Origin of the sequence: Carboxylicivirga agarovorans (assembly GCF_050589845.1) — a bacterium.
GTDB classification, from domain to species: domain Bacteria; phylum Bacteroidota; class Bacteroidia; order Bacteroidales; family Marinilabiliaceae; genus Carboxylicivirga; species Carboxylicivirga agarovorans.
Genome location: NZ_JBNGPA010000010.1, coordinates 1 through 57,671 on the forward strand (window position 1 = coordinate 1; position 57,671 = coordinate 57,671).

Annotated in this window: 47 protein-coding genes (1 of these 47 running past the window's edge); 10 read left to right on the plus strand and 37 right to left on the minus strand. The window is 37.6% G+C overall.

Annotated features, from left to right (window positions below):
- Positions 1-675 precede the first annotated feature (675 nt).
- The 8 genes from ACRD69_RS12070 to ACRD69_RS12105 form a co-directional block, all read right to left on the minus strand.
- On the minus strand, positions 676-3,195 hold the full coding sequence (locus ACRD69_RS12070) for an adenosylcobalamin-dependent ribonucleoside-diphosphate reductase (RefSeq protein ID WP_430815348.1): 2,520 nt from the start codon (positions 3,193-3,195) through the stop codon (positions 676-678).
- A gap of 543 nt (positions 3,196-3,738) precedes the next feature.
- Positions 3,739-4,965 (minus strand): 3-deoxy-D-manno-octulosonic acid transferase, encoded by a 1,227-nt coding sequence (locus tag ACRD69_RS12075; RefSeq protein WP_430815349.1) that lies wholly within the window; start codon positions 4,963-4,965, stop codon positions 3,739-3,741.
- A 270-nt stretch (positions 4,966-5,235) separates the two neighbouring features.
- A complete protein-coding gene (locus ACRD69_RS12080) occupies positions 5,236-6,411 on the minus strand; it encodes a phosphoglycerate kinase (protein WP_430815350.1) in 1,176 nt (391 codons plus the stop codon).
- A 160-nt stretch (positions 6,412-6,571) separates the two neighbouring features.
- A complete protein-coding gene (cysQ, locus tag ACRD69_RS12085; RefSeq protein ID WP_430815351.1) occupies positions 6,572-7,399 on the minus strand; it encodes a 3'(2'),5'-bisphosphate nucleotidase CysQ in 828 nt (275 codons plus the stop codon).
- The gene (locus tag ACRD69_RS12090; RefSeq protein WP_430815352.1) at positions 7,399-7,893 is read right to left on the minus strand and encodes a hypothetical protein; all 495 of its coding nucleotides are present in this window, start codon (positions 7,891-7,893) and stop codon (positions 7,399-7,401) included. The genes cysQ and ACRD69_RS12090 overlap by 1 nt, the downstream gene beginning before the upstream one ends.
- Positions 7,893-8,696 (minus strand): DUF4296 domain-containing protein, encoded by an 804-nt coding sequence (locus ACRD69_RS12095; protein WP_430815353.1) that lies wholly within the window; start codon positions 8,694-8,696, stop codon positions 7,893-7,895. Before ACRD69_RS12095 ends, ACRD69_RS12090 begins: the two co-directional genes overlap by 1 nt.
- Positions 8,697-8,706: 10 nt before the next feature.
- The gene (locus ACRD69_RS12100) at positions 8,707-10,104 is read right to left on the minus strand and encodes a sugar transferase (RefSeq protein WP_430815354.1); all 1,398 of its coding nucleotides are present in this window, start codon (positions 10,102-10,104) and stop codon (positions 8,707-8,709) included.
- Between the two features lie 132 nt (positions 10,105-10,236).
- The gene (locus ACRD69_RS12105) at positions 10,237-11,889 is read right to left on the minus strand and encodes a hypothetical protein (RefSeq protein WP_430815355.1); all 1,653 of its coding nucleotides are present in this window, start codon (positions 11,887-11,889) and stop codon (positions 10,237-10,239) included.
- 176 nt (positions 11,890-12,065) lie between these two features.
- On the opposite strand from ACRD69_RS12105, the gene ACRD69_RS12110 reads away from it, so the two are divergent.
- The 5 genes from ACRD69_RS12110 (at position 12,066) to ACRD69_RS12130 (ending at position 17,075) form a co-directional block, all read left to right on the plus strand.
- On the plus strand, positions 12,066-13,211 hold the full coding sequence (locus ACRD69_RS12110; protein WP_430815356.1) for an acyloxyacyl hydrolase: 1,146 nt from the start codon (positions 12,066-12,068) through the stop codon (positions 13,209-13,211).
- Positions 13,211-13,966 carry a GIN domain-containing protein gene (locus tag ACRD69_RS12115; protein WP_430815357.1) on the plus strand — a complete coding sequence of 252 codons (756 nt, stop codon included), beginning with the start codon at positions 13,211-13,213 and terminating at the stop codon, positions 13,964-13,966. Before ACRD69_RS12110 ends, ACRD69_RS12115 begins: the two co-directional genes overlap by 1 nt.
- A 12-nt stretch (positions 13,967-13,978) precedes the next feature.
- Entirely contained in the window at positions 13,979-14,746 is a 768-nt protein-coding gene (locus ACRD69_RS12120; RefSeq protein ID WP_430815358.1) for a glycosyltransferase family 2 protein, read from the plus strand.
- Complete coding sequence (locus ACRD69_RS12125) at positions 14,746-15,810, plus strand: glycosyltransferase (RefSeq protein WP_430815359.1); 1,065 nt, start codon at positions 14,746-14,748, stop codon at positions 15,808-15,810. The genes ACRD69_RS12120 and ACRD69_RS12125 overlap by 1 nt, the downstream gene beginning before the upstream one ends.
- 290 nt (positions 15,811-16,100) lie before the next feature.
- On the plus strand, positions 16,101-17,075 hold the full coding sequence (locus tag ACRD69_RS12130) for a T9SS type A sorting domain-containing protein (RefSeq protein WP_430815360.1): 975 nt from the start codon (positions 16,101-16,103) through the stop codon (positions 17,073-17,075).
- A gap of 130 nt (positions 17,076-17,205) precedes the next feature.
- On the opposite strand, the gene ACRD69_RS12135 is transcribed toward ACRD69_RS12130, so the two are convergent.
- The 21 genes from ACRD69_RS12135 to ileS all read right to left on the minus strand — a co-directional run bounded on the left by ACRD69_RS12135 (position 17,206) and on the right by ileS (position 43,042).
- Entirely contained in the window at positions 17,206-18,255 is a 1,050-nt protein-coding gene (locus ACRD69_RS12135; RefSeq protein WP_430815361.1) for a mannose-1-phosphate guanylyltransferase, read from the minus strand.
- Between the two features lie 225 nt (positions 18,256-18,480).
- Positions 18,481-19,590: a GDP-L-fucose synthase family protein gene (locus tag ACRD69_RS12140; RefSeq protein ID WP_430815362.1), complete on the minus strand. Its 1,110-nt coding sequence runs from the start codon at positions 19,588-19,590 to the stop codon at positions 18,481-18,483.
- Positions 19,591-19,641: 51 nt separating this feature from the next.
- The gene (locus ACRD69_RS12145; RefSeq protein ID WP_430815483.1) at positions 19,642-20,004 is read right to left on the minus strand and encodes a GxxExxY protein; all 363 of its coding nucleotides are present in this window, start codon (positions 20,002-20,004) and stop codon (positions 19,642-19,644) included.
- A 111-nt stretch (positions 20,005-20,115) separates the two neighbouring features.
- The gene (gene gmd / locus ACRD69_RS12150) at positions 20,116-21,231 is read right to left on the minus strand and encodes a GDP-mannose 4,6-dehydratase (RefSeq protein ID WP_430815363.1); all 1,116 of its coding nucleotides are present in this window, start codon (positions 21,229-21,231) and stop codon (positions 20,116-20,118) included.
- 302 nt (positions 21,232-21,533) lie between these two features.
- Complete coding sequence (locus ACRD69_RS12155) at positions 21,534-22,148, minus strand: DUF6266 family protein (RefSeq protein ID WP_430815364.1); 615 nt, start codon at positions 22,146-22,148, stop codon at positions 21,534-21,536.
- A 301-nt stretch (positions 22,149-22,449) separates the two neighbouring features.
- A complete protein-coding gene (locus ACRD69_RS12160) occupies positions 22,450-23,673 on the minus strand; it encodes an O-antigen ligase family protein (protein WP_430815365.1) in 1,224 nt (407 codons plus the stop codon).
- 18 nt (positions 23,674-23,691) lie between these two features.
- Positions 23,692-24,432 carry a WecB/TagA/CpsF family glycosyltransferase gene (locus ACRD69_RS12165; protein ID WP_430815366.1) on the minus strand — a complete coding sequence of 247 codons (741 nt, stop codon included), beginning with the start codon at positions 24,430-24,432 and terminating at the stop codon, positions 23,692-23,694.
- A 45-nt stretch (positions 24,433-24,477) separates the two neighbouring features.
- Positions 24,478-25,716 (minus strand): phenylacetate--CoA ligase family protein, encoded by a 1,239-nt coding sequence (locus ACRD69_RS12170; protein WP_430815367.1) that lies wholly within the window; start codon positions 25,714-25,716, stop codon positions 24,478-24,480.
- A 9-nt stretch (positions 25,717-25,725) separates the two neighbouring features.
- The gene (locus ACRD69_RS12175) at positions 25,726-26,754 is read right to left on the minus strand and encodes a glycosyltransferase (protein WP_430815368.1); all 1,029 of its coding nucleotides are present in this window, start codon (positions 26,752-26,754) and stop codon (positions 25,726-25,728) included.
- A gap of 2 nt (positions 26,755-26,756) precedes the next feature.
- Complete coding sequence (locus ACRD69_RS12180) at positions 26,757-27,290, minus strand: serine O-acetyltransferase (RefSeq protein WP_430815369.1); 534 nt, start codon at positions 27,288-27,290, stop codon at positions 26,757-26,759.
- On the minus strand, positions 27,287-28,453 hold the full coding sequence (locus tag ACRD69_RS12185; protein ID WP_430815370.1) for a hypothetical protein: 1,167 nt from the start codon (positions 28,451-28,453) through the stop codon (positions 27,287-27,289). Before ACRD69_RS12185 ends, ACRD69_RS12180 begins: the two co-directional genes overlap by 4 nt.
- A gap of 59 nt (positions 28,454-28,512) precedes the next feature.
- Positions 28,513-30,033 (minus strand): oligosaccharide flippase family protein, encoded by a 1,521-nt coding sequence (locus tag ACRD69_RS12190; RefSeq protein ID WP_430815371.1) that lies wholly within the window; start codon positions 30,031-30,033, stop codon positions 28,513-28,515.
- 88 nt (positions 30,034-30,121) lie between these two features.
- Positions 30,122-31,186: a polysaccharide pyruvyl transferase family protein gene (locus tag ACRD69_RS12195; RefSeq protein ID WP_430815372.1), complete on the minus strand. Its 1,065-nt coding sequence runs from the start codon at positions 31,184-31,186 to the stop codon at positions 30,122-30,124.
- 2 nt (positions 31,187-31,188) lie between these two features.
- A complete protein-coding gene (locus ACRD69_RS12200) occupies positions 31,189-32,187 on the minus strand; it encodes a nitroreductase family protein (protein ID WP_430815373.1) in 999 nt (332 codons plus the stop codon).
- A 4-nt stretch (positions 32,188-32,191) separates the two neighbouring features.
- Positions 32,192-33,409, minus strand: coding sequence for a UDP-N-acetyl-D-mannosamine dehydrogenase (gene wecC / locus ACRD69_RS12205; RefSeq protein WP_430815374.1), 1,218 nt, complete (start codon positions 33,407-33,409; stop codon positions 32,192-32,194).
- A gap of 13 nt (positions 33,410-33,422) precedes the next feature.
- Positions 33,423-34,541, minus strand: a complete 1,119-nt coding sequence (wecB, locus tag ACRD69_RS12210) for a non-hydrolyzing UDP-N-acetylglucosamine 2-epimerase (RefSeq protein WP_430815375.1) — start codon at positions 34,539-34,541, stop codon at positions 33,423-33,425.
- 24 nt (positions 34,542-34,565) lie between these two features.
- Positions 34,566-35,675: a Wzz/FepE/Etk N-terminal domain-containing protein gene (locus ACRD69_RS12215; RefSeq protein WP_430815376.1), complete on the minus strand. Its 1,110-nt coding sequence runs from the start codon at positions 35,673-35,675 to the stop codon at positions 34,566-34,568.
- Positions 35,676-35,742: 67 nt separating this feature from the next.
- Positions 35,743-38,166, minus strand: coding sequence for an SLBB domain-containing protein (locus ACRD69_RS12220; RefSeq protein WP_430815377.1), 2,424 nt, complete (start codon positions 38,164-38,166; stop codon positions 35,743-35,745).
- Between the two features lie 262 nt (positions 38,167-38,428).
- Positions 38,429-39,031, minus strand: coding sequence for a lipoprotein signal peptidase (locus ACRD69_RS12225; RefSeq protein ID WP_430815378.1), 603 nt, complete (start codon positions 39,029-39,031; stop codon positions 38,429-38,431).
- A 169-nt stretch (positions 39,032-39,200) separates the two neighbouring features.
- Positions 39,201-39,578, minus strand: coding sequence for a TraR/DksA family transcriptional regulator (locus ACRD69_RS12230; RefSeq protein ID WP_430815379.1), 378 nt, complete (start codon positions 39,576-39,578; stop codon positions 39,201-39,203).
- Positions 39,579-39,610: 32 nt separating this feature from the next.
- Positions 39,611-43,042, minus strand: coding sequence for an isoleucine--tRNA ligase (gene ileS / locus ACRD69_RS12235; RefSeq protein ID WP_430815380.1), 3,432 nt, complete (start codon positions 43,040-43,042; stop codon positions 39,611-39,613).
- A gap of 242 nt (positions 43,043-43,284) precedes the next feature.
- Here ileS and ACRD69_RS12240 point away from each other — a divergent pair, with 242 nt between their 5' ends.
- On the plus strand, positions 43,285-43,974 hold the full coding sequence (locus tag ACRD69_RS12240) for a DUF5020 family protein (RefSeq protein WP_430815381.1): 690 nt from the start codon (positions 43,285-43,287) through the stop codon (positions 43,972-43,974).
- Positions 43,975-43,991: 17 nt separating this feature from the next.
- Positions 43,992-45,293 carry an NCS2 family permease gene (locus ACRD69_RS12245; protein ID WP_430815382.1) on the plus strand — a complete coding sequence of 434 codons (1,302 nt, stop codon included), beginning with the start codon at positions 43,992-43,994 and terminating at the stop codon, positions 45,291-45,293.
- A 72-nt stretch (positions 45,294-45,365) separates the two neighbouring features.
- Here the strand turns inward: ACRD69_RS12245 and ACRD69_RS12250 are convergent, their stop codons facing one another.
- Positions 45,366-45,866: a GNAT family N-acetyltransferase gene (locus ACRD69_RS12250; RefSeq protein WP_430815383.1), complete on the minus strand. Its 501-nt coding sequence runs from the start codon at positions 45,864-45,866 to the stop codon at positions 45,366-45,368.
- 56 nt (positions 45,867-45,922) lie between these two features.
- On the opposite strand from ACRD69_RS12250, the gene ACRD69_RS12255 reads away from it, so the two are divergent.
- On the plus strand, positions 45,923-47,008 hold the full coding sequence (locus ACRD69_RS12255; protein ID WP_430815384.1) for an alanine racemase: 1,086 nt from the start codon (positions 45,923-45,925) through the stop codon (positions 47,006-47,008).
- Positions 47,009-47,133: 125 nt separating this feature from the next.
- Here the strand turns inward: ACRD69_RS12255 and ACRD69_RS12260 are convergent, their stop codons facing one another.
- A complete protein-coding gene (locus ACRD69_RS12260; protein ID WP_430815385.1) occupies positions 47,134-47,808 on the minus strand; it encodes an ion channel in 675 nt (224 codons plus the stop codon).
- A 110-nt stretch (positions 47,809-47,918) separates the two neighbouring features.
- Here ACRD69_RS12260 and ACRD69_RS12265 point away from each other — a divergent pair, with 110 nt between their 5' ends.
- Positions 47,919-49,304 (plus strand): hypothetical protein, encoded by a 1,386-nt coding sequence (locus ACRD69_RS12265; protein ID WP_430815386.1) that lies wholly within the window; start codon positions 47,919-47,921, stop codon positions 49,302-49,304.
- 5 nt (positions 49,305-49,309) lie between these two features.
- Positions 49,310-50,299, plus strand: a complete 990-nt coding sequence (locus ACRD69_RS12270) for an LPP20 family lipoprotein (RefSeq protein ID WP_430815387.1) — start codon at positions 49,310-49,312, stop codon at positions 50,297-50,299.
- Between the two features lie 252 nt (positions 50,300-50,551).
- Here the strand turns inward: ACRD69_RS12270 and ACRD69_RS12275 are convergent, their stop codons facing one another.
- The 6 genes from ACRD69_RS12275 to mgrA all read right to left on the minus strand — a co-directional run.
- Entirely contained in the window at positions 50,552-52,087 is a 1,536-nt protein-coding gene (locus ACRD69_RS12275; RefSeq protein WP_430815388.1) for an AbgT family transporter, read from the minus strand.
- A 213-nt stretch (positions 52,088-52,300) separates the two neighbouring features.
- Positions 52,301-53,080, minus strand: a complete 780-nt coding sequence (locus tag ACRD69_RS12280) for a LytR/AlgR family response regulator transcription factor (protein ID WP_430815389.1) — start codon at positions 53,078-53,080, stop codon at positions 52,301-52,303.
- Between the two features lie 11 nt (positions 53,081-53,091).
- A complete protein-coding gene (locus tag ACRD69_RS12285) occupies positions 53,092-54,186 on the minus strand; it encodes a histidine kinase (RefSeq protein WP_430815390.1) in 1,095 nt (364 codons plus the stop codon).
- A 10-nt stretch (positions 54,187-54,196) separates the two neighbouring features.
- Positions 54,197-55,315 carry a sensor histidine kinase gene (locus ACRD69_RS12290; protein WP_430815391.1) on the minus strand — a complete coding sequence of 373 codons (1,119 nt, stop codon included), beginning with the start codon at positions 55,313-55,315 and terminating at the stop codon, positions 54,197-54,199.
- 104 nt (positions 55,316-55,419) lie between these two features.
- The gene (locus ACRD69_RS12295; protein WP_430815392.1) at positions 55,420-57,273 is read right to left on the minus strand and encodes a hypothetical protein; all 1,854 of its coding nucleotides are present in this window, start codon (positions 57,271-57,273) and stop codon (positions 55,420-55,422) included.
- A gap of 345 nt (positions 57,274-57,618) precedes the next feature.
- On the minus strand, positions 57,619-57,671 hold the final stretch of the coding sequence (gene mgrA, locus ACRD69_RS12300) for an L-glyceraldehyde 3-phosphate reductase (protein WP_430815393.1). 943 nt of this gene lie beyond the right edge of the window; 53 of the gene's 996 nt are visible here — the last part of the coding sequence; its start codon lies beyond the right edge, outside the window; it ends in the stop codon at positions 57,619-57,621.

Genomic DNA, 57,671 nt, shown 5'->3' on the forward strand with positions numbered 1-57,671 from the left:
TTTCCGTTGCATAAGCCTCTTGTTTATTAATTAGACACTTGTTACTTTATCTAATTTACGACACAATAGAGGCTTATGTGTTTCTTATTACAAACATACAGCCTTTTTGTAAGGAGGAGAGCTGATTGACATGATGCATAGATCTATACGTTTATAAAACTTCTTTTCGAAAACTAAAAGGCGATGCCCCTTGTTTTGATGTTAAAGACCTTCTGTCTTTTATATAGATCTAATAACCCTAACTTTATGACATTGCCCCCTCTGTGGAGCATTGATTTACATCTTACCAGAAAATACGCAGGTTATCAGATAACACGATTAAAACAACTCACCAGTTCAACGATTAAACAATTTGACAGTCCCTCAACTATTCAACTACTGCGCCTTTACCAGCAAAATAAGTATTCCCGGCTAAGAGTTCCTGGTTCAAAGCCTAGTTCTGCTAAAATTATAAAGCATACACAACTATTCTAATGAATCCGAGGTTGTACTTTGTTTCCTTGGGATATTCATATTGCAGCTTGCTTATCAATTCGACGATTAAACAATTCGACAGTTCCTCAACTATTAAACAATTCAACAGTCCCTCAACTCCTCAACCATTAAACTTATAAAATAAAAAAAGAGACGCTCAATAAACGTCTCTTTTCTTTTCGGTTACATATAGGGCAGATATTAACCACATTTTGATGAACCACAGCTCTTACAGATAAGACAACCTTCCTGATAGATCAACTCATCAGAACCACAGTTTTCACATTTTCCCTTCTTAGCCTTTGTTCCGTCCGGAATATACTTCTTCAAGGCACGTTCAACACCATTCTTCCAGGTATTGATCGACTCACTATCCAACTGAAGTCCCGCTACAAGGTCAATAATACCTTCAATCGGCATTTGATGACGCAATACACCTGAAATTAACTTGGCATAGTTCCAGTACTCCTTATCAAACTTATGAGAAAGTCCTTCGATAGTAGTTTTATATCCCCGCTTGTTAGTGAATTGGAAATCGTAACGTGATGTTCCGTCTTCATCGCGACTCTTAATGATCTTACCTGTCTGAACTGACTTAGGTAATAAAATACCATCCTCATCATCAGAAAGACCTGTAAAGATCTCGTAAGGCTTACCATCTATCAAACCAACAAATGCGATCCACTTTTCTTTGTTATTCTGGAAACGAACCACATCAGCTTCCAGTTCAGCAGGACGTTTCTTAGGAAATCCCGTTTCTTTTTCTTCTTCCTTTTTATCGTTGGAAACCAATACGCCTGCTCGACTACCGTCGCGGTATACAGTTACCCCTTTACAACCACTTCTCCAGGCTTCAACGTATAATTTACCTACCAGCTCTTCGTTCACATCATTTGGCAGGTTAATGGTCACACTGATTGAGTGATCGACCCATTTTTGCACACCACCCTGCATACGCACTTTGTTAACCCAGTCCACATCATTGGATGTAGCACCGTAATAAGGCGACTTGGCAACCAACTCATCCAGTTCTTCCTGTGAATAGTTTTTGGCCGTTTCATGACCATTGGCTTCCATCCAGGTAACAAACTTATGGTGAAATACTGTGTACTCTTCCCAGCTGTCACCTACCTCATCCACAAAATCAACGCGTGTTTCAGGATCATTAGGATTTACCTTACGACGACGTTTATAAACTGGCAGGAATACCGGCTCAATACCTGAAGTCGTCTGCGTCATCAAACTGGTCGTTCCTGTTGGAGCAATTGTTAAGGCTGCTATATTACGGCGACCATATTTAAGCATCTTTTCCTTTAACTTAGGATCAGCGTCGAACAAACGGTTTACAAACGGGTTATTCGCTTCTTTGGCAGCATCGAAAATCGGGAAAGATCCACGGTCCTTAGCCAACTCAACCGATGAACCATAGGCAGCCAAGGCCAGATTCTTGTGCACTTCAATAGAGAAATCAACAGCAACATCACTACCGTATTGTAAGTTTAATGCTGCTAACATATCACCTTCTGCAGTGATACCAACACCAGTACGACGTCCTTCCTCTGCTTTCTTGCGAATATTTTCCCACAACTCACGTTCAACACGCTTAACAGTTGCACTCTCAGGGTCAGACTTAATCTTGTTTAGTATGCCATCGATCTTTTCCAATTCAAGATCAATTATATCATCCATCATACGTTGTGCATACCCCACATGCTCACGGAACAGGTCAAAGTTAAATTTTGCCTTTTCAGTAAATGGGTTCTCTACGTATGAATATAAATTAAGGGCTATCAATCGACAACTGTCATAAGGACACAAAGGAATCTCTCCACAAGGGTTCGTGGAAACTGTTCGGTAGCCTAGGTCGGCATAACAATCAGGCACTGATTCCTTAATGATGGTATCCCAGAATAAAATACCGGGTTCAGCTGATTTCCATGCGTTGTGAACAATTTTTGACCACAAAGCACCTGCATCAATATCATTGGTGTAAGTTGGCTTTTTGGCACCCACAGGATAACTCTGTGTATATTTCTCTCCATCAACAACCGCCTGCATAAACGCATCATCGATCTTCACAGATACATTAGCACCGGTTACTTTACCCTGCTCCATTTTAGCATCGATGAACGACTCTGAATCCGGGTGTTGAATAGACACACTTAACATTAAAGCACCACGACGTCCGTCTTGTGCAACCTCACGTGTAGAGTTACTGAAACGCTCCATGAACGGAACAATTCCCGTTGATGTTAATGCTGAATTTTTTACCGGTGAACCTTTTGGTCGAATGTGAGACAGATCATGACCAACACCTCCTCTTCGCTTCATTAACTGAACCTGCTCCTGGTCAACCTTCATGATTCCACCATATGAATCAGATGGCCCGTCATCACCAATCACAAAACAGTTAGATAAAGATGCTATCTGGTTATTGTTCCCAATACCCGACATAGGTCCACCCTGAGGCACGATATAAGTGAAATTCTTCATTAAATCGTACAGCTTGGTAACGATCATAGGATTAGGATACTTCTCCTCAATACGAGCTATTTCACGAGCTAATCGCCAGTGCATTTCATCCGGGTTAGACTCGTAAATATTACCATCAGAATCTTTTAACGCATATTTATTAACCCACACGCGCGCGGCTAACTCATCCCCTTGAAAATACTCAAGCGATGCATCAAAAGCTTCATCATAGGTATACGTTTTACTCACATTTTTAGTTTTTAGGTCGATTTCTTTAACAGCCATTTGCTCACAAATATTTAAGACGTTGATAAAATGGTATTTAGTATTTTTTATTCCCTGTTTTTCTGTTTTTCAAAGGTAGCAACGCTGTTACTTTTGCGCAAACAATAGTTATCAACAAACAACAAAAGTTGTCCAAAACTTTTTTCTTAAAGCCTCTTTATCTGTCTTTTAGCATTTTTACACCACCCCCAAAGTTGTCCAAAACGAAATTTTTATCAACACAAGCTTAAAAAATCAGGTTTGCTATTGCAAATATTAGAAGCCCTGTATTTACTCATGTTTTTTAAATAAAATTGATGAAGCGCATGAATTACAACTCTCAAAACTGAATGCCCTGTCCATTTTTTGGAATGTTATCAACAGCTTGTTAAAAAGCAAAATGAAAAAGGACATATTACCCCAAAAGATACCAGAACCAAACTGACACTTTCCTGCAATCAGGATTATACAAAACAAAAAGCCGGTAAATAAAAATCTACCGGCTTTTGCTATTATAAAGTCTATATATTAGCCAAAAACTTCCTTCATGATCAATGAAGTTGCGCCACACATTTTATTAACATACTCACCTGCTTTTTCTGATGATTCAGCTAGTGCTAACGGATCACTCCAAAACTCTTCCATACGTTCTTTAAACTCAGTTCCGCTTTGAATGGTAAATCCTCCTCCAAGGTCAATCAAATCTCTTGCCTCCTTGAACTTTCGGAAATTGGGCCCGAATAAAACCGGCATACCATAAGTAGCCGCTTCGAGCGTATTATGAATACCAACACCAAAACCACCACCGATATATGCCACCTGTCCATATTTATAGATGGCAGATAACATACCAATGGTATTGATTATTAAAACCCGGGCTTCAGTTGAAGCACTTTCCGCCTCCGTATATTTGAAATAAGGAACTTGCAACTTGGACTCTATTTGCCTAATATGTTCTTTGTGAATCTCATGAGGTGCAATGATCAATTTCACCTCTTTATTCACATTCTGAATATAATCGATCAATATATCTTCATCAGGAGCCCAGCTACTTCCCGCTACAATGACTTTTTGGGAGTCTCCCACAAACTGCCGGACAATCTCAAAATCCTTTGACTCCATGGCAATATCACGAACACGATCAAAACGGGTATCTCCGGCAACCGAATAATTGGTGAAACCGATATTCTTTAATAATTCACCTGACACATCGTCCTGCACATAAAACTTATTAAAAGCTGACAACATTTTTCTGAACCACGAACCATAGAACTTAAAAAACGATTGTTCTTTCCTGAATATCACTGAAACACCATATACCGGTATTTGTCGACTGGCTAACTCTGTCAAAAAGTGATACCAGAATTCATATTTAATAAAAAACACCTTGTCAGGATGAATCGCATCTATAAACTGACGGGCATTACGTTTAGTATCAGCGGGCAAATACAATACAAAATCAGCCAGTTCAAAATTCTTTCGCACCTCATACCCAGAGGGGGAAAAGAAGGTCAACACAATTTTATATTGAGGATGCCGCTCTTTTAGTTTCTCAATGATTGGTCGTCCTTGCTCAAACTCACCAAGACTAGCCGCATGAATCCAGATCACTTTTCCTTCCAGCTTAATTTTAGGCAGTATCTGCGCCGTAATTTTTCGACCGAAACACAATTGCCGGGCCTTTTTATTAAAAGATGAAGCCAGCCTTATAAGTCCTGAATATGCAGCTATACCGATATTATATAACAATGTCATTAATCTGTTTTTTTGGCAAAGATAAGAGTTGGTCTTGGATTTACGATTTATGTATGATGATTTTTGGATGTGGGGATGTATGGATGTGAGATGCGGGGATGTGAGATGTTGGGTGTTATACACTAGACTACTATACTTTCAACAGTTCAACAATTCGACAGTTAATCAATTAATGAATAACTCTTCACATCATACAATAAACGATTGTCAGTAAAAAAAAAGCCTGTCAACTTACGTCAACAGGCTTTTCCATATATTTTCAGATAGTAATTATCCGCGAATAGCTTTTACACCAGGAAGTTCTTTTCCTTCAAGGAACTCCAAAGATGCACCACCTCCGGTAGAGATGTGACTCATCTTGTCAGCCAATCCACTCTTGTTAACAGCAGCAACAGAATCACCACCGCCAATAATAGAAACAGCTGAAGAATCAGCTACAGCCTGACAAACGCCGAAAGTACCTTTTGAGAAGTTAGGCATTTCGAAACACCCCATAGGACCATTCCACACCACAGTTTTAGCACCTGCAATCTCTGCAGAGTAGGCCGCTGTCGTTTTAGGACCAACATCTAATGCCATGCGACCTTCTGGAATATCATTACCAACTTCCATTATGTCTGCATCATCAGCAAACTTATCTGCTGCCAGGTTATCAACAGGTAACATGAAGTTAACACCATTCTTTTCAGCGTCAACTAAGATTTGCTTAGCTGTCTCAACCAAATCCTCTTCAACCAATGAGTTACCTACATTGTGTCCCTGAGCCTTAAGGAAAGTGTATGCCATACCACCACCAATCAAGATAGTGTCAACCTTTGTAATCAATGTCTTTAATACTTCTAATTTACCTGACACTTTAGCACCACCTACGATAGCAACGAATGGCTTTTCAGCATTTTCTACCGTATCACCTAAGAATTTGATTTCTTTATCTAATAAATAACCAGCCATCTTCTCATCCATAAACTGAGCGATGATAGTCGTTGATGCGTGAGCGCGGTGAGCTGTACCAAAAGCATCGTTTACATAAACGTCAGCTAATTCTGATAACTGCTTGGCAAACCCTTCATCACCTTTGGTCTCTTCATTGTGGAAACGTAGGTTTTCCAACAACAGAACTTCTCCACCTTTAAGGTCAGCAGCCATTGCTTTTACTTCATCACCAATACAATCTGGTGCAAATTTTACATCAACACCTAAAGTAGCAGAAAGGTGAGCTACGATGTGCTTTAATGAGAACTCCGGCTTAGCCTCGCCCTTTGGACGACCTAAGTGAGACATTAAAATTACAGCTCCGCCATCGGCCAATACCTTTTTAATAGTTGGTACAGCAGCACGAATACGCGTATCGTCTGTAATCTCGAATTTATCATTCAAAGGCACGTTAAAATCCACTCGGATGATCGCCTTTTTTCCTGCGAAATTAAAACTGTCAATTGCAGCCATTTGTGTAGTGATTTTTATAATTCAACAATGAACCGCAAAGATAAAAAATTATAAGTGGTATTGTGATAAAAATCAGTATTTGAATTGCAATTTAAAGTTCTTTAACGAAGAATTGCTTCAATTAAAAAGATGATTGTTTAATCTGATGCTAATTAAGCAATTAAAGCAGCCAAAAATCGTCTGTTTTTACACCCTTCCCTGTCGCTAAAAACCAGCCATTCAATAAGTCTTCACGATTATACAACATGGATTCTTTGGTTCTCCAATCAAATAGTTGCCCACCTGCAGCCTCAATAACCGCTTGTCCTGCGGCGGTATCCCACTCCATGGTTGGACCAAGGCGCGGATAGATATGAGCAGAGCCTTCGGCCACAAGGCACATCTTTAAAGAACTACCCCGCGATACCAGATTGACTTCACCTTCTATTTCTTTAAGTGCATTGACAAAGCTTTCTGTTTCCTTTGAGAAGTGACTTACACTGGCTACCACTGTCATAACATCAGGAGATGACAATGGCAAACTTTGCACCTCAAGCTCCTCAATTAATGATGATGAAAGTTGCACCCAGTCACTTTGCAAATCGGATTTAAAGGCTCCATTCTCATCTCCCCAATACAGGCTTCCCAAATAAGGAGCAAATACAACGCCCATTACAGGCTTTTGATTTTCGATAAGGGCAATGTTGACTGTAAATTCACCACTTCTTTTTACAAATTCCTTAGTCCCGTCCAAAGGATCAACAATCCATAGCCTTGTCCAATCCTTCCGAACTTCGTAAGATAACTCTTCACCTTCTTCACTTAAAACAGGAATGTTTGTTGGTTTTAAAAATGACTCAATAATCTGATGACTTTTTAAATCAGCTTCCGTCAAAGGCGAATCATCACTTTTCAAGCGTACACCAAAATCATCTGAATTAAATACAGTCATTATCTCTTTACCGGCTTTTAGCGCAGCTTCAATAGCCAATGCAGTCAAACGTTCCATTATTTCTGAATTATTTTAAAACTGGTTTTCTCCGTTAAGGTCAAGTCTCGTAAATCGACATTCTGCAGAACAAGTATCCCAGGCTGAGTACCCTCTTTTAGAATCCCCCACTTTTCAGCACTAATAAGTCGGGCTGCATCTCGAGTGTGCTTTGTCAACCGAGTTAATAATGAATCAGCCTTAGAATTTGATTTCACAGCAGTCCAGGCCTGCAAATAATCTGTCTCATTTAGAGTAGAATCGCCTTCTTTTATCCGAAGAACACCGTTTTTCCGCGCTTGTTTTTTCGATATCGAAGCATCAGCGCCATCTATTGTAGCCACAAAAGCAGGAATCATGATTCCCGGATAGTATTCCAGCCCCGGTTCTTCTCTAAAGCTATCACCCAATTCACGAATTCTAACTATAACTCCTGCATCATCGAATTCAATAACCGGACGTTTTCCCAACGTTCCGTCAGGCCTTAAGTAATAATGCGCACTAACCTTTCGCATTAGTGCAGCTCCATTTCTTCAGCCCCCATTGTAGGAATAAAGGTCATCTTCACACCTTCAATGTTAACCTTTGATATGTTGCTGGTGTCGTGATCGAATAAGTATCCACTAACATTTATCAACTGCTTACTCTTGATAACTTTGTGTGAAATATTACCATTGACCTTATTAAAAGACTTATGAATCTGATGAGATAAGGTATCCTTGGTACTATCGGCATAACAGGCAACCATCATCATTTTGGCACTATCCAGGAAACCACCTTCTGTAAACTTATAACTGGCATTCAATCTAAGAATTCCGTTACTTAAGGAATCAACTTTCACATCATAAGGAATCCTGTTATCCAACGAATCTTTCGTATCGAAAGGTAATTCAAATGCTGTTGTATCATTCCACAGCTCTGTTTTACCGGGTATTTTAGATATTACCTTGCGCTCGTCTTTTTCCTTATTGATTTTATTTTTCAACTCAGCATCACGGCGACTTAAAATCTCTATCACTTCCTCATACACATCTGACAATACTGTCGGATTAGCTGAATACCATGACATGGCTGTATCAAACTCGACCTTAGTCATCTCATGCTGATCCAACACATATTTATAGTAGCCCGAGACCTTATCATCCTTGCTCGAATTATAAGACATGCGCGTTTGACCCAACACACTCTCAACCTGGTAGATATCGGCGAGTACCTGGGCCATTTCCCCTTCATCAGGAAGGTTGCGCGGCACCCTTGGGCGTGTTGAACAACTGGCTAAAACAAGAAGAACTGCTAAAATGCTTATATATCTTAACATAGCTATCAGATTATTTACCATCAGCCCTTAACATGGTGCGAATGGTTTTTAGGATAATAACAAAATCCAATCGTAGTGACCAATTGTCAATATATTCCAGATCCATGCGCATCCAGTCTTCAAAGGAAACATCATTACGACTCGGTGAGATTTGCCATATACATGTTATTCCAGGCTTCATCGATAAGCGGCGTAATTGCCAGCGTTCATACTCACGCACTTCTGCAGGAACAGGAGGACGTGGACCAACAATAGACATATCACCCATTAGAACATTGAAAAACTGTGGCAATTCATCCAAGCTAGTTTTCCTTAAGAAATGACCAATCCCGGTTATCCTTGGGTCCCTGGCCATTTTAAAGGCAGGTCCGTCCATTTCGTTCTGTTCCATTAAGCTGGCCTTCAATTCTTCTGCATTGGTTACCATTGTTCTGAATTTATATACCCAGAACTTTCGCCCACGAATACCGACACGTTTCTGTTTAAAGAAGATAGGACCTTTAGAGCTTAGTTTTATTGCGAGGGATATGCCAATGAAAACCGGTGAAAAGACAGTAATCGCAATAAATGAAACAAGGAAATCAATCACACTCTTTACCTTTAACATCAAATAATCCATTGGTGTATTGGATATGGTCAAAACCGGTGTTGTATCAAAGTAGTGTAGATGTGTCTTATTGGTCAACATATTAAAGAATGGTGATGACATTCGGAAAACAACCCCCAGTTCATTACAACTTGTCAATAATGACATAATATCTTCCATACGTGCCTTTTCCTGGCAGTAAATTACTTCATCAATCGTTTTATCTTCAATAATCTTGTCAACATCCGTATCTTCAGGTAAGACAGTGACCGAATCTCCTAAGCGCTCTTTCAACTCCTCGCTACCAACAACTCCAGTAATACGATAGCCCCATTCTTTATATTTCATCACCTGGTTGATAAAAGTTAAGGCAGACACATCACCAATTATCAATATATTACGATAATTCAAACCTTTACGCCTGGCCCTTTTCAGGTATGAGAAAAATATTACCTTAAGACCAAACAGTAATAAGGCAGATACACCTCCGAAATACATTAAAGGTGCAATACCAATGTAGTGAAGGTTAAAGGTAAAAACTGCCAAAGCCAGTACTCCAACCCCCATTAATGTCAGGCCAATGACATTAAACAACAAAATAGAATAAGGCCTTGAACGGTAAATTTCATTGGCCCGAAAAGCTTTCGACAAGAAAAACCAGAGTCCTAACACTACAAGGTGCAGGATGATAGAATCTTTATTGCTTAAGAAAGTGTATTGTCCAAAGTAAATATAGAAAGCAATATCTAGGGCTATCCATGCTATAATTGCGTCAAGAACCGCTAAGAAATTATAAACAACTCTTTCTTTTTCTTTTAGCATTCTGTGTGTGTTTTATTTATATCTTAATACAGTAGCGTGAGGGCCGGGTTTTCTGCTCCAAACAAACTGTATACTTTTTAATTTTCAACCAACAAAAATAAGTAAATAGCTTAACAAAATTCGTGGTCTGAACTATTTCTTTATTACAGGAGAATAAATAATACTTAATTGACCTCCTGTTGAATCATATAGTTCCCCTGAATCAACAGCTAATCTTGCATTTAACTGCAAACCTTCTAACCATGGCGTATGCCAATTCAGCTCTAACAAAGAATAAACCTGTTTTTTACTGTCCGAAAAAAAATAATTTTCTGTTCTTGTCCAACTGTATCGCCCACGAAATTCTTCGCCATAACTACCCTTATTAATCGTGAAAGTTGATTTAAATCGATATTTTAAGGCTGGTGTAATGAATCCTTCAGCCCCTAAATGAATACCCTTAACCCTGTTATTATAGAAATTAACCTGACCATATTCATCCCAGGGAGTTGCGTATTTTCTTACTTTCTCCGATGTATGATAAAGAGCGGTTCCCATATTCATTCCATTGTACACCCATCCATTGTAATAGGAGCCATTATTCATATAGTCATCACGCCCACCGTATTTATTCCCTTCATTTAATCGAACTTCCAATTCGTACATTACCTCCTCTTCTGTCCAGCCGGATGTGCCCTCTGTATCAGGAAATACTGTATGCATAAAATGATCAAAATCCTCTATCTCATGCATCCAAATGATAGATCCCTCTTTAAAGGTATTACCCGACTCATCGGTATAGGACTGAGGGTATAAAGGGTCTGGAATACCGTAACCAGATTGAAAATCTGACCTAAAGAATTCAAGCGAAAAACCCGACAACCAACTTTTGTTCTTTAGCTGAACAAGTGCACCAATGGTATAATCCTTATTATCTCCATTGTAAATCTTCAAGCCTGAAGCATCAGCAAACGGCTTTTGCCAGTAAAAATGTAAATCTCCAAAATCTGCTTGCCAGTTAAATCCAAAATCCCACATGCCCATATGTGCACCGGCAGCATTGGTTTCCTCCCCACCTCCTAGTGTGGCAGAACCACTGGCCGTAAAAGTCGCCCAAAAATCTATTGGTATCTCTGTTCCATCAGGGCGTGTACCACCATACAAAGCCGAATGAATTAATCCGACATAAGGCTTTACTTTCGTATTACCCAAACGCATATATGCAAACTTCTCATGTAATAGCACATCGCTGGCACTGTTGCTTTTCTCTATACGTTCATCATTCAACCACCCTTGAGACATACCGCCTTTTATTTCTATCCAGTTTTTTGCAAAACCTATGGGCAAATAATCAAAAATACCAACAGTTACCCTTGGAATTGGTCGGGTATTCGAATTCCATAAAAACAAGCCGGAAGTTAATTCGTCATTTATAATGACCGGTGAATATTGTTCTTTACCAACAGAAAAATCAACAAACCATAAGCTTCCTCTTAAATAAGCTTCCTGTAGTGCACTTTCAGAAAAATCAAAGTTAACCAAGCCTCGAATGCCTGCATCTAAGGCGAAATTTTTGGTATTAAAAACCTTATAGCTTCCACCCAATTCCAGAAGTGATTCGGAAGAATCAAACTGCTTAAACCGTCCCCAATCATTTGCGACCAACCACATGGGACGTATTTCATCTGATGAAGCTAATGAATGAAACGAAACATCGTATTTAAGCTTTTCCTGAGCAACCATGGTGATACTGCTAATTACCATCAATGCAGCAAGAAGTCCAATTCTAACCAATTTATAATCCATAGGGTTTTGTTTGTTCTATTTTTCAGGTAGTACTGCTATTTTAAACGACAAAGATATACTTTAACCATTGAAACTGTTTAATCATTATTTAAGATTAGCATTTACCAAAACATATTTATAATTATAAGCCTTTCTTTTTTATTATATTCGCCACATAATCATAATTGGTAACAACATTGAGAAACCTACTAAGCTCACTCCTTCTGTCATTAATCCAAACATGGGCAATTTATGCACAGGTCTCTAATGAATGGGACAATGTAAACCCGCGGCACACGTATCTTACAGCACGGTTTCATGGTGGATTAGTGGTTCCCCATCATGCCAATATGATGTATTTCATTGAAGATTTTTCCGGAGGCATTGAAATTACCTATGGACGTTCTCTGTTTTCGAAAAGCAGTTGGGAAGCTTATTTCAACTACCCCGAAATAGGGATAGGTTTTTACTACGGTACTTTTGGCAATCGGGACATTTATGGTTCTGGTTTAGCGCTGTTTCCCTATATTAACTACAATATTCATCGCAGCTCAAAGTTATCCATACAAAATAAAGTGTCAATGGGACTTGGATATGCAACCAAACCATTCGATATTGAATCCAACACTTACAACACGGTATTTAGCTCCCACCTAAATGCATACATCGGATTAGCTTTACTTATGGATTATCGTCTCAGCAAAAACCTCTCCTTGTCAACAAGCTTATCGTTAACCCATTTATCAAACGGTGCGGCCCGAAAGCCAAACCATGGAGTCAATACCTTAACAGCCAGTATTGGCGCAAAATATCATTTTAACGAAAATTACACACCTGGTCTTGAAAAAATTGAAGCTCCCAAAAGTAAAGAGCGTGACATCATTATTGTGGGCAGCATAGGACGAAGCCAAAGCACCCCTTATAATGAATCACTGTATTGGAATGGGAGTCTGAGCATTAACCATCTTTGGTATCTGAATAAAAAGAAAGCAATTGGTATCGGCTTTGATCAGTTCTATTCAGAAACTGCACCCCACAGCTGGGAGGCCTTTGAAGAGTATGATGAAGAAGTAAATTTTTCAAGCCGTCATTATCTGTTTAATGGATTGTTTGCCTCCTATAATGTTTTCCTGGGGAAAACAACACTGTTCGTCAATCTCGGAGCATATTTACATACGAATATAAAGCCTCCACAACCACTTTATCCCCGAATGGGAATCAGACACTATCTTACAAAAAATTTAATTGCTAATTTTAGTGTCAAAGCAAGCTTTTTCCGTTCCGAATTTCTTGAATTTGGATTAGGGTATCGCATTAAATATAAAACCAAAGACAAAGCTTAATGTATCGACTCTTCAAACTCATATCACCTTTATTATTAATTCTGACTGCCACTTCATGTGAATATATTCAAAACTTAACAGATGAAGGTGAGATCATTGAGGCTTCTCAAACAGTCGGAACCATTAAAAACATTGTAATTGACGCCCCGGTTCAAATTGTACTTCACAACAACGAAAGCGATGAAATTTCTATAAAGGGAATAAAAAGGCTCGTTGAAAACCTGGAGTTAAGTGCCAACAGCGAAACGCTCTCTATCAGTCACAACAAGAAATATTACATCCAAAAAAGTAAATTAATTGAAGTAGGTATCTCGGCTAAATACTTACAACGTGTAACCGCTAACATGGCTTTTGAATTGGTTGCTCCTGAAACCATCGAATCAGATAATTTTGCGATGGTTGTCAATGGAGGTGCTAAATTTTCGGAGATTGAACTAAACGTTAATTGTCAAAAATTATCATTGAGTGTTTATGGCAATAACAACATTGGAAATTTCTTTATTGCCGGCAATACCACCTCATCCAATTTCACTATCGAAGGAAGTGTCAATCTAAATGCTCTTAACCTTGAATGTGAAACTGTTCAGGTAAAACATAAATCGATTGGGGACTGCAAAGTATTCGCATCTAAAAATTTAAACGTTAAAACCTATTCCTCCGGCGATACTTTTTACAAAGGAGATCCTATTATCCAGCATGAATCCATCAAAGTACCCTATTTGAAATGCTGCGGCAAACTAATTAAGATCGACTAACATACTTAACTTATGAAGAAGCCACAAGTAAGCCTTTTTTTAACGACGTATAACTGGCCTGAAGCCCTTAGTTTATGCCTACAAAGCATAGCCCAACAATCAATATTACCTAATGAAGTTATTGTGGCTGATGATGGTTCCGGAGATTCGACAAAAGCAGTTGTTGAGAAATTTCGAAAGGACTTTCCCTGCCCACTACTTCATGTTTGGCAAGAGGACAAGGGCTACCGGATCAATGCCATCCGTAACAAAGCGATTAAACTAGCCGCTTTCCCCTATATCATCCAGATTGATGGTGATATTTTATGCGACAAAGATTTTGTCAAAGACCATTTGAACTTCGCAAAGAAAAACCGCCTGGTTATTGGACGAAGAACTAATATTTCGGACACAGACACCACAACATATTGCCAGACACTCAAATTTGGAGACCTTTCAAACTATAGAAGTAAATACCTTGCAATGGCACATCAACACTTACTTTACGATAGTAAGAAGGTAAAAGGAGTCAGAGGATGTAATATGGCCTACTGGCTCGATGATGCCATTAAAGTGAACGGTTATGAAGAAACAATGACAGGCAAAGGCCCCGATGATAAAGAGTTCGCGATTCGACTGATACACGCAGGTGTTAAAGCCTACAACCTGAAGTTTTATGCCATTGCCAACCACCTTTCCCACGGTGATGAAGGTTTGAGAAATAACTATGGCAGTAATCAGGAACTATATAGTGATACCATTAATACAAAACGCATTAAAGCAATAAAAGGCATCAACTAATGAATATTCTCTTTGTATGCTCTGCTAAAGCCTGGGGAGGTAATGAGAAATGGACATCCATGGCCATGAAGGCGCTTTCAACAGAACACCAGCTATTCTTTATCGGGAAATCTGATGCTCTTTTAAATAAATTTGGCAGATATAATAACGCTACCTGCCTGCCATTCCGGTCCTACCTGGATCTAAAAACCTTTTACGCTCTCAAACGATTTATCCTTAAAAACAGGATTGATTTAATAGTCAGCACCAAGAAGAAAGAATATTTCATGTGTGGCATCCTTTCTCGACAGCTGGGCATTAAACACCTGATGCGCCTTGGCGTAAGTCGTAAGATGAACATTCCATTTTGGCACCGTCTTAATTATCGATCACTAAACGATGGGTTGATTGTCAATGCCCACTATTTAAAGGAAGAGCTAAAGCAATATTCGTTGTTTGACAAGCATCCTATCCATGTACTGTATAATGGAATTCCGGGTTTTAATTCTGAAGACCAATTCATGCACGGAAAGAATGGTGCTAAATTCGTTATCGTCAGTAGCGGACGCATTACCAAACAAAAGGGCTATGGGTTATTAATCGATGCTATTTCCAGGCTTGATAAATCAATACTAAATAAACTGGAAGTAAGAATCATAGGCGAAGGTCGGAATAAAAAGGAATTTGAAACGCAGGTAGCAAACCTGAAGCTGGAAGATACATTTCTGTTTACAGGCTTTGTTAATCAGCCCACAAAATTAATGCAAGATGCAGACTTATTCGTTTTACTGTCAGAGCGTGAAGGAATTTCAAACAGCATACTGGAGGCAATGACCTTGGGCATTCCCGTTTTGTCAACTGACACAGGAGGAATTAAAGAATTATTAGAAGATGGCAAAACCGGCTTCTTGGTTGAACGAAATGCAATGGCAGTTGCTCAGAAATTAACTGATATAATCAAAACGATCGACACCAACAAACATGTTGGCTTAAATGCCTTTAAGCGTCTTCAACAAAACTTTGCATTCGATATCTTTGAAAAAAATATTTGCTCCCTGTTCAATACCATATTAAAAAACAGGTGATCAATACGACCTTTCGTTTATTGCATTACTCAAACAATTGGCTTTCCAATTTTAAGTAATAGTTGCAAGAGGGTGTTCAAGATAAAAATAGCTCTCGAAAAGAACGCAAAGGATAAAACGCAAAGACCGCAAAGTTCAGAATGGCAACACCATACTCTTTGCGATCTTTGTGAAATTGGTAGACGCCTTTACGTGAAACTTAAATTTCGGACTTACTCTTGCAAAACCTATTGTTTTCCTGATCTTGAATTTATAATTCGTTGTAGTAATTATTAATTCAACTCATTGTTATGAATAAACTTCTTACTGCATTTGGAGCTTTCTTAATAAGCAGTTGCATTTGTGCACAGCTATCTGTTCAACAGCTCAATAAAACGACAGTCATCACCTTTGACCAAACAACTGATGGCATCAATAACGGAGCCTTTTCCGGCTCAGGTTTTTCTCCAAGCCCGGAACCCGGCCAGCTTAATTCCAAAGGCATTATCGTAAGGGGTACTTCTGAGGGTGATCTTGACTTTGGAGACTCCAATAACAAAAAGGATTTTGCCAGGGGATTATCGACCGGTAACAAAACAACAGGAGGAATCTATGCCTTTGAAATAGCCGATACTGATGTGGCAATTGGTGTTCAGCCAACACGTGAAGATATGTCACCTGGTGATATTATTATTAAATTGACTAACAACACAGGTTTTGATACCAAAACCATAGAAATATCCTATGATATTTACGAACTGAACAATGAAGATCGCTCTAGCTCAATTATTCTATCCACTTCATTTGACCAAACAAACTTTTCCCATCATTCATCACTTGACTATTTTACTACAAAACTAAGGAGTGATAATCCACAATGGATTAAGCAAAATCAATCTTTCAATCAGGACATTACACTATCAAATAATTCTGAATATTACCTGAAATTCACATTTGATGATAATGGAGGAAGTGGTTCCCGCGACGAAATTGCAATTGATAACATTAGCATCTGTCTAAACCCAGGTTCCACAAATATTTCTCACTCTGTTGTCGCTAACTTCCATATACATCCAAATCCAGCCCAAAGAGCCATTACAGTATATAGTAGTTTATTAATAAAGAATATAGAGCTTTATAATACAGCAGGCACAAAGGTGAAACAAATAAGAGGCGTAACAAATTCACGTTTTATTCCTGTAAATGACCTGAGAAAGGGCATTTATATTGTCAAAGTTACGTATACGAATGGGATAGTTGGAACTAAAAAACTGGTGATTCCTTAGCCCCTGTTTAGAACGTTTCTCGTAAAGGCCGCAACGATAAAAAGCGCAAAGAACGCAAAGTTTTAAATAAAATCCTTTGCGTTCTTTGCGCTTTCCTTAGCGAACTTGGCGTGAACTCTGAGCATTTACTTTAACTATCTTTCTGAAACTCCTTGATGCGCTGCTCTTCACTTTTTTGACAAACCATAAACACACCATTGGCTTCAGTTACAATATAATCTTTTAAGCCTTGGAGCACCACCTTTCGTCCATCCGGGACAGTGATAATATTATTTTCACAGTCATAGATCTTAACGGTATTTCCAACCACAGAGTTCCCCTGATCATCACGTTCCCGTTTTTCCCAAAGGCTTCCCCATGTTCCCAAATCGGACCAGCCAAAATCGGCCGGCATCACATAAATGTTATCGGCATGTTCCATAATGCCATAATCAATGGAGATGTTTTCACATTGCGGAAAATGCTCGTCTATAAAAGCCTGCTCTCCATCAGAATAATATACACTTTCTCCGAATTTAAAGATATCGCTTAGCTTAGGCAAGTACGATTCAAAGGCACTCAAAATACTTTTAACCGACCACAGGAAAATGCCCGCATTCCAAAAGTAATTACCTGCGTTAATGTATTCCTGTGCCGTTTCAAGATTTGGTTTCTCTTTAAAGGCCAACACTTTGTTCGTTCCGTCATTAACCTTCTCTCCAGCCTGTATATACCCATAACCCGTCTCCGGACGATGAGGGTGAATACCAAGTGTCAATAACACATTATTGGATGCCACAAAACCCAATCCATCAGCAATAACTCTCCTGAATTCCGTTTCATTGGTGATTAGGTGGTCAGACGGAGCCACAACAATATTAGCATCCGGATTCTTTTTATTGATCTTATAAGCTGCATAGGCAATACATGGCGCTGTATTGCGCATACATGGCTCCATCAATATTTGCTCATCCTTCACTTCAGGCAACTGCTCATTGATTAATGCTTTGTATCGCTTGCCGGTTACAATGTATACATTTTCAATGGGCACAATCCCATTCAGGCGCTTTATGGTCTGCTGAATCATTGTTTGTCCTGTCCCCAATATATCAAGAAATTGCTTGGGTATTTCAGGTGTGCTCATCGGCCAAAAACGCGATCCGATGCCGCCGGCCATTATGATTAGGTAGTTGTTGTTCATAGTTCTCGCAAAGGGCGCTAAGTTAATATTGCAAATAACGCCAGGTTTCACATCTCGCAAGGAAGCAAAATAAATATTTTCTCAAAGGGCGCAAAGGTTAAAACAGAGTAATTAACCCTCTTTTAGGTTTTTATCAAGTAAACAAGATATTCTTATAAATTCCAAAAATCCGAATGACAAAATTGGCGATTCATAAAATCTTTGCGCACTTTGCGCGAAATCAACTTATTTCCTATACCACTTATACATCTTCTCAATACCCTCTTCAATATCAATCTGATGATGCCATCCCAGATCATGAATCTTAGATGGATCAGTCAGCTTTCGCATTGTACCATCAGGTTTATCGGTATTGAAAACCAGCTCTCCTTCAAAACCAATTTTCTCTTTGATGGTCTCAGCCAGATGCTTAATGGATATCTCTTTACCTGTACCAATATTGATGTGGGTGTTTCGCACTTCTTTATCATCTGCATTAAAGGTATCCTTAAAATCCACATTCTCCATCACATACACGCAGGCAGCGGCCATTTCTTCAGACCAAAGGAATTCACGCATTGGTTTGCCTGTTCCCCATATTTCTATTGAAACACGCGAGGTAGCCGAATTACTGTCCGAATTGAGCGAATTAATGCGAATGCCGTATTTATCTAACTTCTCGAGTATTTCTTCTTCTGAATTACTGCCGTCGATACCTTCAATCGGATTTTTATCCAAATCGGCACGTAGGGCTGACCAGTCGTTATTTTGCAGGCATTTACCCAAGTGGTTTTTACGAACCAGGGCAGGCAATACATGCGACTTCTCCAGATCGAAGTTATCATTGGGCCCATACAGGTTGGTTGGCATTACTGAAATAAAATTGGTACCATATTGCAGATTGTAGGACTCGCACATCTTAATACCTGCAATTTTTGCAATAGCGTATGGCTCATTGGTGTACTCCAATGGTGAAGTCAGCAAGCAATCTTCAGGCATTGGCTGAGGTGCCTGCTTTGGATAAATACAGGTAGACCCAAGGAATAACAGCTTCTTCACGCCATGCACATAAGCCGAGTGAATCACATTATTCTGAATCATCAGGTTCTCGTATATAAACTGCCCCCTATAAGTGTTATTGGCCACAATACCACCAACTTTTGCAGCAGCCAAAATCACATACTCCGGCTTTTCCTCAGCAAAAAATTGATCAACCGCCACTGCATCCATCAGGTTCAGTTCATCAATTGAACGACCAACAAGGTTCGTGTAACCTTTATTTTGTAGTGTCTTCCATAGGGCAGAGCCGACTAATCCCTTATGCCCAGCAATATACACTTTAGCGTCTTTATTCATAACCATTAGTTTCTCGCGAAGAGCGCAAAGTTTACGCTAAGAACGCGAAGATTATAATCCATTAACCAGACGATGAATCCCGTCTTTCAGCAATTTTGAATTGAAATTAATAAGTAATCCAAGTTTTATATCGGATAGACGCAAATACGTTAATGTTTGTGCAAAATGTAAAGGAGCCAATTGCTCGACAGATTTAATCTCAACAATTACTTTATCCTCCACTAGTAAGTCAATTCGATAACCTACTTCAAGCCTTACACTCTTATATTCAAAAGGCATGGCCACCTGACTTTGTACATTTAGTCCTCTTTCCTCAAGATCATATCTGAGAGCATGCTCATACGCTGATTCTAAAATACCAGGACCAATTGTTTTGTGTAAATGAAACGCAGTATCTACAACTATTTGAGCTATTTCATTTCAGTCATCATTGTAATAAATGTATATTAACTTAGCGGCCTTTGCGTTGCTTTTTTTCTTTGCGTCTTTGCGTGAAACTTTATTAAGACTCTTTCCGAGAAAGAATTACTCGAAGTAATTCAACACCTCATACCCACCATCTTTCAAATAGCGGTCTTTCTTCATCAGCTTCACATCCGACTCCATCATATCCTTTACCAAACCGGCTAAGTCATACTCAGGCTCCCAGCCCAATTTCTCTTTCGATTTTGTTGGGTCACCAATCAACAGTTCCACTTCTGTTGGACGGTAATAAGCCGGGTCAACACGCACCACTTCTGTACCAATGGCAACCTGGAACTCCGGATTAGTACAAGCCTTTATAACAGCTACTTCCTGTTCCTTCTCGCCTTTAAACTCAAGCTCAATACCCACTTCAGCAAAAGCCATTCTAACGAAATCACGAACGGTTGTTGTCACACCTGTGGCAATCACATAGTCTTCTGCTGTATCCTGCTGAAGTATCAACCACATGGCTTTAATATAATCTTTGGCGTGTCCCCAGTCACGCTTGGCATCCATATTACCCAGGTACAGGCAATCCTGCATTCCCAAAGCGATTTTTGATACGGCACGTGTAATCTTGCGCGTTACAAATGTCTCACCACGTAAGGGGCTTTCGTGATTAAACAAGATACCATTACAGGCAAACATGTTATAGGCCTCACGATAGTTCACTGTTATCCAGTATGCATACATTTTGGCAACGGCATATGGTGAACGAGGATAGAAAGGTGTTGTTTCTTTTTGAGGCACTTCCTGCACCAAACCATATAGCTCTGATGTCGATGCCTGGTATACTCTTGTTTTTTCAGTCAAACCCAGTAGACGAATAGCCTCCAGGATACGCAAAGTACCTAAGCCATCGGCATTGGCAGTATATTCAGGGGTATCAAAACTAACCTTCACGTGACTCATAGCCGCCAGGTTATAGATTTCATCTGGCTGCACCTCCTGTATAATCCGTGTCAGGTTCATCGAATCCGTTAAATCTCCATAATGCAAAATAAAATTTCTGTTCTCCACATGAGGATCCTGGTACAAATGATCAATACGATCAGTATTAAAAAGCGATGAACGACGTTTGATACCATGTACGATGTATCCTTTTTTTAATAGAAATTCGGCTAGGTAAGCGCCGTCCTGACCGGTAACACCAGTAATTAATGCTATTTTTGACATGTAGTAGTTATTTGCTGTTTTAAAAGGAAGAGACATAACATGCCCCTTTAAATCAATGAGTAATTACTAACATTTTTATTTTGAATTTAGCCTCATTGAATTACAAATATCACTTTATCTTTAGTATTTTCCAATAGTAAGAGCTGTATTCGCATAGAACAAATAGTTAATTGAAAATATAACTTACAAAGCATCGATTTCTGAAAATCACAGAATCCTTAATTCTATTGGTGATTTATGTGACTCAGATCTATTAACTCATTTCTAAACAGATTCCCCTTATGATTCACGATTTCTTATCTTTAATACTGTCCCAACCAAACGCTATTACTAAACCCTCTCTCTCTGTAATCACGAAACACCATCCAAACATCGTACGTTTCATGTCGTTGCAAATCCAATTTCCATACATATGACTCTTCTAAACGTTGAGCCTCTGTTTGTTTATACATTACAGCATGTTGACCGCGTAAACCGGCAATTACCAATAAAGAATCGTGAGGGCTATTTAGACCTTCATTCTTCCAATAGAAATGTAATCCTTCATCAATACGTTCCGCACGTGCTTCTTGGGGAAAAAAAACGGTTCCGGTGCTTACCAAGGCTTGATTATAATCAATGTATTGATCTGGATACTCTCCTCTTATAGCATGTAAGATATTATAAGACTTGGCTGCCAAAAATGCAGAACGACCAACAGCTTCATTTTTGAAGGTGAGGCGCAACACATCTTTATATGGTCCTAAAAAGTTGTTAACCAATTGCATTTTCTGACGCTGTGCCAATTGCCTCTCCGACTTCTTGTCCGTATACTGCCCTGGCAATGAACGCATGTAACTTTTACCATACATTTGGTAAGTAATTACATTTCCCACCTTTCCTGATGTTCCATCATTAATACTTTTGAATCTGGCCATAGCTTACCGGTTAATTATTAAACTTCATTGACACATCTTTTTCAAGCATAATAAACTCTTATTAAACTCATATTTAAGTTACATTAAATTCAGACTAAAGTCAAGTTAAATTCAATCAGAGTCGACTTTAATCTGAATTTAGTATGAATTTGGTATGAGTTTAGTCTGAACTTAACTTCATTAGCAATTAACTTTTAACAAAAGAGAAATAGAGGCGACTAATATTTATGGAAAAAGAAAACCCACCTTGGTATGAGGTGGGTTTTACTATCTAAAACTGTATTTAATTCTGCTAACTATTTTATCCTCTCTCTTCCTTGCACTCCTTTAGGTTCATTTCTGTCTGTTGTAAATAATAACACGTCAAAGCTAAATAAATTGCATTGATTCCACTGGCAAAGACATGACCTGCAAGACCTCCAATTATTATATATTGACTAACCAGGAACCACCCTAAATAATTCTTTTTTGAAAACTTAAAAAGTGATTTAAAGAGCATCCAATAAAAAATAATTGAACCCACAAGACCACTAAATGTGAATAAATCAATTATATCCATCTCCACATAACTGTTAGTAGGATTTATTCCTCCAAATAAATAGTTATACCATTCCCATTTAGAAAAGACGACAGGTAAGCGTTCCTGAATCAGTAAGTTTCTGAACGATGTTATCATTGTCAACCAGTCTGACTGATGTAAATATTCGATAAAAAAATCAAAAGCTCCAAAGTAGTAGAAAGAATATAACAGAATACTTCCCAAAACGAATAATACCGACAATAACACAAGTTTATTAAACTTATTTTGCGATAGTGCCATATATATCATTAGTGATGCATGTAGGATAAAAACGGCCTTTGTTCCAAGAAGTGCAGAAGCAATCAATGCCAGCGACATTAAAATCAAATGTAATTTCGTTTTTTTAACCTGCCATTGGCGTAACAAGAAAATAACAGCAATTGCATAATAAAATGTGGCCTCATTTCGCGCTTCAATTAGTCCAATATAACCGAATCGGTTATCACCATATGTAAGAAAAAAATCTATCCCAAACAAGAATGCAATTATGACGACAACTGACTGTAACGCAATTAGGGCTGCAAACACATTAAAAACCTTATTAACAGATTCTATCCTAACATGCTTAATAATGTCGAACAAAATAAACGGAAGAATAAGTTTTGCAGGTCTAATGATCCATGTGAAATAGAAATAAAAATCCTCTTCAGGATAAGTAAAGTAAGCTGTAATGAAAAAAATAAGGAGAGTACCTGTAACAATAAGAAATTTCTTAGTGTGGAAAAGCAAGGCGTAAATACAGTAGCACATTAAAAAGGCACCCTTGCTAATTGATGAAAGCATGGTATAGGGTGAAGTATAACCAAACTTACCATCACTCAAACCTGGAATTACAACATTTAAAGTATCTGTTAAAAAAAACAAAAGGAGTAATAATAAAAAAACTCCTTTTCCTCTTTTTTCTTTTGCTTTGTCACTTAAATGTTTAAATATATCTAAAAACATTAGGCAAAAACTTTTCTCTTATGAGCCAAATTTAGCTTTAAGCACATACCAAATAAACAATGTATTAGTTCTCAAGTACCTTTTCCACATGCGTTTTGGTTCCTGAGCGAATCGATAAAACCACTCCAATCCTACCTTTTGCATCCATACAGGAGCTCTTTTGGTAAAGCCGGAAACTACATCGAAGCTCCCGCCAACACCCATTGTAAAGCTAACTCTTGCCAATAAATCACTATTTTGACTAAGAAAATTCTCCTTTTTTGGAGAAGTTATTGCAACAAATAAGATATCAGCACCACTAGAGGCAATATGTTTAGCTACATCCCTCTCCTCTGTTTTTTTGAAATATCCATTTCTATAACCGGCAATAATATCTGATGAATATATCCTGGAATATTTATCAACAACTGCTTTTACTATTTTTTCTTTTGCGCCCAAGAAAAATATTTTATAATTCTTTTGGTAAGCGAGCACGACCAGGTTCTCCATTATATCAATACCGGCAACACGCTCTGGAAGCGGATCTCCTAATATTTTACTTGCCCATACAACCGCTTGCCCATCAGCGTTAATAATATCGCACGAAACAACTGAATTATGCAATTCAATATCTGATTGCATGTTAACAAGCTTTGCAGCATTAACGACAACATGTTGTAGTTTTGACTTATTTTGAATTGACTTATCGATCAATTTAATTGTCTCATCCATTGTCAACTTATCAACATGACAATTTAGTATATTAGCTTTTTGACTCATTATATCAGTCTTCTATTTATTATTAGCTTGATTTAGAAAGATCATTTACAGCTCTTCATTTATTATAGTCTTTACTTTGCCGTTTTCTGAAGTCATAAGTTCCTTATTATAATTTACAGTAACAGATTTGTAACCTGTCTTTTCCGCAATTATTTTTAAATAAAAATCTTCAGACTGAACCTTTTTAGCTGTTTTTTCTATCGTAATAATATTAATATGAATGTTAATTGGGTTAACCTTTATTTGGTATGTATAAATTTCTGAATCCTCTCGAAATAGGTGATTAAAAAATTCAGAATGAATAATAGCTCCTGTTTCAGCGTTTCGTATAATATCATTGGACCTCCCATAAATTTCTTTTATTAGCGGAAAACCGCGTCCACATTCACATAAATTGGTTGATAGTTGCACTCTATCACCACTATTATAGCGAATCATTGGCATAACATTATTAGCTAAATCAGTCGAAATTAATTCCTCATTAATAACCTCAATATGGGCCCGGCTATTGATAACATGCAGTCCTTTATGCTTATTACACTCAAAAGCACTTAACCCAGCATCATTGCAACCATACTGATTAAAAACCTCACAATCAAAAGAATCTTCTATTGTCTTTCTCATTATAGGCTTTAAATTTTCAGCGGTGGAAATGACTGATTGCAATTTAACACCTACATCATGCTCAATATTATATTTAGCAAGGTGATAAATAGCATTAGCATATCCATAAACAAATCTTATCTTTTTGTTTTTAAGAATATTAAGGTAACAATTCATTTTTGTCGAAGACATGTCAAATGAATCCAATGGAATTACGTTCATCAGGCGATAATAGATCTTTTGCTTCCATCCGCGTCCGATAATTGAACTTCCTGCCAGAAACACAATTTTATCATCTGGTTTCCAACCTGCTGCATCCCACGACAGCAATATCCCAGCCCACAGGTAACTTTGTGATTTTTTACTTGTATAATACACAAAAGGGATGCCTGTTGAACCACCTGTTTTCTTTCTAATCCAGTTTTTTCTATTAATCTCATTATTTAAAAACCTACTTGGTTCTTTTTTTATTAAGTCTTTTGATAATACAGGTAAATCCTTTAAATCATTAAATCCACTGTAATAGTCAACACCTTTTACCTCTTCCCACAAATCTTTTAAAGATCTTTCAGACTGTTGTGTTAAAAAATCTGAATCATTAAACTGAATATCTTTTAAGCGCTTAAAAAAAGGTACAGTTTTCGTTCCCCTGATTAAATCAATTATTCTAAATCCGAACATTTATCAATACTACTTATGAAAAGATTTAAAAGCGTCAAAATATGCAGAATACCTACTCATCATTAACTTTTTATTAAACTTTTCGTTATATAACTTACGTGCATTATAGCAAAGCTCTTGATATTTGTTCTCATTAATATTACTAAGGTTATTAATGACATGTATAACCTCTCCATTGCTATTAATATTAAATCCATTATACCCATCTATACAAATTTCACCACAAGCTTCACTACCTCCAATTGTTTTAGCTAATACAGGTCTACCCATCATGCAAGCTTCAATCAATGAAATACCCAAACCCTCTTTCTTGCTAAAAAGCATTACATACTGGTAGTCGAGAATTAACTTATCAACATGTGATTGAAATCCTATGTAGTTGAAATTTTCGCCTAAATTGTTCTCATCGATAAAAGCTTTTAGATCCTGAGCACCTTCTCCTTCTCCTGCAAAGTCAATTTGAATATCTTTATTAATATTGTCTTTCAATAATTTAACCAACTCTAGCTGCTGCTTATTATTCTCTATTTGTCCTAAAAATAGTATTTTAACCTTTTCGTTTTTTGGATAGTTTATATTTAGTACATCAGACCCACAATCCATCAAACCATTATGGATTACACTTATATTTTTACTTTTAACATTAAACACCTCTGTAAGATTTCTTTTTACAGCATAAGATACAGCAATAATATTCTTTGGGAAAAGAGAGAATAATTTCTTATTATAATATACACCATGAGCTATATGTATTAATTGGAAAGGCAAGATAGGTTTCAATAACATTAGCAATAATGTCATTTTTCGATCATGAGAAACAATAATCCCCCCTTTTAACTCCTTCAATCCCGAAAAACTGAAAGTTATGTAATTTTCCTTTTTTACTTTTTCTCTGAATATTTCATGAATCTCTTCATAAGATTGAAAACTTGAAATATAACTATCATACTCATAAGAAAAAGAATTATAAAGACTCATAATAACTTTCTGAGCTCCACCAAATCTCCTAAACAAGGGAAATACATGAATTAATTTCATTATTATGCAATTACTTTATTAACTGATACAATTGTCGAGTTAGAAGGAACATCTTTTGTTACAATTGCTCCAGTTCCAACAATGGAGTTTTCACCTATTGTAACAGGTCCTAATACACATGAATTAATTCCAACTGTAACATCATCGTAGAAAATAGGTTGCCTTATCATTTCACCATTAATGACCCTACTTTTACCTGAATTCCCCCCAACAGTTGCTCCTTGGAAAATTCGTAATTTACCTTGTGACCTTACCTCATGACCGATCACAATGTTCATTCCATGCACAAGCATTAATCCTCCAGCCAGGTCTGCTCTAGGATCAATATCGACTGTGAAAATAATTCGATTGAATAGCCAAAATAGTTTTGAAACAGGATAAAGCTTTAGTTTTGAAAAAATAGAACTAAGCCGATATATAATAACAATCCAAACATTAACATCTAATAGTGTTTTTAACACTGCAAAAAAGCGATACCTGGTTCTAACAGCCTTTATAGACGCTTTTGCCTGAATATCTTTAAAAATTCTAATCATATTTCTGGTTTATCTTCTTTAACCGCGAATGTTCTGATTAAATAAAACGGTACAAGATACATATAAAATTTAAAAACAGGATAAACAAAAAAGGCTGCCAACATACATGCAGATGCCAATGAATAAATCATATTAAGTCTTCTGTAGTGCCAATAATTATATATATAATCAAAAAGAAATAATAGAATTCCAAGGTAGCCCAATTCAAGTAAAAAAACATGAAATTCTGCAGAATCACGTTGCGCAGGTTTTACAGTAAGTTGGCCTCCATTAACATTAGCAAATCCAATATAGCCTAATTGGTTCTCTTCAATCCCGATGTATGGCCAACTTCCAAGACCTAAGCCAAAAACCTGCTCCTCTTTGGTCTTTTCCGACATAAACAGAATAGTACGAACAGCAGGCAATAATCTAGATCCTGTGTTAATACTTACCACCTGTCCATCTGTCGCATTACCCAACTTACTCTTATATATATTTCGTGATAATATTAAGCCCCCGGCAACTATAAACATTAGAATAAACACCAACAGGTTCCGTTTAGAGATCTTTGGTAAATCAATGAACATCCTGGCAACATACCCTAAAATTATCACTCCAATAAATCCGTATGAACCGTTAAGCAATAAAGTTAAAAAAGACAAACCGATTAATCCCTTGTATTTAATAATCGTATTACCAATCCTTAAAAAGATTAACAGGGAATTAAAAGTCAGGATTATTGAAAACCAATTTGGCTCAAGAAAGAATCCTCTCAATCGTGTAGCAAAACTCGCATCGACTGCATAGTGTTCTGCGTTAAAAAAAGCGAGCTGGTAGCCAAACACCTGGAATAAAACACTTTGAAATAGACCAGTACCAATCAAAACCCATTGAAAAAGTAAGATTGCTCTATCGGATATAAATGACTGCTTATTGTATAAAAAGTAAAAAACCCAAAGTCCAAGAATAAAGTATGTTAGCGTAATTGGAACACCGGGAAATGAGGTATTAAAAAGAATATTGATAATGAGGTAGAAAATAAATGGAAATAAAGTCCAATTTCTCTTAAAAAAACCTGCCAATCGAATTGTCCCAGGCTTCTCTGTAAATTCTATTACAGAAATAATTAAAATAGCCAAGATTCCAAGATGCATTTTAAAACCACCAACACCTAATTTCAAAGCTGAATCGAAAGCAAATGAAATGTAAATTACTTCATAAATATTTAGCTTTTTAATCTTCATTTACCAAATCGTTTATGATACATCTTTAACACATTCATTCTTTCTTCTTTAGTAACAACTAAATAAAAGATCGCAACCAATACCATTACAAATGTCAATACAAGGCTAAGGGTTAAAGCCATCCAACTTCCCGGAACAATTAATATCTTTATTATATAGCCTACAACGCATACTAAACTAATGGTTATTAATGAAGGAATCACATTTAAATACATATTCTTCAAAGAATCTTTTAAATAACCAACTGCGTATAAAGGCAAAACAATTACATGTAAAATAAAATATATAACAGCACCACTAATTATCACAGCCATAATTCCTATGTCTGTAAATTTTAATAAAACGACAGATATAATAATATGCAGACCACCAAATAGTATAGTTGTAATTCCCTGGAATTTCATTTTGTTAAAAGCGGTATTTAAGGTGTAAATTTGCCTAAACGCTAATGAAACTCCAAAATGTATAACCATTACCCTTAAGTATGGTGCCAAATAATCAAACTGTTCTCCAACCCAAAGCTTCAATATTACATCCGCATAGACAAATACCATTGCAGAAGCAAAAGCTGAGAAAACGCCTTGATATCTGATTGACTGATATAAAATTCCCTTTAGTTTCTCTATATTTTTATTGGCATATTCTATCAATATATTTGGGGCAATTACCCCACTTAATATAGTAGAAACACTTATTAACAGCACACTCCATTGAACTAATATGGCATATTCTCCAGCCTTTTCAGCACCTAGCAATACGTTTATCAAAATGATATCAGTCTGTGAAAAAATCATTGCTCCAACAACACTAATCCCGGTCCATGCAGAAAGATTAAAAACGCTCTTCAATCTTTCTCTATCAAAATCAATTAATTTAAATTCATAGAAGGGTACAAACTTTTTAAACGCAATAAATGCAATCACCGTTGAAATTATAGCTGCAATTAAGAAAGCAAGCCCAACAGAGACCAATGATGCATTAATTAACAGAACTGTTACAAATACAAGAATTACTTTCAATGCATTTCTTAATATATTTATTCCTTGTATTATATCTAATCTATTATTGGCGTATATCGGACTAGATAAAGCTGTATTAAACATGACCAGAACCTGACTAATAGCAACAAATAAAAACATATAAGATGCAGTTTCAACATTCTCGCTATCAACATTAAAAAAATCGGTCAGATTAAATGATATATATATAATGCAGGGCAAAACAATAACCAATGCAAGAATATATAAAATGAAAATTGTAGTTAAGACTTTTGACGTTTCTTGCCAATCTTTGCGTACGATACATACAGAAACAAAACGATTATTGGCTTGATTCAGTGAAGTTGACAGCAATGCTGCATATGCAGCTGTGCTTATAGCCACTTGGATGATACCAAAAGCAGAAAGTCCGAGTTGTGAAATTAAAAATGGAGGAAGTGCTAAGCCTAAAAGCATCTTAACAATGAAGTTACCGCCGTTTACTCCAAGATTCTTTAAAAATTGTTTATTCCCCGACATCACTTTTAAAAAAAATTCTTATAAAAAAACACCCATTACTGGGTGCACATATATTTATCAACTTAAGATCATATTTCACATCAATATACTACTTTAAGGCTTGTTGTATGTAGTTCATAGATATTTCACGTCGTTGATCTAATAATTTAAAAGATTTACTATAGTCAACATTAGCATTCAACTGCAATTCTAATTCATCCTTATTTGAGACTATCTGACTACTTAGATCTAATGAGTCCAATAATTCTATAAAACGAGCATTCAATCCCTTTTGTCCGGGATTCTCATTTGGCACAACAAAAAAATTGCTTTTACCTAATATGGCGAAGACTGTTCCATGAAAAGAATTTGTAATAAAATATCTTGCTTGTTTAATTCGATTCAGCCAATTACCGGGTCCTTTGAAATATTCATGTTTATCGGGTCCCTTATAATGATAACCAAGATTGACAATTGGAAGACCTGTAATTTCTCTTAAATGAAAGGCTAAATCGTAAAGTCGCTGGTCACGCATGGCCGAATACACTGCTATGAAATCGTTTTTAAAAGTTTTCGTGTCGCAAACTTCTGTATAGTCTTGAATATCTAAAAGCAATGTTGGATCAAGAACTACCGGCACTTCCTCATCGGGAAATTTCTCGTTAATAAATTCTGAAACATAATTTTCTCGCGCTGACAAATGATCGAACTGACTAATCAAATCATAGGCCTTGGACTTAAAAGGTTCTTCCAACGCTTTATTTCCCATACTTATCGCATACCCTATTCGTTTAGCACCATTAGGAGCAAAATCTAAAAAGTAAGTTGGGTCATTCTTCATAATATTTCTATTCCATACCTGATCACTTCCTACGAAATAGAATTCTCCGTCAGTCAAATGCTTGCATAATGAACTATTACTATAAAAAGTTTTCTCAGTTAATCCTAACCTTTTGAAAAAACTTTTAAAGGTCAGGTTCATAACCTTTCTCTTGACATAGCTCATAACAGATGGCTGGTTTTTTAGAGTCACTTTCATCCATTTCGGGATATAATCAACCACTTTAACCATTAGATTATGCTTTTCAAGGACCCTTTTCAAGGCATAAATCTGAAGAACAGCACCGTAATTGGTTGCCTTCTGATAGGCTAATATATAGGCTTGCTTTTTCATAGTTATGAAATAAATATATTAGTATGATCTACATTGTTCCGCTTTGAAATTGGAACCATAAATTCACTTGGTGGCAAACCACAAGTAATCATAGCAATAAAGACTTCGCTTTCATCAATGTCAAGCAATTTTCTAATTTTCGTATCGACATCGATATCAAAGCTAGCGTTTAAAATACATGCTCCAATACCATAGTAATGCAGTGAATAAAGTAAATTCATACAATATAGACCTCCATCTACATAAGCTGCGTTTCTTTCTCGCGCCTTAGCGTACATTCTCAGACTAGCAGTAACCACTATCAATTTATCGGTCTGATGACCAAATCCCCTATTGCCACCTTGAAGATTTAATACCTGTTCCTTTAAATCAGAATCACTGAGCGTTCGTGTTTTAATTGGTTGGCGATTACAAGCTGTAGGTGTGGTTGTTGCGAGCTCCAAAGCACTTCTAAGATTTCTTTCAGAAATAGCTTCTCCACCATAATTCCTCAAACTGTGTCGTGAATGTGCAGTAGTATAAAAATTACTATTATCAAAGAATTCGTCTCGTGAAACCCGATATTGATTACATGGCTGAATATCAGGGAATTTATCACTCAATTCACTCAACATTTGTCGAACTTCCTCCTCAAGCTGGAATCCTTTTTCTTCATGCTTTGCTTTATATTCCTTAAGAACACTTACGGCATGAATAACCTGATCATTCATTTCATAGGAAGTAACATAACAATTAATCGAATGAATCAATTTTTTAATCTTATCTGAACCAAAACCATATCTCATATCTGACATAGTAAGGCCTTTTTCAACTACATGGTAATGTGTAATTATCTTCCCAAGTAAATCATATTCTTTACGATAAGAAAATGAGCTTCCATATTTGAAATATCGTAATCGATCCCTTCTATAGCCAATAAATAGTTTTAAGCGATGTAGAATACCCCTGTATAAAAGTATCTGCATATTAGTTGGGAGTAATCGCTTCAATAATTCTTTCATCTATTTAACTCTTTTTAACTCCACAAAAATCTAATACAATTTTATTATTTGTCACCGGAAGTTCCTTAAACTCATCATGAGCAACCAAAAATGCAATAATATCAGCTTTTTCGGCGGCTTCACGATAATCGGTTAATTTAAAGACATGATGCACTTTTATGTTAGGTTCCACAAAGTAAATTTCTTCATCATTAGCACTTTGTAAAACTTTCTGAGCAATGTACTTAGCTGGTGATTCGCGTAAATCATCAATATTGGGTTTAAAAGCTAATCCCATAATAGCAATCGATGGCTTTCGTCCATGTTTAAGTTCGAATTCCAACTTTGTATTTTGTATTTTTTCAGCTACCCAAAATGACTTGTAATTATTTGTTTCACGGGCTTTACCAATCATTTGTGCTTCACGAGGATAATCTGATACAATAAAATAAGGATCGACAGCAATACAGTGTCCGCCAACACCACATCCCGGTTGAAGAATATTTACTCTTGGATGTTTATTTGCCAACTCTATTAATTCCCAAACATTAATCCCTGCTTTATCACATATTAATGATAATTCATTGGCAAATGCAATTTGAACATCACGGCTTGAATTTTCCGTCAACTTACACATTTCAGCGGTGCGAGCATTCGTGGCATGTAATTGACCTTTGACAAACAAAGAATAAAACTCCATTGCTTTATCAGTACTTTCTTTATTTACCCCTCCAATAACTCTGTCATTCTGCACCAATTCATACATCACATTACCTGGTAACACTCGTTCAGGGCAATAAGCTAAATAAATCTTACCTTTTAACTCAGGTCGTTTCGAGTAAATTAATTTCTCCATTGCTTCGGTCGTTCCAACAGGCGAAGTTGATTCGATTATATACAAATCCCCTTCTTTTAAAAGTGGAAGTACATTTTTTGTGGCTGCTTCAACAAAAGAAATATCGGGTTCATGGTTACCTTTAAAAGGTGTTGGTACCACGATAAGGTATACATCAGCGGGTTGAACATCTGTTGAGGCTATTAAAAAGCCATCTCTAACCGCTTTTTCAACGTAGTTTTCCAAGTCAGGTTCAACGATGTGTATTTCCCCCTTATTAATTGTCTCCACTACTTTAGCATTAACATCCATTCCAGATACTTTAATACCATTAGAGGCTACCAGCGCACTTGTTGGCAGACCAATATATCCAAGACCCACCGTTGAAACAGTTATATTCTTTTTCATCGTTTATGAAATATTAATTCTTTAGTAAAAAATCCACAATCCTTTGAGAAGCCTTACCATCGCCATATGGATTATGGAGTTGACTCATCTTATTATACCTCTCGGTATTCTCAATCAGGTTCATTGCTTCATCAGCTATTTTGTTTTTATCAGTTCCAACTAGAATCACCGTTCCAGCCTCAACAGCTTCCGGTCGTTCTGTGGTATCTCTCATTACCAAAACTGGCTTTCCTAAACTTGGTGCCTCTTCTTGCACTCCTCCACTATCTGTCACAATTAAATATGCCTTATCCATTAGCCAGATAAAGGCCTCATAAGGTAATGGATCAATGAGGTGAATATTTGGATTATCTCCCAAGATAGAATATACAGGTTTTTGAACATTCGGATTTAAGTGTACAGGATAGATTACCTGAACATGCTCCGTCTTCGCAATTGTGTTAAGGGCATCACAAATATTAAGAAAGCCTTGCCCATGATTTTCTCTTCTGTGCCCTGTGACCACTATTAATTTCTTTTTGGGATCGATGAGCTCTTTCAACCTATTAATATCATCATTATCATGCACTTTGTTTACAATTTCAACACTCTCAATGAGGGCATCAATAACTGTATTGCCTGTCACCATAATAGAGCTGGCATCTGTTTTTTCCTGTAATAGGTTATTTTGTGATTTCGAGGTTGGAGCGAAATGATAATCGGCTATTCGCCCTGTTAACTGTCTATTCAACTCTTCAGGGAAAGGTGCCAATTTATTATATGTTCTTAATCCTGCTTCAACATGACCAACCTTAGCTCCACTATAAAAAGCTGCCAAGGCTGCGGCACTAGAAGTTGTCGTATCTCCATGCACCAGAACAATATCAGGTTTAAACTCCTCCAAAACTGGTTTCATACCATTTATAATATCGCCGGTTAATGAGTATAAGTTCTGATTTGGCTTCATTAGATTCAAATCAAAATCCGGGCATATATTAAAGAAAGATAATACTTGATCTAACATCTCTCTATGCTGTGCGGTTACACAAACTTTTGTTTCGAAGTCTTGTTCACACTTTTTAAACTCTTTTACAACAGGAGCCATTTTAATGGCCTCCGGACGAGTCCCGAATACAATTAATATCTTTTTCATATCGTTATCCTGAGTACATTTTTATTATAAACTTTGTTTCAGGTTATTCAAAATTAGTCGGCCAAAAATCACCCCTATTCCAATGAAACTTCCTAAAATTATACTAACTACAATAATTACCTTTTTATTCGGAGCACTTTTTTCAATAGGCACCTTCGCTGGTTCTAAAATAGTAAATGCTGGCGTTTGCTCGTTTACTGTAATTTTTGCCTGCTCTAATTGTTGGGCCAAGCCTTTATAAATAGTAGATGCCATATCATACTCATCACTTAACCTCTGAAACTCCAGATCCACTCGTTCAGTAACCATGTTCCGATGTTTGTCTTTGTAATTATAAAAGGAACTTTGAGCAAACTCGTACTGCTTTTTTTTATCGTTATATTGTCCTTGTACAAATTCCAAATGCTCACGGGCCTGTTTCGTTTTATATTTAATAATATAGTCTTGCAATAACTCAACTGCTTTTTGAACTAATTGCGCAACTAAAACCGGTTCACCAACTTCAGCGGAGACATTGATTAAACCAGTCTTTTTGTCGACTTCAACAACTATCACTTCTTCTACAGCTGCCATTGCCAATAATTCTTCTTCACTCAAATTGAGCACTCCATAATCAGGCAAATCGAGTTCTTTTTCATCTTTGAATAATAAGGCATCTTTAATCGTCCAGGGCAATAGAATAGTGTACTTTATTACTTTACTCCCAAACGTCTCCAAAGTGTCAGCCACTGCATATTCATATAAAGAAACTGGCTCAACATATTCTGTAAAATGAAACTTCTGATGCACCATTTCTTTTTTAAAGGGATATGAATTAACCACCTGTGGATATATCTCAGCAGGAATACCGGACGTACCGCCCATCATTGAGCCAATGTTAATACCTGCCATACCAGCTATAGCACCAAGGTTTCCTAAACTGCCTCCTTGCTTTTCTTCAGACGGAATCAATGTACAATAAGCTCTATATTTAGCTGGACTTGTAAATGCTATTAATAATCCTATAAAAACTGCGATTCCAACTGAATAATAAATCGTCTTTCGGCCATTCCAAATAGTCTTGACAAGAGCGATTAAGTCTATCTCGTCGTCTTTGATAATTTGAAGTTGATCTTGTTCCTTATTTATTGTCATTATTTTTGAACTGATGGCTGCTAGTATATAGTTAACAGCAATATATAATACTTTAACTCAAAATATTTTAGTTACCCATTTTATCGGCAATAGTTACTATCGTTAATGATAAAGAAGCCAATGCACTGGCCATAGCAATCCATGCTGTTGCAGGTAAAGGTTCCTTATGCGGTTTTTCAGGCACTACAACTTCAGAGCCTGGCATCACCTTAGGGTAGCTTCTAAAAAACAAGAAACTTTTAGTCGATGCTGCTGCCCCATTGGGATAAATGACATATGATTTTCCTTTTTTGGCTCTTAAACTAAATCCTCCACCAGATTGCACATAATGCTTTAAACCTTTTCCATCAATATAGGATGTTGATAATGGATTTAGTACCCCTCCGGTCACCTTAACAGTCTGTAATTCGCGAGGTATCACCAACTCATCTCCATCCTGAAGGAAAATATCCTCCTTTTCACCAGGATTCTTTAATATTTTTTCTAAATCTATGCTTACCACATCAAACCCCAAATCATCAAACACTAAAGAAGTATCCGATGCGATTAATTGTTCTCGCAGGCGTTTTACTTTCTGAGATACTTCAACTTTACGTGTTAGCATCGCCCCCTTGGCATAGGCGTTAGGTGATAAACCACCTGCTCGTTGAATAATTGTTGAAACCCTTTCTTTTTTTGATGTTAAGCTAAATTGACCGGCATAGTTAACTTCTCCAAATACATTTACAACCGATTTTTTTTCATAGCCTGGCGACTGACGCACGAAGACCTGGTCGTATGGGCTCAAAATAAATTTGGCATCTTCGCCGTTCATTTTCAGGTCACGTGATATTGTAAATTGGTAGACATGTGCAATTTTATCACCAGCTTTCTGTGCCTCATCATATGATAATCGTCGGGAGATCTCGATAAACGCTTCTGATGCTGACTCTTTAAAACCTCCTGACTTAAATACCAGGTCAGATAAGGTCATGTCTTCATTATAATCAAATTCTCCAGGGTATTGTACTTCACCATATATTTGAACGGTACGAATTTCGCGTAAATCATCAATTGATGAGATAGTCACCATATCCTCGCGTTTTAGTTCAATATCTTTTTCGCCTCTAAGTACTTCACCTACATTAAAGGTGATATTCTGTAGTGTCAAGTCATCCATCAGACGCGTTACCAAACCACGGTTAAGAAAAACGTCTTCACGAATGCCATCAGCCTTATCTATTAACTGCTTTAATGTTAAACCTTCTGTTAACTCATAATTACCGGGACGGTAAACGGCACCTTCAATACTCACTTTATTTTCATAACGCTCCAAAACAGTACCGGCAAATACACTGTCACCGCTCTGAACTATTATCTTTTCATAATTCTCAGCCAATACATCTTTAAAAGCACGTTGACGGGAAGTCGTTCTGTATAATTCAATTCGATGGGTATAAGCATCTTCAGTAAAGCCTCCTGCATATTCCACCAGGTCACTAATCTTTTCTTCGCCTTTTGCCTCGAATATGCCATTGCGTTTAAACTCGCCTCCGACTTTTACTCGTTTTTCATAGGTTGGAACCAAAATAACATCACCATCGCTCAAGTGAACGTTTATTTCGCTTTTTCCCTTGATCAAAAATTCGTATACATCTAAAGTGGCTTGTAGTTCTCCGTTACGAATCACCTGTATATTACGGAACGACCCATCTTTATTGGGTCCACCAGAAAGGTATAATGCATTAAATGCTGTGGCTGTTCCAGGCAAGGTATATGTTCCCGGCAGAAACACTTCACCAATCACATTGACTTTGATCGATTTTACTGTACCCACATTGATACTTGCAAAAGTTCTTGGGTTGGCTGACTTAAGATCACTATATATAGATGTCAGTTTACTAAAAATGCGCTTTTGTGCAGCCTCCTGGAACAATCCTCCTACCTGCACAGGACCAACATTTGGTATGTTAATGGACCCATTTTTATCAATCAACAAATTGTAACTCTGTTGCGATACACCCCATACATCAATTAGAATTTCATCACCAGAACCCAGCACATAAGATGGTGGAACAGGTAAATTGATATTTGGCTCGAAAGTTAAATTTTCGTTATTAAAGAATGAAAATCCGAAAATACGTTGATCTACAGATGAAGAATCAACCTCCCTTTTAACAGATTCTGTCATACCAGATTCTACAGGCATGGTTGTACCGACTCCTATTTGATGAGCCGCTGTTCCGCCGGTTAACTTAATTTCATTAATACGCTGTTGTAATTTTGCAATTTGATCCTGACTCATACCTCGAGCTTGAGCCAATGCAATGGCTTGTTGTTCAGACAACCCACGTTTTTCCATTTCCTGGATCATGCGCATTACCTGAGCATCACTTAAATCGTCGACATTAACCGACTTGACATCTACAGAGTTGGGGTTAATACTTTGCGCCTGAATAGTAACAGCGCTAAAAGTAATTAAAAGAAAAAATAATAAACAACGTAATCTCATTCGTGTTTCTTTTTTTGAACCTTGGATGTTCTCTTGTTATTTTATGATACACTACTGTTTCCTTACCCCCATTTTGTTATAACCAACTGATTAGAGGGAGGCGATATAAAGAACTGACTATTAACAGCCTGACAATAACACATCTTTTCCTACGAAAAAGACGCCGCGAAGTTATAGATAAATACTAACATTCGCATATTTATATAGTAGTTTTTCAACATAATAATCATCGAAATTAATCAGGGTTGATTATCTGCCTTAACTACTCTTTAAAAAACCGTTTTTGGAAAAATAATATTATAAAAATACCTATAGTAATGGATGAATCGGCAATATTAAAAACCGGACGAAAGAAGATAAACGGATTACCTCCAACATACGGGAACCACTCAGGATAGCGCCCCTCGATTAAAGGGAAATACAACATATCCACTACTTTTCCGTGTAGGAAAGATGAATATCCTCCCGCTTCAGGCATAAAAGTTGCGATTTGTCCGTAGCTATGGTCGAAAATAATCCCATAAAACGCACTGTCAATAATATTACCCAAAGCACCGGCCAGAACCAAACCGACACAATAAACCAGGCCATTTGGCGCACCCTTTTTAGTCAAATTAACCATATACCAGCCAATTCCTACAACTGCAACAATTCTGAATATACTCAGAAACGCTTTTCCAAACTTACCTGCTAACTGCATCCCAAAGGCCATTCCGTTGTTTTCAACAAAATGAATGATGAACCAATTACCCAATACAGGAATCTCATCTCCTAACATCATATGGGTCTTGATGTAAAATTTACTGACCTGATCAATCAGAAGAATGATGAATATAATTAGAAATGATTTTTTTAATACTGACATAGTTACATTGTTATAGCAAACGCTTGTTGTACTTACGCACGAAACATATTCTTGTTTCGTATTTTTAAGCTAAAATAACAGTTCCGATTTAACGCACAAATGACCAATGGATAAAGCTTCTCCATTGGTCACCTTATTTTTTTGTTGTTAAAGCCAATCACACAATTTTCTACTTCTGTCCTTGCTTAGCCTCAACACTCAAAGTTGCATGCGGCACAGCTTTTAAACGCTCTGCAGGAATTAGCTTCCCTGTTACACGACACAAGCCATACGTTTTGTTCTCAATACGAACCAAGGCTGCAGAAAGATGCTGAATAAATTTTTGCTGACGCTGGGCCAACTTACCAGCTTCTTCTTTTGACAACACAGCCGCACCTTCTTCCAATACTTTAAAAGTAGGTGATGTATCCTGCGTATCATTACCATCCTGATGAGTAATGGTATTTCTCAGCAATTCATAATCTTTCTTGGCCTTATCAAGTTTCTTCAGGATAATTTCTTTAAACTCCTGAAGTTCTTCATCTGAATAACGGGTTTTTTCAGCCATAACGACTAAGTTTTAGTTATCAAACAAACCACTTATGCTTTTTCAATGTGCATAGCGGTGGCTATTTCATCATCAATCTCAACGGTTGTAACACCATCATTATTGCATTGATCCACTAATTTCACCTCCATTGCAAGCGTCTGCGCCCCGATGTAGTCTGCATGCTTTTCCACAGCTGCATTAATAGCATCGTGTCGTTGTATTTGCAACCTGATTTTATCAGTCACATCAAAACCTGAATCCTTACGCAGGTTCTGAATGCGATTAACAAACTCACGGGCAATACCTTCTTCTCGCAATTCATCTGTCACATTAATATCCAATGCTACAGTTATCTTACCTTCATTGGCAACTAACCAGCCTGGAATATCCTCTGACATGATTTCAACATCCTCTAGTGATAGAACGATGGATTGTCCGTTGACATCCAGTGTATATTGTTCTTCTTTCTCGAAGATAGCAATTTCTTCCTGACCCATGGCATTTATTGCCCCTGAAATTACTTTCATGTTCTTACCATGCTTTGGGCCAAGAGTTTTAAAGTTTGGTTTAATCTTCTTCACAAGGATACCTGCATCTTCTTTCAGGTATTCCATATCCTTTACATTCACCTCAGTTAATACCAAATCCTTTATAGCTTCCAACTGATGTTCAAAAGCGGCATCCAGAATAGGAATCATGATCTTATTTAATGGTTGACGTACCTTCAGGTTCACTTTGCGGCGTAAGCCCAGTACCATTGATGATATGGATTGTGCATATTCCATACGCTCTTCAAGCTCTTTATCGATCATTCCTTCATCAAATGATGGAAATTCAGCCAGGTGAACAGAAACATCAGAATAATTACCTGACATCTTGTTCAGATCGATAAATAACTGATCGGTGAAGAATGGCGCAATTGGAGCTGATATTAAAGCTACAGTCTCTAAACACGCGTACAATGTTTGGTAAGCAGCCAGCTTATCTTCATTCATCTCACCTCCCCAGAAGCGCTTACGGTTCAAACGAACATACCAGTTACTCAGGTTCTCCATCACAAACTCCTGAATAGCTCGACCGGCACGTGTTGGCTCATAGCTTTCATAAGCCTCAGTTACTTCTTTCACCAACGAATTCAATAAAGACATCACCCATCGATCAATCTCAGGACGTTTCTCAACGGGAACCAAGGCCTCTTTGCCGTTAAAGCCATCAACATTGGCATAAAGAGCAAAGAACGAATAGGTATTATATAGTGTTCCAAAGAATTTACGCTTTACTTCGTCTACTCCGGCAATATCAAACTTCAGGTTATCCCATGGCTGAGCATTGGTTATCATATACCAGCGCAGTGGATCTGAACCATACTTTTCAATTACTTCAAAAGGATCAACACCGTTACCAAGGCGCTTCGACATCTTATTACCTTTCTTATCCAATACCAATCCGTTAGAAATGATATTTTTAAAAGCTACAGAATCGAATAACATAGTTGCAATGGCATGAAGGGTAAAGAACCATCCACGCGTTTGATCAACACCTTCAGCAATAAAGTCGGCAGGATATACCTGATCGAATCCTTCTTTATTTTCAAAAGGATAATGCATTTGTGCATAAGGCATTGCACCTGAATCGAACCACACATCAATCAAATCGGACTCACGGTGCATTGGCTGTCCATTATCAGATATCAATACAATACCATCCACATGATGACGGTGCAGATCTATCTTCTCGTAGTTATCCTTTGAATTATCACCCACCTCAAAACCTTCGAATGGATTTTTCTCCATCAAACCGGCTTCAACAGCTTTGTTTATTTCGTTCATTAACTCCTCAACAGAGCCAATGCATTTTTCTTCGGTTCCATCTTCTGTTTTCCAGATTGGAAGCGGCGTACCCCAGTAGCGCGAACGACTCAGGTTCCAGTCCACCAAGTTCTCCAACCACTTACCAAAGCGACCTGTTCCTGTTGAGCCAGGCTTCCAGTTGATGGTTTTATTCAGCTCAATCATGCGGTCGCGAACCGCTGTCGTCTTAATAAACCAACTATCCAACGGATAATATAACACTGGTTTATCCGTACGCCAACAGTGCGGATAGTTATGGACATGCTTCTCGACCTTAAACGCCTTATTCTCTTTCTTTAACATCACAGAAAGATCAACATCAAGTGTAGGCGCATCTGCTGACAATGATGCATCGTAGTCATTCTTCACAAAACGACCCGCATATTCACCATAGGCTTCTTTATTCACGAACTCAGCCACGAATGCCTCATCCAGATCCTCAATTTTGAAGAATTTACCAGACTTGTCAACCATTGGCTGACGCTTACCTTCTTTATCAATTAAAATAAGCGGTGCGATACCTGCTACTTTAGCCACACGGTCATCATCAGCACCAAAAGTAGGCGCGATATGTACAATACCAGTACCATCTTCAGTGGTTACGTAATCACCCAAAATAACACGGAATGCATCACCATCAGGATTCACCCATGGCATCAATTGCTCATAGCGAACACCTTCCAGATCAGTTCCCTTATAATCGGCAACTACTTTAAACGGTATTTTTTTATCTCCTGGCTGATAAGCATCGAAATCCAGTTCAGCATTCTTTGGATTAAAATAATTATTAACCAGTGATTTGGCCACAATAACCGACACTGGCGCACCGGTATATGGATTATATGACTTAACTTTTACGTATTCAATTTTGGGTCCGACTGCCAAAGCTGTGTTTGAAGGCAATGTCCATGGTGTAGTTGTCCATGCCAGGAAGCTTAAATCTTCATCTCCTTCAAATATACTCTCAGACACATCGTTACGCACAATCTTAAACTGGGCGGTACATGTAGTGTCTTTTACATCACGGTAACAACCAGGCTGATTCAATTCGTGCGTTGATAAACCTGTACCCGCTGCCGGCGAATAAGGCTGAATGGTATAACCTTTATACAGCATACCTTTTTTATACAACTCTTTTAACAGCCACCACAAGGTTTCAATATAGCGGTTATCGTAGGTAATATACGGATCATCCATATCAACCCAGTAACCCATTTTATGCGTTAAATCTTCCCACAGGTCTGTATATTTCATCACATCCTTACGGCAAGCCTCATTATACTCAGCAACAGTAATGGTTTTACCAATATCTTCCTTGGTGATACCTAAAGCTTTTTCAACACCCAACTCCACCGGTAAACCGTGCGTATCCCAACCAGCTTTACGCTTTACGTGGAATCCTTGCTGTGTTTTAAAACGACAAAAAATATCCTTAATAGTACGCGCCATCACGTGGTGAATACCAGGAATACCATTAGCAGACGGTGGTCCCTCGTAGAACACGAACGTCGGTTTACCTTCTCTGGTAGTGATGCTTTTCTCAAATGCTCCATTTTCCTCCCAGGTTTTCAAAACATCTTTGTTAACCTGAGACAAATTCAATCCTTTATATTCCGGAAATTTTGCGCTCATTAATTCAATATTTTACCCTTAATTTTAAAAAGTTTACAAATATAGATGTTGGCATAGTGAAAAACAAATGATTCTGAACACTTAAACAAAGGATAAATCAGTTTTATTTAAACTTCCCTTTAATCACTTTAAATAAGCATTTCACTAAACAATTGCGGAAATTAATCATTATTCGAATCAAAAATATACTTACTTTTGCGCCATCAATAACATTTGTATAAACTATTAATTACACATCACTTATGAAAAGAATCGTATTTTCATTGGTTGCGGCTATGGCTATTGGGGTAGTTGCAAAAGCCCAGAACTTACAGGTACACTATGACTTTGGGGACGAGCGCAAGATGATCACTACTACATTAGAAATGTTTAAGCCTGACAAATATGGTAGCACTTTCTTCTTTGTGGATATGGATTACAGCAACGAAGACCACAGAGGCATTGATAATGGACTTTCATTAGCCTACTGGGAAATTGCCCGTAGTTTCAAATGGAGTGAAACACAAAAATTTGAACCTCGCGTAGAATTCAATAGCGGTAGAGCTTGGTTTGGTCCTATTGAAAATGCGTGGTTAGTTGGTGGTCAGTATACCTTTAACAATGCTGATTTTTCAAAAATATTAACCATTCAGGCCAACTACAAAACCATTAAAGATAAAAATGATGCTTCGTTTCAGCTAACTGCTGTTTGGGGAATTCATCTAATGGAAGGTAAACTTTCTTTAACTGGTTTTGCTGACTTCTGGAAAGAAGATATGGACTGGAGTTTCTTTGGTGAAGAAAATACTGAATTTCGTTTCTTAACAGAACCTCAGGTTTGGTATAACATGAACAGCAATCTTTCATTAGGTGGTGAAGTAGAAATCAGCAGCAACTTTGCACAAAATGGTTTCCAGGTTAATCCAACTTTAGCAGCCAAGTGGACTTTCTAATTTAACTTAGTACGATCATGTTAGAAAAATTCTTCAAATTATCAGAAAATAAAACCACTGTTAAAACGGAAGTAATCGCTGGTATTACTACGTTTATGACAATGGCATACATCCTTGCTGTTAACCCGGATATTCTTTCGGCTACAGGCATGGATAAAGGTGCTCTTTTTACCGCTACTGCCATTTCGGCTGCCATAGGTACATTGGTAATGGCTCTGTGGGCTAAACTTCCTTTTGCTTTAGCTCCGGGTATGGGACTAAACGCATTCTTCGCATTTGGTGTTTGTATTGGAATGGGTATGAGCTGGCAGTTTGCGTTAACTGCTGTATTCCTCGAAGGTATATTATTTATTTTAATGACTGCTTTCAACATCAGAGAGCTGATCATTAATGCCATCCCAGGAAGTATCAAAAATGCGATCTCTGTGGGTATCGGCTTATTCATTGCGTTCATTGGAATGAAAAATGCCGGTATTATTGTGGCACACGATGCAACTTTTGTGCACTTGGGCGATATGAAAAGCGGAGCGGTACTTCTTGCGCTTGGTGGTATTGTTATAACAGGTGCATTATTAGCACTTAAGGTTAAAGGCGCTTTATTGATTGGTATGATCATTACTACATTAGTAGGCTTACCAATGGGCGTCACTCAATTACCACACTTCGACTTCTCTGTTCCTTCAATTTCATCTATTGCCTGGAAGTTTGACTGGTCATGGACCAGCTCCGCCGAGGGTATATTCACGATGATCACCGTATTGTTTACATTCTTATTTGTTGATATGTTTGACACTGTTGGAACACTTATTGGTGTATCAACCAAGGCGAAAATGATCAATAAAGATGGTCGTATCCCGAATGTTAAGCAGGCTCTTATGGCTGACTCGATTGGTACAACTGTTGGTGCAGCATTAGGTACCTCAACTGTTACAACATACGTTGAATCAGCTTCTGGTGTTGCTGAAGGTGGCCGTACCGGTTTAACTGCTCTAACTACTGCAGGATTATTCATACTGGCATTGTTCTTATCACCTTTATTCCTTATGATTCCAGCTGCAGCTACTGCTCCGGCATTGGTATTGGTAGGTGTAATGATGATGACACCTATCCAGAATCTGGATTTAGATGATTTCACAGAGTCAATTCCTGCATTCTTTACTTTAATTATGATGCCTTTAACTTTCTCAATTGCTGAAGGTATCGTATTTGGTATTTTATCATATGTGGTGTTAAAACTACTTACAGGAAAACACAAAGACATTTCAATTGTAGCTTATATTCTGGCTGTATTGTTTGTTCTTAAGTTTGTTTTCATGTAGGATAAGCATAAAGTTACTTAGTAACTAAAAGTTATATAGAGGCCTTTCAACAGATCGGCCTCTTTTTTATGCTTAGGTTAATTTAAATAGACACGGTAACAAATCCGTTCCTTTCATTAAGCTCATTTCTGCTGTCACCCATGTTGACCATTCCTTTTGGGAAAGAGAATAAAATCCACACTTCTTAAAGGTATTTAATGAAGCTAAATTAGAAGATTCAACGTAAGCAACTATAAATTCGAATCCTTCTTTCTTACAAAACTCCACATTAGCTTTAAGTAATTTAAAGCCAATATTCCGTCTTCGGTATAAGGTTCGTACTGCGATACCATTAACAACACAATAATGATATGGCTTTTCCTGAAATCGCCCCAGCAGAACTTTACTCAAGCCCATTGTTTTACCCTTCTTATTCAATGCATAAAACTCACGCTGAGGCAAGTCTTCTCCGTTGAATGAAACTTGGGTCTTAATTGACTTTATTAACACTTTCTGCCGTGAAATTCCCGAAAACCTATAAAAATGATATAAGATGTGGCTTAATACTCTATTAATTAATTCAGGATACTCCATGAATTAAATATATCAATAATCTTTCAATAACTATATTTGCAAAAAACAGATTGAAGATGCTAACACAACCAACATTGTTACTTGACAAAGCTAAATGTCTGGCCAACATAGAACACATGGCTTCTAAAGCAAAAAATGCCAATGTACTGTTCCGCCCTCATTTCAAAACGCATCAATCTGCCGAAGTGGGCAGCTGGTTTCGCGAGTTTAATGTGGAATGCATTACGGTATCGTCAATTAAAATGGCAGCATACTTTGCTCAAAATGGCTGGAATGATATCACCATCGCTTTCCCGGCAAATATTCGTGAATGGTCATCAATAAATGAACTTGCATCAAAAATCAATATTAACATAGTTATTGAATCAACAGAAACGATTAAAGCTCTTGAGCAAAACCTGACCAATCCGGTTGGTACATATATAAAAACTGACACCGGTTATGGAAGAACAGGTATTAATGCTGAAGACTACGCTAGCATGCAGGCACTTTTAAAAGAACTTAAAACGTGTAAAAATCTGATTTTTATCGGTTTCTTATGCCATGCCGGTCACACTTACAATGCTAATTCCAAAGAAGAGATCATTAAGATAATGGAATCATCACGCCAGCAATTACTCGCGCTGAAAACCTTCATGGCCAATGATTTCCCTTTGATACAAATATCTTACGGCGATACTCCTTCTTGCTCGTTATCTGACAACTATGAAGGCTTTGACGAAATTCGCCCAGGCAATTTTACTTTTTACGACAACATGCAAGCCAAACTTGGTTCATGCAATATCGACAACATTGCTGTTGCAATGGCATGCCCTGTTGTAGCCAAACATCAGGAGCGTGGCGAAATTGTGATACATGGCGGTGCCGTTCACTTTTCAAAAGATCAGTATGTAATAGGTGAACAAGCTCAATTTGGCACTGTCGTTACTTTGAATGAATACACTTGGGATACATCTGAGCAATTAGGGTACATAGCCAAACTATCGCAGGAACATGGTATTATTAAAATGGACAAGCAAAACTTTAACAAAGTCAAAATAGGCGACATGCTGGCTGTTCTTCCCGTTCACTCATGCCTGACAGCTAATCTGATGAAGGAATATACAACAACAGATGAACAGGTGATAAAAATGCTTATTTAGAGCCACACCTTTAAGCATTTTATCATAGAAGAAGCTTTACTGTTTTACCTGCTACGCCCTTAATCAACTAGAACATAGTTGTATCTAGTGGCTTAATCAATAGACAAGCTTCATGCAATAAGCCTTTAACCTTTTCTGTCTGAACTGGTCAGCATACGCCCCACAAGAAGTGCCATTATAATAACCAGGTAAAACTGTCCCGACAAGGTAATCATCAACGCCAGTGATTTGGCCACAGGTGTTACTGGCAACAGGTCACCATAACCCAATGTAGTCATTGAAACAAAGGTGTAATAGAACGAATCGTAAATGTGATTGATCTGTGTTGCCTCACCAAAATTAAAAGCTCCGGCAAAACGGTATGTGACCATATCGATCAAAATACCAAAACCGACACCAATTAAAAGATATCCATTGATCGCTTCAATGATCACCAGGCTATTAACATCTTCTTTGGTCGATAAACGCCTGATAAACTTCAGTACCCGTAACATAAAAAACACAACCAGCCATAGTGTTGCCAGGTAATTGATCACCTCTAAGTCGGCAATACGCGTAATCCATATGGCGACAAAGGCTATAAGAACCTGAAAAAGGACCTTGGGCTTGCCCTCTTCACTTGTGGCAACAGTTGAAATAAGGACAATAAGACTAATAAATATTTCAAACAAACGAAACCTGATAAACCCGGTTAGTAAAGGAAGGACGAAAATTGTAAAGCATAATATAATCAGCAATCCCCAATTACTCATTAGCTGCCTGATATTATGACTTATATCCAGACGTTTAATCATTCTCATAGGACACAATTAGTTGGTTATAATAACAAATCTAAATTAATCCTGAATAAATCGGAACACTTTTTGATAATTCACGTTCAATACTTCAAATTGAATAACTCAAATCGAAAATGAAACAACTATTACCAATACTTATTGGTCTAATGCTGCTTTCGGCATGTGCCAGTAAACGTAACTACAATAAGGCTCAAAAATTCGATGAAGCTGGTTTATACTCCGATGCTGCCGCTCTTTATTATAAATCACTCAAAGCCAATAAAAATAACATTGATGCCAAACTGGGGCTTCAAAGAACCGGGCAACTTGTACTGGAAGATAAAGTTGAGGCATTTAAAAAACAATATAACAACGGAACCGCAAAAGATGCGGTCTACGCATATAGGAAAGCCGAAAGTTACTACAATCAGCTATCCGCACTTGGTGTAAAGCTGATAATGTCAGAAGAGCAAAAAGAGTATTACCTTGAAGTTAAAGACAAGTACCTTGACATATTATATCAGCATGGCATGAAGGCTCTTAACCTTGAAGAGTTTAAGAATGCCGAAACACAATTCGCTGAAATCCTTTCAATTGACAAAAGCTTTAAAGATGTTCAGTCACAATGGATAACAGCCAAATACGAGCCTGTGTACCGACATGGTAATGAATTGATTCAAACCAGCCAGTTCAGAAGTGCTTACACTGATTTTAACACCATCAACTCGGCTACCAAAGGTTACAAAAACAGCATTGAGCTGCAGAATATGTGCCTTGAAGAAGCAAAAGTTACGGTAGCAGTATTACCATTTTCTTACAAATACCGAAACTACAGAAACTACACTTCAACTATGAAAAACAGTGTAGTAAGCGAACTATCGCAAATTAAATCACCTTTTTATCAGCTCATCAGCGATGAAGCCATTAAGACTGTGCCCGACTGGACAAAAACAAAAGATCTGAGTATGGCATTAAAATACGCCAGACAATTTGGTTCTGAATTTGAAGCAAAAACCATTTTGACTGCCCGTATTGACAAGTATATTAAGTCGCAGGGACAACTCAGGAAAGAAGAAAAGAAAGGTTACCTGAAGCAAATCGTTGAAGTGACCAACACGGAAACAAAACTAAAGGAGCAGAAGGTAAAATACACCAAGGTACGCTATTATGAGTATTCGCAGGAAAACAGCATCATCATGTCGTTGAGTTATGACCTGGACCGCATTGACAAGGATGAAAAGGCATTTGCCGATAATTACTATGGCGAAAAGAAGGATAAGATCCACTACGCTAAATTTGACGGAAGCTATAAGCAACTTGTTGCAGGTACATGGAAATACATTGATAAAGATTCTCCTGAAGATAGCGTTTACGATTCGGAGCAGTCAAACAAACAATTGCACGAACTTTTCAAAAACAAGAAGGAAATTCAATCTATTGCCAGTCTTGAAAGTAACTTATTAAAAGAATGTGCTCAACATGTTTCTAAAAATCTGACTAACTACAAACCAGAAAATTAACAGAAATGAAATTGTTTACATATCTCTGTTTGCTCATTGTTTTTATGGCAGGCTGCTCTTCTAAAAAAAAGGAAGCTGAATTACTGGAACTATCCAAACCACAATGGCTAAAAGAACGACCAGTTTCAAACAGCTATTTTTATGGCATCGGAACCACCCCTAAAGTTGGCGGTACAGTTTTCTATACTGAGCAGGCAAAGGAAAAAGCTTTGGCTGATTTAGCGAAACAAATAAGCACTAAAATTAAAAGCGAGCAGAGCCTGTATCGAATGGAAGACAATAAAGGTGTTTATGAATACATTCAGAGCCGGGTTAAAGCCACTTCAAATGAGTTTTTAGAAGGTTATGAGTTTGTTGACCAATGGGAAGATCTGGACTATTTCTATTCATTTTACCGCTTGTCTAAAAGTGAGTTTTATTCATTAAAGGCAAAGCGCAAACAAGAGGCACTGGAATTGTCGTATCAAAAGTATGAACAGGCTCTTAATGCCCAAAAGCAAAAGGACTTTATACTTGCCATGGAACAATATGCTGCCGGCATCGATGCCATCAGCGGCTATCTTAATGAGCAAACCATGTATGAATCGCCTCTTGGAAACATTGACTTATTTGAAGTTAATAAAGATGCTTTGGGCGATTTGATCAGCTCTCTTAAGCTGACCTTTGATATTGAAAGCCTTAGCGCCAAATCTCAAGCTAAACTACCTGAAGGCAAAGCAATTTTGCATGTAAGCTGCAATGCTTATCCCGCCAAAAACATTCCTGTTCGCTTTAACTACAGCGGCGGCTTTTTGGTAACCGATAAATATAAAAGCAGCACGCAAGGATCCATTCGATCTCCCGAGTTTGAGATGTCAGACAAACAAGAGGAAAGCCTTAAGGCCAGCATCGATTTAAAATCTCTTGGCCGCCAGATAACAAAAAACCTGATCGTACGACAATTAGTGGAGAGACAAAAAACAAACAGCACAAGCCTGATTATAAGCCGGCAATAGCAGCATATGAAGTGGCATAGGCAATAAACTAATAAAATAAGATTCCATGGTTCTTAAGCTATTGGAATCTTTTTTTAACCGTTCCTCCTTTTCTCTTGAGGATCAACATCCCCGCATTCGTTTTTCAAGCATATAAAACTCCTGAACTGACATCCGCACATAAAAAAAAGAAACCACAGTCTGATAAGCAACTAATATCAAGCTGTGGTTCTGAATAAGTATAACAAAGGATTATATCCTTTATAAGACCAACTACATATTATAATGAAGCACACCTGTTGGCCCCAGCGGAAAACCACTTAACAGCCAAAGTGCCAGCAAAATCATCCAAGAGAATAAAAACACCATTGAATATGGTAACATGGTAGATACAATTGTTCCAATACCAGCTTTCTCATCGTACTTCTGGAAATAAACGATAATAAGGGCGAAGAAGCTCATCATAGGTGATATAATATTGGTAGCGCTGTCACCAATGCGGTACACCACCTGCGTTAATTCAGGTGAATAACCCAGCATCATAAACATCGGCACGAATATAGGCGCTAAGAGTGCCCATTTGGCCGAAGCACTTCCCATAACCAGGTTAATTAACCCGCAGAATAAGGCAAACAGCAACATCAGTGGAATAACTGACAGGTTCAATTCATTGATGGCATTGGCTCCGTTAACAGCCATTACAAGCCCCAGGTTACTCCAGTTGAAGTAGGCCACAAACTGTGCGGCAAAAAACACTAAAACAAGGTAAGGTCCTAATGATTTAGCAGCCTCTCCCATGGCTCCCATTATGTCTTTATCGTTTTTGAATGTGCCGGTTATTTTTCCGTACACGATACCGCATGTACCTGCCCAGATAAACAGAACAGCAACGACACCTTTAAGCAAAGGCGATGTTAATAGCTGACCATCTGCACCACGCAAGAAGCCATTCTGTGGAATTAAGCCCCAGGCCATAATTAACACAAATAGAACTGACACTATACCCACCCACATCAGGCCTTTTTTCTCGGTTGATGATAATTCATCCAAACGGGTTTCTTCTTCAGATACTTCTCCTGTGTATTCTCCAAATCGGGGAGCAATGATCTTTTCCGTCACCCAGGTACCAACCAGGGCCACCATAAAGGTTGAAACGACCATAAAATAGTAATTACTCACCGGATTCACCGTATAGGTTTTATCAACAATATGGGCAGCTTCTTCTGTTAAACCGGCCAGAAGCGGATCAATCGTTCCAATGATCAGGTTAGCACTAAATCCTCCTGATACACCTGCAAATGCAGCTGCCATTCCAACCAAAGGATGGCGTTTCGCTACCAGAAAAATAACTCCGCCCAGGGGCACCAATAACACATACCCGACACTTGATGCCACATTGGAAACTACTCCGGCTAAAATGATCACAAATGTTAATAGACCCTTGGGTGCAGCCAATACCAATTTTCTAATCAGGGCCCCGATCAAATCCGATTTCTCGGCTAATCCAATACCCAGCATAGCTACAACTACAATTCCCATCGGGGCAAAGTTGGTGAAGTTTTTAACCATTTCAGTCAATATCCGGTTAAGCCCTTCAACCGACAAAAGGTTAATAACATTAATAGCTTCACCGGTGGTTGGATGCTCAGCAGTGGCACCCATCCATGCAAACAAACCTGAGAACAGCAACACAACAACAGCAAATATCCCAAACAATAAGGCGGGATGCGGAAGTATATTTCCTACTCTTTCAACTCCATTTAAAAATATATCAACAAACGACTTTTTCTTTTTTACGGCCGTACCCATACAATAAAAGTTTTACTATTATGAAACGCCGAAAATATAAAAAAAAGCAAAGCATTGAAGAAGAATTGCTCTTACACACGTGTGTTATACAGCATAGTGACTTTATATTCTGTTTTGTCAAACTGTATTTGTGGAATGATCAAAATTTAGTATTGCAACAGTATATCTTACATCCCAATATCCCCACATCGTAACATCGAACATCCAAACATACTATATCCCAGCCCCGCTAAACCAGTTTTTAAAGTGAGATACTTTTTCACGACTGACGACCACCTCCTTTTCGAATGCCTGCTCAAACTGTATTTTCAGGCGGCTGTTTGAGTGAACCAACACATCCTGAATATGATTGATATTGACTATAAAGGAGCGACTGATGCGATAGAATGTAGCAGGATTCAGCATTTCCTCCAATTCCTCTAACTTAAAGTCGATGATGTAACGATTACCTTTAGTTGTTAGTATAAAAGCATTACGCCCTTCGGCATAAAAAAGCACAATTTTATCAGATGTAACAGACTTAATGCGCTCACCCAGCTTCACCATAAAGCGTTCCTTATAAGTTTTTCTATAGTGCAGCAAAGCCTCGTTTAGCTCCTCAAGCTTCAATCGCTGACTGGCTGATGAAAGGTTTTCGCGCAAACTTTCGAGCTTTTCCATACTTCTGAACAAGTCATCATAATCGAGCGGCTTTAGCAGATAATCGATACTATTGACCTTAAAAGCCTGAATAGCATACTCGTTATATGCCGTGGTGAAAATAACAGGCAAATTCAACTGCGTTTTATTAAAAATTTCAAAGCTTAAGCCATCTGACAAATGAATATCCATAAAGATCAGATCCACAGTATTAAGCGGATTTGATAACCATTCGACACTTGATACAATGGAATCAAGTTCACCTACAACTTCAATATTGCTATCGTAACGATTTAGCAGGTGCTTCAGGTTATCTACAGCCGGTTTTTCATCTTCAATAATTAGTACTCTCATGGTGGTTCAGATTATTCTTCCTCTATTTCAAATAAAGGTATATTGATGTGAATTTGTTGATTGTTATAGGATATTTCCAGTTGTTTTCTATCGCTGAAAAATGAATAAGCCTTATTAATGAGCGTTAAATTCCAGTCACTATTTCCATTTAAGCCAATTTTAGGATTATGACGACAGCTAAAAGTCAGGTTATCGCCTTTGCCCTCCAAAATGATATGCATTGGCTGATATTCGTTAATAATAGAGCGACTAACTAACTCCTGAATTAAAGAAGATAAAGTACATGGTATTATTTGTCGATACATCCAGTCGTCAGATAAACGGGCTTCAAAGGTAATGGTGTTGGTATGCTTCACATTTAAAATATGCAACAATGACTGACTGAGCTGCAATTCCTGTTGAAGTTCAACCAACTCAACATGGCGGTTATCGAGGTTGTACCGGTAAATTTTTGATAAGTGATTGACAAAGTGTTCTGCCAGTCGAGGCTGCGAGTGGACTATTGAAATTAAATTCTCCAATCCGTCATAAAGCAATTTGGGGTTTATCTGCATTTTAAACTTTTCCAAATCAGTCTCCATGCCTTTTCTCAGATCTTTCTCCTGTTTGTAATGTATCTGTTTATGAACAGCTAAAAAAGATGTGCTCACATGAATGATGGCATAAAGTATTGCCATGACACCATATACACTGTTAAATACAATTAATTCGGTGCCAAAATCACTAATAAATAAAACGAACCTGAAATACACACCCACCAGCAGGCTAATAAGAAGAACCGACAACACAAGGCATATAAAAGGAATCAGGACAATGCGCATTGAATGACTTATTTCCTTTGAATCAACAGTTGATTCTGCATTCGTTTTAAGCTTTTCCATCAGCGGAAAACGCTTATCTATCAATTTCAGCAATGCACGTAAACTCTCAAACAGAATAAACGTCAGCATGGTTGTAACGGCTACTTCCTGGCTGAAAAAATTAGAACTAAACTGATTAAGTGTATCAAACACCAGCAATATTAAAACATAAGCTACCACACCTAATGGGAATGGTAGCAGAAAACGTAGCCACTTTTGCTGATTATTTATTGTGAATGTTTTCATTCCAAACTCTTTAGTACCTGATAAGCTTTTGCTTTAACAACAATGGCAATACTACCATAAACGACTCATCTTTTGTTATTTCAACCTCTTGTTTGGTAAAATAAGCATATCGTTTTTTAATATTCTCAAGACCTATTTTGTGCGATACGTGTCGTTCCGGTTTTTTGAGTAATTGATTATCAACTTCAATAAAACCGGGCTTTCGTTCAAAATTATTGACCACTTCAATGCCGTTGTTTTTGTTGGAACGTATACATATCTTCAAGGGTTTTTCCTCAGAAAAGTGATTGTGCTTAACTGCATTTTCAACAAGCAACTGCAGGGTCATGGGAGGTATATAACTTGAATTTGCCTGGTTATTGAGCTCTATGTTTAACTCCAAAGCCTTTTCGAACCGAATACGAAGCAAGAAGTAATATGCTTTAATAAAGTCAACCTCGTGCCTGACCGAAACCAATTCCTTTTGGTGACTATTAAGAATATAACTGAATGTTTGTGCAAACTTGCGAATAAAGCCTTCGGTGGTCGAGGCATCGCGATGAATAAGTGATGCGATTGTATTGAGCGTATTGAACAGGTAATGCGGACTCAACTGACTTTTAAGTATTTCATACTGCAGCTTCAATCTCTCTCGCACCATCTTTTCACTTTCAATATTGGCTTGTATAAAACTGGTGAACGAATATTGGTATAGATCTACAAGAATGAATACCAGGTTGGAAAGCATGAAAATAATGAAAAACTTAATGGTTGCATCTCCTTTTTCCTCCATAAAAAGAGCAAAGGAAATATTCCCGTATTTAATGGCTATCAATAGTTTTACGCATACCCACAGAAATAATGCCGCAACAATCGTATTCGACACAAACTGTATTAAGAAGCGCGAAGACATCCCTTTTATCCATGGATAAATAACATTTAAAAGCCTGGTCAATAAGGTAAGAATACCAAATATCAGCCAGGAACTCAGGGTAAAAAAGGATATGGAATCAACATGTTCAGACAGCACCGGTAGGGTGCCATTTTCACTGTAATACAAATACAAAAAAATCAGTACACCATATAAAGTACTGACCAGTATCTGTGTTACCAGTTTTTTTGAAGAGTATAATTGGGTGTTGGTTGTCATTGAAATACTAAGTTAATGGATTAATTTAGATCTCAAAAAGGTATATGTCAATGAAAAAAAGATAAAATAGTCTTAATTAAGACTATTTTATCTCTCCATATATATTAGCTCAAAGTACGCAGTACACGATTCTTTTCGTATTCTGACTCCAGGTCTTTCGCCATCGACTTAAATATATAGGCCGTTGATGAGTTCTTATTATTGACGTGTGGACTTAGCCTTACCAATACAGCTGCTTTTTCAACATCAACATCAATTTGTTGTGTACACTCGATAACCTTAGCCGCCAGTGTTTCATTCATTGCCGGGCTATCAATCACGTAGCGCAACAACTCTTCTATCGTACTGTTTTGATCCATGCGGTTAACAAGACGGAAAAACTGGTTATAGTTGGTCTCGGACAATGGGAACTGAGCTACCACCTGACGCATAACAGCTCCTGCTCCATGCTGAAAATCGCCTACTAAACGATCAAGCGTTCTTAACAAACGATACATGGCCGCTTCCTCAAGTTTGTTTTTATTCAATAGATCAAGCAATACATTGTACATCTCCATCTCGCTGTCAAGGCCATTAAGTGTTTCAAAATAAGCATCCACCACTTCTTCATCATTAATAAACAAACGGTTGGCCTTACGCAAGATCAATCCACGCTGACTGTTTGAAGAAATTCCACGAGCTGTTTCCAGGTAATTCAGTAATGTCGACTTATCGCTTTTTCGCTTACCCGATTCAAGCGCTGCATCCAACAAGGCTGTTGTGATCTCACCTTTTAAAATATAGTAACTATCAGACATATCATCCAAAACATCTCTGAATGCATCCATTACCACCTCATCCTTTGGTAAGTATGGAATCAGATACAACATTAAAGCACCTTTTTCCCGTTCTGATGAAAAGTCATCAATAGCATGCAACATACTCACCCAGCTGTCATTAGATAATTTCTTGTTCTTTACCAGATGCTTTAATACATTTCCTTTTTCAGAGTTGATCTCCATCTCCTCAATGATGTCGAAATACCCTTTTCTTATTGCAAATTCATCAGTATAGAATTTGTTGAAAATACGTAAAGTCGATCCGCGTTCCGTATTATAGTCGTGGGTTGAAGTAGCATCAAGCACAGCTGCCAGCTGCTCGGTATTCAATTTATAGTTTTCAAGAATATGACGGATCAAAGTGCCTTTTGTGCTGTTGGATCGGACTTCTTCAATTTCATTTAACACAGGAACGATATCCTGGTTTTTCAATTGATTATCAAACACCAGTGTTTTCAGGAATGTATTTTTAGATGCCGAACTTCCTGATTTGTATGATGATGTTTTAATGGTAAACACATTCCATTCACTCGAATAGCTATACGTTGAGCTTGAAGGAAGGTCTTCCATCGCATCCAATACTGCTCTAAGTCCTTTTTTACTGTATAACTGACGTACGCGCGACTCAACACCCAAATCACTTCTTTTAACAATGTCGGGCAACACTTCTGCCAACCACTTTTTACCTTCAGGATCAAAAGCTGTTTCTGTTTTACCAACATAGTATTCATATGTAATCGTGCCTTTATCATCTGCATGAATAAATAAGCGTCTGTTATTACCAAAAGCTGTTTTATTAATCTCTACAAAACCATTAGCCGATATTCCGGTAATCATCTTATTATCCTCCGATAACTCAATAACACCTTTGTATTTTAAATCAAACGGGAAGTCAGACGATGCCGTACTTATTTTAACCTCCTTACGATAGTCTGCTGCCCTGAACTCAGCAACAGCTTCGCGAACTTCTTCACGCACTTTGCGATACTCTGCACGCATCTCGTCATAATTCACTCGCTCTGCCTTTCGGTTCTTATGCTTGTTGTCATCCGCCATTGCCGTTTGAAACACTGATGATAAAAATACAGCCAACAAAACAGCTACACTTAATTGGGTCCGGTGTGTAAATATTGCTCTCATAGGTATATTGTTTTAGTTGTTCATAAACATTATTTGACAATACAATATTAAAACAAGACTTCCCCTAAGAAAAACGAAAAGTAGTGAGTTGTATTAAAAATGTAGTGAATTGTAGAAGTAATGAAGCGGAAGAATATTTATCCGGTCTTAGCTTAAAAAAAGAGGCTCTTCGTCATATAAGTTTTATACAAAGCGCGCTAATTAACACGCAAAATCCGCAAAGTATATGACCTTATATTCATTTCTTTACGGACTTTGCATACTTTCTTTTTTTGCATTCCTGGCGAGAAAACTATTTTACTTTGGACAGCCTCAATATTGTGCTATCAGATGATCCTTTAAAAATTATAAAACCGGCTTACAAAGATCATCAATGGCTTTTAATTCCTCATCTGCAA

What these genes read in the sequence shown, in the direction of transcription:
- ACRD69_RS12075 (WP_430815349.1), bottom strand. Translation starts at nt 4,965, where the DNA reads ATGACATTGTTATATAATATCGGTATAGCTGCATATTCAGGACTTATA.
- ACRD69_RS12105 (WP_430815355.1), bottom strand. Translation starts at nt 11,889, where the DNA reads ATGGATTATAAATTGGTTAGAATTGGACTTCTTGCTGCATTGATGGTA.
- ACRD69_RS12250 (WP_430815383.1), bottom strand. Translation starts at nt 45,866, where the DNA reads ATGGAGTATCCTGAATTAATTAATAGAGTATTAAGCCACATCTTATAT.
- ACRD69_RS12230 (WP_430815379.1), bottom strand. Translation starts at nt 39,578, where the DNA reads ATGGCTGAAAAAACCCGTTATTCAGATGAAGAACTTCAGGAGTTTAAA.
- ACRD69_RS12125 (WP_430815359.1), top strand. Translation starts at nt 14,746, where the DNA reads ATGAATATTCTCTTTGTATGCTCTGCTAAAGCCTGGGGAGGTAATGAG.
- ACRD69_RS12100 (WP_430815354.1), bottom strand. Translation starts at nt 10,104, where the DNA reads ATGCTAAAAGAAAAAGAAAGAGTTGTTTATAATTTCTTAGCGGTTCTT.
- ACRD69_RS12295 (WP_430815392.1), bottom strand. Translation starts at nt 57,273, where the DNA reads ATGAGAGCAATATTTACACACCGGACCCAATTAAGTGTAGCTGTTTTG.
- ACRD69_RS12220 (WP_430815377.1), bottom strand. Translation starts at nt 38,166, where the DNA reads ATGAGATTACGTTGTTTATTATTTTTTCTTTTAATTACTTTTAGCGCT.
- ACRD69_RS12180 (WP_430815369.1), bottom strand. Translation starts at nt 27,290, where the DNA reads ATGATTAGAATTTTTAAAGATATTCAGGCAAAAGCGTCTATAAAGGCT.
- ACRD69_RS12270 (WP_430815387.1), top strand. Translation starts at nt 49,310, where the DNA reads ATGAAATTGTTTACATATCTCTGTTTGCTCATTGTTTTTATGGCAGGC.
- wecB (WP_430815375.1), bottom strand. Translation starts at nt 34,541, where the DNA reads ATGAAAAAGATATTAATTGTATTCGGGACTCGTCCGGAGGCCATTAAA.
- ACRD69_RS12240 (WP_430815381.1), top strand. Translation starts at nt 43,285, where the DNA reads ATGAAAAGAATCGTATTTTCATTGGTTGCGGCTATGGCTATTGGGGTA.
- ACRD69_RS12215 (WP_430815376.1), bottom strand. Translation starts at nt 35,675, where the DNA reads ATGACAATAAATAAGGAACAAGATCAACTTCAAATTATCAAAGACGAC.
- ACRD69_RS12130 (WP_430815360.1), top strand. Translation starts at nt 16,101, where the DNA reads ATGAATAAACTTCTTACTGCATTTGGAGCTTTCTTAATAAGCAGTTGC.
- ACRD69_RS12140 (WP_430815362.1), bottom strand. Translation starts at nt 19,590, where the DNA reads ATGAATAAAGACGCTAAAGTGTATATTGCTGGGCATAAGGGATTAGTC.
- ACRD69_RS12165 (WP_430815366.1), bottom strand. Translation starts at nt 24,432, where the DNA reads ATGAGTCAAAAAGCTAATATACTAAATTGTCATGTTGATAAGTTGACA.
- ACRD69_RS12160 (WP_430815365.1), bottom strand. Translation starts at nt 23,673, where the DNA reads ATGTTTTTAGATATATTTAAACATTTAAGTGACAAAGCAAAAGAAAAA.
- ACRD69_RS12090 (WP_430815352.1), bottom strand. Translation starts at nt 7,893, where the DNA reads ATGCGAAAGGTTAGTGCGCATTATTACTTAAGGCCTGACGGAACGTTG.
- ACRD69_RS12190 (WP_430815371.1), bottom strand. Translation starts at nt 30,033, where the DNA reads ATGTCGGGGAATAAACAATTTTTAAAGAATCTTGGAGTAAACGGCGGT.
- ACRD69_RS12285 (WP_430815390.1), bottom strand. Translation starts at nt 54,186, where the DNA reads ATGAAAACATTCACAATAAATAATCAGCAAAAGTGGCTACGTTTTCTG.
- ACRD69_RS12265 (WP_430815386.1), top strand. Translation starts at nt 47,919, where the DNA reads ATGAAACAACTATTACCAATACTTATTGGTCTAATGCTGCTTTCGGCA.
- ACRD69_RS12095 (WP_430815353.1), bottom strand. Translation starts at nt 8,696, where the DNA reads ATGTTAAGATATATAAGCATTTTAGCAGTTCTTCTTGTTTTAGCCAGT.
- ACRD69_RS12260 (WP_430815385.1), bottom strand. Translation starts at nt 47,808, where the DNA reads ATGAGAATGATTAAACGTCTGGATATAAGTCATAATATCAGGCAGCTA.
- ACRD69_RS12080 (WP_430815350.1), bottom strand. Translation starts at nt 6,411, where the DNA reads ATGGCTGCAATTGACAGTTTTAATTTCGCAGGAAAAAAGGCGATCATC.
- ACRD69_RS12175 (WP_430815368.1), bottom strand. Translation starts at nt 26,754, where the DNA reads ATGAAATTAATTCATGTATTTCCCTTGTTTAGGAGATTTGGTGGAGCT.
- ACRD69_RS12225 (WP_430815378.1), bottom strand. Translation starts at nt 39,031, where the DNA reads ATGTCAGTATTAAAAAAATCATTTCTAATTATATTCATCATTCTTCTG.
- ACRD69_RS12245 (WP_430815382.1), top strand. Translation starts at nt 43,992, where the DNA reads ATGTTAGAAAAATTCTTCAAATTATCAGAAAATAAAACCACTGTTAAA.
- ACRD69_RS12255 (WP_430815384.1), top strand. Translation starts at nt 45,923, where the DNA reads ATGCTAACACAACCAACATTGTTACTTGACAAAGCTAAATGTCTGGCC.
- ACRD69_RS12280 (WP_430815389.1), bottom strand. Translation starts at nt 53,080, where the DNA reads ATGAGAGTACTAATTATTGAAGATGAAAAACCGGCTGTAGATAACCTG.
- ACRD69_RS12155 (WP_430815364.1), bottom strand. Translation starts at nt 22,148, where the DNA reads ATGGCCAGATTCAAAAGTATTAATGATGGAACATCAGGAAAGGTGGGA.
- ACRD69_RS12170 (WP_430815367.1), bottom strand. Translation starts at nt 25,716, where the DNA reads ATGTTCGGATTTAGAATAATTGATTTAATCAGGGGAACGAAAACTGTA.
- wecC (WP_430815374.1), bottom strand. Translation starts at nt 33,409, where the DNA reads ATGAAAAAGAATATAACTGTTTCAACGGTGGGTCTTGGATATATTGGT.
- ACRD69_RS12200 (WP_430815373.1), bottom strand. Translation starts at nt 32,187, where the DNA reads ATGAAAGAATTATTGAAGCGATTACTCCCAACTAATATGCAGATACTT.
- ACRD69_RS12120 (WP_430815358.1), top strand. Translation starts at nt 13,979, where the DNA reads ATGAAGAAGCCACAAGTAAGCCTTTTTTTAACGACGTATAACTGGCCT.
- ACRD69_RS12275 (WP_430815388.1), bottom strand. Translation starts at nt 52,087, where the DNA reads ATGGGTACGGCCGTAAAAAAGAAAAAGTCGTTTGTTGATATATTTTTA.
- ACRD69_RS12115 (WP_430815357.1), top strand. Translation starts at nt 13,211, where the DNA reads ATGTATCGACTCTTCAAACTCATATCACCTTTATTATTAATTCTGACT.
- ACRD69_RS12290 (WP_430815391.1), bottom strand. Translation starts at nt 55,315, where the DNA reads ATGACAACCAACACCCAATTATACTCTTCAAAAAAACTGGTAACACAG.
- ACRD69_RS12135 (WP_430815361.1), bottom strand. Translation starts at nt 18,255, where the DNA reads ATGAACAACAACTACCTAATCATAATGGCCGGCGGCATCGGATCGCGT.
- ACRD69_RS12195 (WP_430815372.1), bottom strand. Translation starts at nt 31,186, where the DNA reads ATGAAAAAGCAAGCCTATATATTAGCCTATCAGAAGGCAACCAATTAC.
- cysQ (WP_430815351.1), bottom strand. Translation starts at nt 7,399, where the DNA reads ATGGAACGTTTGACTGCATTGGCTATTGAAGCTGCGCTAAAAGCCGGT.
- ileS (WP_430815380.1), bottom strand. Translation starts at nt 43,042, where the DNA reads ATGAGCGCAAAATTTCCGGAATATAAAGGATTGAATTTGTCTCAGGTT.
- gmd (WP_430815363.1), bottom strand. Translation starts at nt 21,231, where the DNA reads ATGTCAAAAATAGCATTAATTACTGGTGTTACCGGTCAGGACGGCGCT.